We start from the raw sequence: 57,671 nt of genomic DNA, 5'->3' as shown, positions 1-57,671 counted from the left end.
GCGGCATACTCGGTAGACGCGGGCAGGATGATGCGGTGATGCAAGAACACGGTATCGCCCCGATTGATTTAGTGGTGGTGAACTTGTATCCCTTTGCGCAAACCGTAGCCAAGCCAGATTGTTCGCTAGACGACGCCATTGAAAATATCGATATCGGCGGCCCAACCATGGTGCGCGCGGCAGCGAAAAATCACGCGCATGTTGGCATTGTGGTGAACAGCGGTGATTACGCGCGTGTGCTGGTTTCTTTGGATGCGGATAAAGGTCTGACGCACGCATTGCGTTTTGATTTGGCGGTGAAAGCATTTGAGCATACGGCACAATATGATGGCATGATCGCCAATTATCTCGGCGCGCGTGTGAATGATGATGTAGAAAAATTTCCGCGCACCTTCAACACGCAGTTGATCAAAGCGCAGGATTTGCGTTATGGCGAAAATCCACATCAAGCAGCGGCGTTTTATGTGGAAGCTACGCCGCGTGAAGTCAGTATTGCCTCGGCAAAACAACTGCAAGGCAAGGAGCTGTCTTACAACAATATTGCCGACACCGATGCCGCACTGGAATGCGTAAAAAGTTTTGTGAAACCTGCCTGCGTAATTGTGAAGCATGCTAACCCCTGCGGCGCGGCGGTGTCTTTAGACGGCATAGGTGCAGCTTATGATTTAGCTTACGCTACCGATCCCGAATCCGCTTTCGGCGGCATCATTGCGTTTAATCGCGAGTTGGATGCGGCGACGGCAAAAGTGATTGTGGATCGTCAATTTGTTGAAGTGATTATCGCGCCGTCCGTTGCAGAAAACGCCTTGGCAGTTTTGGCAGCCAAACAAAATGTGCGTGTGTTGGTGTGTGGTGAGTTGCCTAGCCATCGCATCGAACAAATGGATTGGAAGCGCGTCAATGGCGGTCTGCTGGTGCAGAACCTCGATATCGGCATGATCAAAGACAGCGATTTGAAAGTGGTGACCAAACGCGCGCCGACTGAAACAGAAATTCACGATCTCATTTTTGCGTGGAAAGTGGCGAAATATGTGAAGTCCAATGCGATTATCTATGCAAAAAATCGCCAAACCATCGGCATCGGTGCAGGGCAGATGAGCCGCGTTAATTCAGCGCGTATCGCGGCCATTAAAGCTGAACACGCAGGCTTGGTTGTGCAAGGCGCGGTGATGGCATCGGATGCGTTTTTCCCTTTTCGCGATGGCATCGACAACGCCGCCAAAGTGGGTATTAGTTGCGTGATTCAACCAGGTGGTTCCATGCGCGATGAAGAAGTTATCGCCGCTGCCGATGAACACGGCATGGCGATGGTGTTTACCGGCATGCGTCACTTTAGACATTGATGGAATAGAAAAATGAAAATTTTAATTCTTGGCTCTGGTGGCCGCGAACACGCGCTGGCGTGGAAATGTGCGCAAGATGCGCGCATCACAAAAGTGTTTGTTGCGCCGGGCAATGCGGGTACCGCCACAGAAAACAAATGTGAAAATATTGCGTTGAATATTTTGGATAACAATGCATTACTTGCGTTTGCCAAAGAGAATGTGGATCTCACGATCGTTGGTCCAGAAGCGCCGCTGGTAAATGGCGTGGTGGATGCGTTTAGTGCAGCCGGATTAAAAATTTTTGGCCCTACGCAATACGCTGCGCAATTGGAAGGCTCCAAAGCCTTTGCCAAAGATTTTCTCGCGCGCCATAACATTCCCACGGCGTTTTATGCGGTGTTTACGGAAGTGGATGCTGCGCTAGCCTATGTGCGCGAAAAGGGCGCGCCGATTGTTATCAAAGCTGATGGTTTGGCGGCGGGCAAAGGCGTGATTGTGGCAATGTCGCTGGCAGAAGCTGAAGACGCGGTGCGCGATATGTTGGCTGACAACAAATTTGGCACTGCCGGCGCGCGCGTGGTGGTGGAAGAGTTTCTCGCCGGCGAAGAGGCCAGTTTTATTGTGATGGTGGATGGCAAAACGGCACTGCCGATGGCGACCAGTCAAGATCACAAACGCGTAGGCGAGGGCGATACCGGCCTCAACACCGGCGGCATGGGCGCTTATTCGCCAGCGCCCGTGGTTACGCCTGCTGTGCATGAGCGTGTGATGCGCGAAGTAATCGAACCCACCGTGCGTGGTATGGCGGCAGAAGGCCACACTTACACCGGCTTTTTATACGCAGGCTTGATGATTGATGACAGCGGCGCGCCGAAAGTGATCGAATTCAATTGCCGTTTTGGCGACCCAGAAACCCAGCCGATCATGTTGCGCTTGCAAACCTCATTGCCGGTTTTGGTAGAACAAGCATTGGCAGGGCAGCTGGATAAAGCACAGGCGGAATGGGATCCACGCCCTGCATTGGGCGTAGTATTGGCTGCGGGTGGTTATCCGGGCGATGTGGCTAAAGGCGCAGTGATCCAAGGTTTGGCTACTGCGGTGGCGAACGCCAAGGTCTTTCATGCCGGTACGGCAATGAAAGACGGCGCGGTGGTCACACAGGGTGGCCGCGTATTGTGTGCCACGGCTTTGGGACAAACAGTAGCCGAGGCGCAGCAGACTGCGTACCATCTGGCAGACGGGATTCGTTGGGACGGCATGTTCATGCGCAGGGATATTGGTTGGCGTGCGATTGCGCGCGAACGCGCAAGCACTGAGGTCTGACGAAACAGGAATTCATCAAGGAGCGGCCTTGCCGGATATGGCTATGAAACATTGCATACCGTGGTTTGCAGTTGTTGTTTGGATGTTGTTTTCTCAATCGTTGATCGCGGCGCCGCTGGTGGAAATTAACAGCGATGCGGTGCGGTTGCCGCTATCGCCTTATATTGATGTGCTGGAAGATAAAAGTGGCGACCTCACCATTGATGATGTGGTTTCTGATCGCTATGCGTATCAGTTTTCGCCAGCGTCTATGGCGGAGTTGTATTTCGGTTACACCACCTCGGCGTATTGGTTGCGCTTTACGATAGAAAATCAGCGCGACGAAGAAATGCGCTTCATTCTGGAAGCTTCGCCCGCTGATATCGATTATGTCGATCTCTATGTTATCGACTCGCAAACAGGACAGCTGCACAAACACAGCAAATTAGGATCAGCCACACCGTACACGGATCGCGCATACAACTATCCCATCAGTTTGTTTAATTTGGATATTGCTGGGCACGCGGCCTATACCTATTTTGTGCGCGTGGAGTCTGACAAAGCGGTCAATGTACAGCTGCTACTCAGCACGCCGCATGAATACATTACAACAGTGAGTCAACAGGAATGGTGGCAGGGTTTTCTGCTGGGCGGACTGTTATTTTTGGCGTTGGTGCATTTTGGTGCTTTCGCTGTTTATCGATTCCGTGCGTTTTTGTGGAATGGTTTTGTTTTGTTGTCCATGGCAGCTATTCAGATGGCATGGCACGGCTATTGGTTGCCATGGTTTGATAGTAGTGAAGTGTTGCTGGATCATCAAATCACAACCCCTGTTTTTTTAGTGGGGGTGTTTGGCTCGCTGTATGTGCAGAGTTTGATGAAAACGCGCAAACGCGTGCCGTGGCAGCACCATGTGCTCACAACGGTTGCTGTACTGAATTTGATCGGAGCTATTGTCAATTGGTTTATTCCGCCACATATCAGTGCGGTGATGGCCTCTGTTCTTGCCTCATTTGGTGTAATTTTTATTTTTGGCGTCGCATTGCATGCCAACATGGAGGAATATGTGTTGGCGCGCCATTTTATTGTGGTACGTGCGATAACGGCCTGCGTAGCATTAATCGCTATTTTTAATGTGAATGGCTTGTTGCCGCAGGGAGCCTTTTCTTCTTGGGGTGTGGCGGCGACCATTATTTTTGAAACGCTGGTAATGTTCATTTCTACAATGGCGTACCGTGCTGAAAGGCTGCGTGATAAGGCGGAGCGGTCTCCTGCAGTTGAGGAAAAGAAAATCGAAGTTCGCACATTGGTCAATCTGTCAGATATTTGTCATGAATTGCGCACACCGATCAGCGGGGTGTTGGGAATGGCTGATTTGTTGATGTCCGGCAATATGACCGATCAACAACGCAACCAAATAAAAACCATCCATAACTCTGGCTTAATGTTGTTGGATGTTACAAACAGATTGTCGGATTTATCTTCCATTGAGCGCGGCAATGTGGATGTGAATAGTGCGCCTTTTGAGTTGACGGGATTGATTGAATCATGCGTTGAAAACTGCCGTGGTCGCGCTGAAGTTGGCAAGGTCGAGCTTATTTATCATATCGACAGCAGTATTGTTGGTTTCGTAAAAGGCGATCAGGAAAAAATACAGCATGTCATTGTTAATTTGCTGCAATTTGCACTGCGCAATGTTGAGCAAGGCGAAGTGGTGCTGAGTGCGAAGACTGTGGAGGACAATCAAATTTTGTTTGAAATTCACTCCGACCAGAACACATTAATGGATCGTCATCATGCTGCCCGCACGCGAGAACTGCACTCCAGTGATAACCTCAATTTAACTATTGCAGAGCAATATTTGTATCTGATGGGTGGAAAATTCAACATGCAATTGTTCGCTAATGGTGGCGCAATTATTGAGTTCAGTTTGCCGTTGGATGTACATTCCAGTCCGGCACATCCAACAGAGGATGCTTTGTCGCTACAGGGACGGCGTTTGTTAATTGTGGATGACAATGTGACCTATTGTTCCATTGTTGAGCAGCAAGCCACGCAGTGGGGCATGATTGTCCAGTCCGCGCATGGCGGCACAGAAGCATTGGCGATTTTGCGTTCACATACCAATACCGATGAGTTGTTTGATATTGCGTTAATTGACTTTGAAATGCCGATGATGAATGGTTTGGAAGTTGCGGCGCATATTCGTGAAGATCAAAAGATCAACAGCAAAAAAATGATCATGATGATGCTGACGGGTGTGAGCCGCGCGCCGAGCAAACAAGCGCTAGAAAATGTCGGTATTCAACGCGCACTGTACAAACCGCTCAGCGGAAAAAGTTTGAAACAGGCGCTGCAATCGGCATTGGCCCAGCACCTGCAGTCTGCCCGACAATAAGAGTATGCTACGTATCGATTCCCCTCGCCTCTCTTGTGAGGCGGAGAGTGCGTATTGTGGTAAAGAATTGTGTAGTGGTCTAATGATTCCGGACACTCTTATGGGCAGTAAACTGCTGCCCGATACAGAGGTGCTCCATAATGACCAACAGAAGAAGCTTTTCCACCGAGTTCAAGCACGAGACGGCCTGTCTGGTGCTGGATCAGGACTACAGCATACGGGAAGCCTGTGATGCAGTGGGCGTTGGCGAAACAGCCGTACGCCGCTGGGTTGATCAGCTGACAGATGAACGACGAGGCAAGACGCCTGCCAAGTCCCGTGCCATGACACCCGACCAGCAACGAATACAGGAGCTGGAAGCCAGGATCCGGAAGATTGAACGGGAGAAAGAAATCCTAAAAAAGGCTACAGCTCTCTTGATGTCGGACTCTTTCAATCGGTAACGATGATTGACGCATTGAGCGAGCATTACCCGGTAAGTGAACTGTGCAAAACTTTTGGCGTTCACCGCAGCAGTTTTTACGATGGCAAGGCACAGCGTGATCGCGTGGATACAAAACGCGAGCAACTGCGTGAACAGGTTGTCAGTATCCATGAGGAAAGCCGTGGGTCTGCTGGAGCCCGTACGGTGTCGGCGCGTTTGCGTGAAGACGGTTTTGATGTGGGAAGGTATATGGCACGCAGTTTGATGCGGGAAGCCTGTGTTAGCAGCAAACAAGCACGTAAACACCGCTATAAAATCGCGGAAGATGAATCGCGTATCGCACCAAACCACCTTGATCGCGCCTTTGAAGTTGATCAACCCAATCGCGTATGGTGTGGTGATGTGACGTACATCTGGGCAGGTACACAGTGGATGTATCTGGCTGTGGTGATCGATCTGTATGCGCGTCGCGTTGTCGGTTGGGCGGTGTCAACGAATCCGGATTCTCAACTCACTGCGCAAGCATTACGCATGGCGTTTGAAGCACGTAATAAACCCAAAGGCGTGATGTTCCACTCGGATCAGGGCTGTCATTACACGAGCCTGGTATTTCGTCAGGTGCTGTGGCGTTGCCGGCTCAAGCAGAGCATGAGCCGTCGTGGAAATTGCTGGGATAATGCGCCAACAGAGCGATTCTTCAGGAGCCTAAAATCAGAATGGATACCCCAATATGGTTATCAGAATATCCAGGAAGCCAAAGCCGATGTGCTGCGTTACGTGAACCGTTATTACAACCATGTGCGGTTGCACAGTTACAACGGCTACAAAACCCCGGTGGCTATGGAGCTTCAGGCTGCATAAAAACCTAAACCCGTGTCCGGTTTTACTTGACCACTACATTGGCCTGTGAGATGATCAAAGGATAAGCATAGATATCGCAGGCTCAGCATGATTCTTACCTGGTTTTCCGGTAACACGCACATTTCAAACCAATCAGTCTTGCACGGCATATTGCTGCTGGCGGCGCTGGCGTTCAGCCCGCTAGCCAGTGCCGCTCCCGCAATAACCGGCCTCACTATTTCAAACAATACAGCGGGTACGTGGGGAGATAACACTGCGCCAGAGCCGGATTGCCCTGCAGCAGGCGCCTGCCCTGGTATCACATGGAAGGATGATTCTGCTTTCAGCGTTCCCAATGGCAGGAGTGAGTGGAATTCCAGCACAAGCAGTAATTTTACCGGTACTACGTTTACTTCTCGATACGCGAACCAGTTGCGTTCCAAGTCACAAGTGTCTATCAACATCAATCTTTACTATCGGCCCAGTTATCTGGTGACTGTGAATATCACCGGTTCGGGCAACTGGAAACTTGATCTCGGCATTCTGCGTAAGGGAATTATTCAGGCTGTCGATAATGGCGGCAACAACAGGCGAATCGAAGCTAAAGCAGTTACCACTTCACTGTCTGGCGATACGCTTGATAGTGGAAGTCTGGCGCTGCCAACAACCGGTGTGCTTAACACTTCTGTCACTACACCAATCAACCAGAACAATAGCGCTGTTGTTACCGGTAATGGCCCGGCTACTTTGCAGTTCACTATTTCGTATGACATCGACACCCACATCCGTGGTGGTGCTTTTGCCAATGATTCCGTGTGCTGGGTGGGTGGTCTGGCAGATCAGGGCTCATCCATTGACTGTGATCCGGCTGAAGCAGCCGATCAAGGCGTTTTCCTGACAGGTACATTAACGCCAGATACCGACAGTGATGGCATTGCCGATGCTAGTGACAACTGTCCGCTCGTTGCGAATCCATTGCAGGAAGATACCGATGCGGATGGTATCGGTGACGCGTGTGACTCGACACCGAATGGCGATACGGATGGTGATGGCATTGATAACCTGTCAGACAACTGTCCGGCTGTCGCGAATCCGTTGCAGGAAGATACCGATGCGGATGGTATCGGTGACGCCTGCGACAGCACGCCGAACGGTGACACCGATGGTGATGGCATTGATAACCTGTCAGACAACTGTCCGCTGATTGCGAACCCGACGCAGACCGATACCGACGCGGATGGCATCGGTGACGCCTGCGACAGCACGCCGAACGGTGACACCGATGGTGATGGCATTGATAACCTGTCAGACAACTGTCCGCTGATTGCGAACCCGACGCAGACCGATACCGACGCGGATGGCATCGGTGACGCCTGCGACAGCACGCCGAACGGTGACACCGATGGTGATGGCATTGATAACCTGTCAGACAACTGTCCGCTGATTGCGAACCCGACGCAGACCGATACCGACGCGGATGGCATCGGTGACGCCTGCGACAGCACGCCGAACGGTGACACCGATGGTGATGGCATTGATAACCTGTCAGACAACTGTCCGCTGATTGCGAACCCGACGCAGACCGATACCGACGCGGATGGCATCGGTGACGCCTGCGACAGCACGCCGAACGGTGACACCGATGGTGATGGCATTGATAACCTGTCAGACAACTGTCCGCTGATTGCGAACCCGACGCAGACCGATACCGACGCGGATGGCATCGGTGACGCCTGCGACAGCACGCCGAACGGTGACACCGATGGTGATGGCATTGATAACCTGTCAGACAACTGTCCGCTGATTGCGAACCCGACGCAGACCGATACCGACGCGGATGGCATCGGTGACGCCTGCGACAGCACGCCGAACGGTGACACCGATGGTGATGGCATTGATAACCTGTCAGACAACTGTCCGCTGATTGCGAACCCGACGCAGACCGATACCGACGCGGATGGCATCGGTGACGCCTGCGACAGCACGCCGAACGGTGACACCGATGGTGATGGCATTGATAACCTGTCAGACAACTGTCCGCTGATTGCGAACCCGACGCAGACCGATACCGACGCGGATGGCATCGGTGACGCCTGCGACAGCACGCCGAACGGTGACACCGATGGTGATGGCATTGATAACCTGTCAGACAACTGTCCGCTGATTGCGAACCCGACGCAGACCGATACCGACGCGGATGGCATCGGTGACGCCTGCGACAGCACGCCGAACGGTGACACCGATGGTGATGGCATTGATAACCTGTCAGACAACTGTCCGCTGATTGCGAACCCGACGCAGACCGATACCGACGCGGATGGCATCGGTGACGCCTGCGACAGCACGCCGAACGGTGACACCGATGGTGATGGCATTGATAACCTGTCAGACAACTGTCCGCTGATTGCGAACCCGACGCAGACCGATACCGACGCGGATGGCATCGGTGACGCCTGCGACAGCACGCCGAACGGTGACACCGATGGTGATGGCATTGATAACCTGTCAGACAACTGTCCGCTGATTGCGAACCCGACGCAGACCGATACCGACGCGGATGGCATCGGTGACGCCTGCGACAGCACGCCGAACGGTGACACCGATGGTGATGGCATTGATAACCTGTCAGACAACTGTCCGCTGATTGCGAACCCGACGCAGACCGATACCGACGCGGATGGCATCGGTGACGCCTGCGACAGCACGCCGAACGGTGACACCGATGGTGATGGCATTGATAACCTGTCAGACAACTGTCCGCTGATTGCGAACCCGACGCAGACCGATACCGACGCGGATGGCATCGGTGACGCCTGCGACAGCACGCCGAACGGTGACACCGATGGTGATGGCATTGATAACCTGTCAGACAACTGTCCGCTGATTGCGAACCCGACGCAGACCGATACCGACGCGGATGGCATCGGTGACGCCTGCGACAGCACGCCGAACGGTGACACCGATGGTGATGGCATTGATAACCTGTCAGACAACTGTCCGCTGATTGCGAACCCGACGCAGACCGATACCGACGCGGATGGCATCGGTGACGCCTGCGACAGTACACCGAACGGTGATACCGACAGTGATGGCATTGATAACCTGTCAGACAACTGTCCGGCTGTCGCGAATCCGCTGCAAGAAGATACCGATGCCGATGGTATCGGTGACGCGTGCGACTCGACACCGAATGGCGATACCGACGGTGATGGCATTGATAACAATACAGATAACTGTCCGCTGATTGCGAACCCGACGCAAACTGATACCGACGTGGACGGCATCGGTGACGCGTGTGACTCGACACCGAATGGTGATACCGATTCTGATGGCATCGATAACAACAGCGACAACTGTCCGCTGATCGCGAATCCATTGCAGGAAGATACGGATCTGGACGGTATCGGTGACGCGTGTGACTCCACACCGAACGGTGATACCGATTCTGACGGCGTGGATAATTTGAGTGACAACTGTCCGCTGATTGCGAACCCGACGCAAACTGATACCGACGTGGACGGCATCGGTGACGCCTGCGACAGTACACCGAATGGTGATACCGATTCTGACGGCGTGGATAATTTGAGTGACAACTGTCCGCTGATTGCGAACCCGACGCAAACTGATACCGACGTGGACGGCATCGGTGACGCCTGCGACAGTACACCGAATGGTGATACCGATTCTGACGGCGTGGATAATTTGAGTGACAACTGTCCGCTGATTGCGAACCCGACGCAAACTGATACCGACGTGGACGGCATCGGTGACGCCTGCGACAGTACACCGAATGGTGATACCGATTCTGACGGCGTGGATAATTTGAGTGACAACTGTCCGCTGATTGCGAACCCGACGCAAACTGATACCGACGCGGATGGCATCGGTGACGCCTGCGACAGTACACCGAACGGTGATACCGACAGTGATGGCATTGATAACCTGTCAGACAACTGTCCGGCTGTGGCAAATCCGCTGCAAGAAGACACGGATCTGGACGGCATCGGTGACGCCTGCGACAGTACACCGAACGGTGATACCGACGGTGATGGTGTCGACAACAATGCTGACAACTGCCCAGCAGTCGCGAACCCGACCCAGACCGACACCGACGGTGATGGCACGGGCGATGCCTGTGATACCACCCCGAACGGCGATACCGACGGCGACGGCGTGGATGAAAATGCCGATAACTGCCCAGCGGTCGCGAACCCAACCCAGACCGACACCGATGGTGATGGCGTGGGCGATGCCTGCGACAGCACCCCGAACGGCGATACTGACGGCGACGGCGTGGATGAAAATGCCGACAACTGCCCAGCAGTCGCGAACCCGACCCAGACCGACACCGATGGTGATGGCGTGGGCGATGCCTGCGACAGCACCCCGAACGGCGACACCGATGGTGACGGCGTGGATGAAAATGCCGACAACTGCCCAGCGGTCGCGAACCCAACGCAGACCGACACCGACGGCGATGGCACCGGTGACGCGTGCGACAGCACCCCGAACGGCGACACCGATGGTGACGGCGTGGATGAAAATGCCGACAACTGCCCAGCGGTCGCGAACCCAACGCAGACCGACACCGACGGCGATGGCACCGGTGACGCGTGCGACAGCACCCCGAACGGCGACACCGACGGTGACGGCGTGGATGAAAATGCCGACAACTGCCCAGCGGTCTCCAACCCAACGCAGACCGACACCGACGGCGATGGCACCGGTGACGCGTGCGACAGCACCCCGAACGGCGACACCGACGGTGACGGCGTGGACAACGCGACGGACAACTGCCCAGCAGCAGCAAACCCTGGTCAAGAAGATGCCGACGGTGACACGATTGGTGATGCTTGCGACACGACCCCGACCGGCGACACCGACGGTGACGGCGTGGACAACGCGACGGACAACTGCCCAGCAGTAGCAAACCCTGGTCAAGAAGATGCCGACGGTGACACGATTGGCGATGCCTGTGACACGACCCCAACCGGCGACACCGACGGTGACGGCGTAGACAACGCCACCGACAACTGCCCAGCAGTAGCAAACCCTGGTCAAGAAGATGCCGACGGTGACACGATTGGTGATGCTTGCGACACGACCCCGACCGGCGACACCGACGGTGACGGCGTGGACAACGCGACGGACAACTGCCCAGCAGTAGCAAACCCTGGTCAAGAAGATGCCGACGGTGACACGATTGGCGATGCCTGTGACACGACCCCAACCGGCGACACCGACGGTGACGGCGTAGACAACGCCACCGACAACTGCCCGGCGGTCGCAAACCCTGCCCAGACTGACACCGATGGCGATGGCACGGGCGACGCGTGCGACAGCACCCCGAACGGCGACACCGACGGTGACGGCGTGGATGAAAATGCCGACAACTGCTCAGCGGTCGCGAACCCAACACAGACCGACACCGACGGTGACGGCACGGGCGACGCTTGCGACAGCACGCCAACGGGTGATACCGACGGCGATGGCGTGGACAACGCGACCGACAACTGCCCAGCGGTATCCAACCCTGCACAGACTGATACGGATGGCGATGGCGTGGGCGACGATTGCGATGCGTTCCCGAATGACCCTACCGAAACTACCGACGATGATGGCGATGGTGTAGGTGACAACGCAGACAACTGTCCTGCTGTTGCTAATGCAGATCAGAAAGACACGGACGGTGACGGTGTAGGTGATGCCTGCGATGCGGATCCTTATGACGCGGATCCTGGTGTGTTGATGCGCAAATGGGGCGAGTTTAAGAAAGACACCTTCGGCATCTCAGTGGCCAATGCCGGTGATGTGGACAACGATGGCATCAATGATGTCGTGGTTGGCGCCCATCTGTGGGATAAACCCTTGCCCCCGAGCACCAAAAAGCTGAAATCTGCCGGTCGTGTGTATGTGTACTCCGGTCGCGATGGCAGCGAGCTATTTAGCGCTGCGCCGCTGACGGGCGAGAAGAGCAACGACTGGTTCGGTTATAGCGTGGCCGGTGCGGATGTGAACAATGATGGCTATGCCGATATCATCGTCGGCGCTCCGAAAGCCGATGTGACCATCACTGTTGAAGGTAAAATCAAAGTGTTGAAAGACGCTGGCAAGGTGTATGTGTTTAACGGTCAAACCGGCGCGCTGATGGCTAGTGCGCAAGGTACGGCGGCGGGCGACAACTTGGGCTGGTCGGTGGCAAACGCTGGCGACACGGACAATGATGGCAACCCCGATGTAGTGATCGGTGTGCCGAAAGCGGATATTGCGGTTGTCGACAGCAAGCCGCTGAAAGACGCTGGTCGCGCTCTGGTGTGTTCAGGGGCAGATTTGGCGGCAGCGGTTGATTCGAGTGCCAATGCCTGCGATGTTGCTTCCTCGTTGTTCCCTATCAGCGGCGACACCGCTGGCGACAGTTTGGGCAGTGCGGTTGCAGGTGCCGGAGATGTAGATGGTGACGGTCATGCAGATGTGCTGGTTGGCTTGCCAAAAGCAGATGTTGCCGGTAAGAAAGACGCAGGTGCCGCCGTGGTGTACTCGGGCGCTGACGGCACCGAGTGGGTGCGTGTCAGTGGTGAAAACGCCGGTGACTGGTTTGGTTATAGCGTTGCCAGTGCGGGCGATCTCGACGGCGATACCAAGGCAGATATCGTCGTGGGCGCTTACCGCCACACCGTGACCAATGTCACTACCGGCAAACCGATGAAACAGGCGGGTGCGGTATACGGCTACTCCTGTGTCAATGCAGGCATCCCCTGTGTGCGTATTCTCGCGAAAAACGGAGAAGCCGCAGGTGATCGCTTGGGTTGGAGCGTGGCGGCCGGCGGCGACATCGACAACGATGGCCAGCTGGATGTGGTGGCTGGTGCGCCAGGCCGCGACAGAACGCTGCCGCCCGTGCCACCCAAAACCAAAGGCAAAGTGCTGAAAGATGCAGGTGCTGTATATTTGTTGAACGGCGCAACCGGCGTATCAATCGACGAGCCGGTGCTGGGTGTGCGCGCGAAAGATAACCGTGGGCTCTACTTGGCAAACGGTGGTGATGTGAACTTGGATGGTTACAGCGACATCATCACTTCAGCGCCAAAAGCAGATACGCAGATGTGGGTGCAGAAGAACCCGGCTAAACCAGCCAAGCTGAAGAATATCAAGGATGTGGGTTTTGTGGAGATCATCTCCGGCAGAATCGCCAGCGGCAACTGACGGCAAGCTGTTACAAAAAGGGCATCAATTGATGCCCTTTTTTATTTCCTGACGAATAGGAGATGTTTGTTTAATCATCAGAGACGGTGCGATCTTCTGCCCAAGCGCGCAAGGCGGTGATGCTTTCTGCCTTCACAATGGCAATGGGTTTGGTGTGTGATAGTTCATCCAAAACTGCTGATGTTTGCAGCTGTTGTTGTTGAGCTTGTGCGGAGTAGGTGGCTGCCACTATCGCTTGCTCAATTTCTGCGCCAGAAAAACCTTCGGATGCCGCAGCAAGTATCGGCAAATCAAACAAACTTGGGTCGTGCTTCCGTTTGATGAGATGGATCGCAAAAATTTCTTCTCTCACTTTAGGCTTTGGAAGGTCGACAAAAAAGATTTCATCGAGACGGCCTTTACGAATTAACTCAGTCGGTAAATTGGCAATATTGTTTGAAGTTGCCACGATAAAAACAGGGCGCTGCCTTTCAGACAGCCATGTTAAAAAAGTACCAAGCACACGCTGGCTGGTGCCATCATCATCGTTCTTTCCTGCGATGCCTTTTTCAATTTCATCAAGCCACAATACGCAAGGCGCCATGTTGTCAGCGAGCTTTAAAGATTCGCGCAGATTTTTTTCAGATTCACCGTAGTATTTGTTGTATAGGGCGCCAAAATCTAAGCGCAATAATGGCAAGCTCCACAAACCAGCTACCGCTTTGGCGGCGAGACTTTTACCGCTTCCTTGTACGCCGAGCAACAAAATACCTTTTGGTGTATCTACGGTATTGGATGGCGTTAGGAAGGCGTGTTGTCTTTTATTAAGCCAGTGCTTTAAATTTTCTAAGCCGGCGACTTGTGCAAAACTCTCTGTGCTGTATTCGTATTGCAGAACACCATCCACATCCAGTATTTGCATTTTATTTTTGCTAATTAACGGAAGATCTTGATGAGAGATGATGCCATCAACATGAATAAATTGCCGTGCCAGTTTGCGAACATCAGCTGGTGGTAAGCCGCGCAAATGCATGATGATGCGATCTAGTGCGAGCTTGTCAGTTTTGATGCGGGCCTGCTGATTTTTTTGACACCAAGCACTCGCTTCTTCACGAATGATAGCAAGTATCTCGTCGTCACTGGGAGTAGATAATTCAAACTCGGCAGCGTAGCGGCGCAGTGCTGGCGGCAGCGGTACTTCATGACCTAGCAGTACGACAGTGCGATTGATACTGTCATATTGCAGTAAGACATCTTTTAACAAACGCACGGTTTTTGGGTGTTCATTGTTTAAAAAACTTTGCGTGTCACACAGTACAAACAATCCTTTACTGCGTGTGCGTTTGATGGCGAGCAGGGCGGCATCGAGATCTGTAAGTTGTTCACCCTCGGTCTCTCCGATGCTGAAGCCCATAGCGCGCAATCCATCCGTGACAGACCACACTTGCATCGGCAAAGTGCGCGTGTTGCTTGCCTGCATCAGCAAATCCAACACGCGCGTTTCTTCGTGTGATTGAATAATAATAAGTGGCGTATGTGAGTCGATAATTAATCCAAGTTCGTGCGCATCGTCTCGCATATTATTTTCCCGCCAACACCATCGCTGCCGCGCGAAATACCGCGCGCCCTTTGTTCATGGTCTCATCCCATTCCGATTGCGGCACCGAATCGGCAACAATGCCCGCACCCGCTTGGATATACAGTTTTTTGTCTTTGATAACAGCGGTGCGAATGGCGATGGCGGTATCCATATTGCCGCTCCAACTGAGATAGCCAATTGCGCCGCCATAAATACCGCGTTTTTCCATTTCGAGTTGATCGATAATTTCCATGGCGCGAATTTTTGGTGCGCCAGATAAAGTGCCAGCGGGCAGCGTAGCGCGTAGCACATCCATAGCATCTAGGCCGTCACGCAATTCTCCGGTGACATTGGATGTGATGTGCATAACATGCGAATAGAGTTCCACCACCATTTTTTCTGTCAGTTGTACGCTACTGGTCTTGGCGACGCGACCGACATCGTTGCGCCCTAAATCAATCAGCATTAGATGTTCGGCAATTTCTTTGGGGTCGGCCAGCAAATCTTCTGCAAGTGCGCGATCTTCTTCGGCGGAATTGCCGCGTTTGCGCGTACCTGCGATTGGCCGCACGGTGACGGCGCCATTTTCCAAGCGCGCCAAAATTTCTGGGGAAGATCCAGCAATGTGAAAATCACCACAATCTAAAAAATACATATAGGGTGATGGATTCAAACTGCGCAAGGCGCGATACAAATTTAAAGGCTCCGCATCGAACGGTAGCGACATGCGTTGCGATAACACCACTTGCATGGTATCGCCTGCCAAGATGAATTCTTTGATAGTGCCGACAGCATTTTTGTATGCGGTTTCGCCAAATGAAGAAACAAATTGCTCTTCCAATTTGGCATCTGCCGGCGCAGCGAGTGCAATTGGTGGTAATGCGGGTGTTGCTGTGGCGAGTTGTGCTTGCAAAATATCCAAGCGCTGTTGCGCTAGAGCAAGCGCATTTTCTTGTGCAGTATCGGCATGCACAATCAACAAAATACGACCGGATAAATTATCAAACACCAACACTTCTTCAGACAGAAGTAACAAAATATCTGGTGTGCCGAGCGGGTCTTGCTGTGGTTGCGTTTTTTGCAAATGCGGCTCGACATAGCGCACCGTGTCATACGCAAAAAAACCGACCAAGCCGCCGGTAAAGCGCGGCAAGTTAGGTAACTCGGCTACGCGATACTGCGCACGAAATTGTTCGATAAACGTTAGCGGATCTGTACATTGCTCGTGCTGTAATACTTTGCCATCGCGCTGCACGGTAATCGTGTTGCCGCGCGCGATGAGTTGGGTGCGGCAGGGTAGGCCGATGAAAGAATAGCGCCCCCATTTTTCGCCGCCCTGTACGGATTCCAGCAAATAGCTGTACGGTTGGCGCGCCAGTTTTAAGTAGCAGGAGAGCGGTGTTTCTAAATCCGCAAACAACTCGCGCACCACAGGAATACGGTTGTAACCTTGTGCAGTGAGTGTGGCGAAATGTTCAGATGTTAAAGTGTGCATGCTAAAACCTCGATCGCTGCTCAGTCTAAGCGATCAGCAAAACAACACCAAGAGTCGTATTTTGTGAAAGCACACGCCGCTGTATGAAGTTATCACTGCCTATTGATACGGTTCTGTCTGTCTTGTGCGATGCCGTGCGTGCTGCGCCGTGTGTGGTGTTATCGGCAGCGCCCGGTGCCGGCAAAACCACGCGCGTGCCATTGGCGCTGCTGGACGCTGGCACCGTTGCAGGGCGCATTCTGATGTTGGAGCCGCGCCGTTTGGCAGCGATACGCGCCGCGCAGTACATGGCGCAGCAGCTTGCAGAAAATGTCGGTGAAACAATTGGCTATCGCATACGCGGTGAGAGCAAAGTCTCTGCGCGCACAAAAATTGAAGTGGTGACGGAAGGCGTGCTGGCGCGCCAGATACAAAATGATCCCGAACTCAGCGGCGTAGGGCTGATTATTTTTGATGAATTTCACGAACGCTCCCTGCACGCCGATCTCGGTTTGGCGCTGGCGCGAGATGTGCAAAAAAATTGGCGCGACGATTTAAAAATAGTCGTGATGTCAGCCACCTTGGACGGTGTTGCTGTCTCGGCGTTATTGGACAATGCGCCCGTGATACACAGCAAAGGGCGCAGCTATCCTGTTGAGATAATTTACTTGGGTGGCGATTTGTTGTTGCAACAAGGCGATAGCTTTGCGCAGTCCGTTTTGTGTGCTGTGCAGCGTGCTTATCGAGAACAACAGGGTGATGTGCTGGTGTTTTTGCCCGGCAAGCGTGAAATTCTGCAAGTTAAAACAGCCTTAGAGCAGAGTGATGTGGTGTCAGCCGATCAAATACATATTTTGCATGGCGAAGTGTCAACGGCGATGCAACAATCTGCATTGCAAAAAATGGCTGGCGGCGCAAGAAAAATTATTTTGTCTACCAGTATTGCCGAAACATCGCTGACGATTGATGGTGTGAGTGTGGTGGTGGATGCGGGCTTGGTGCGTACCGCGCAATTTGATCCACGGCGCGGCATGAGTCGCTTGGTGACCACGCGCGTATCGCAGGCAACAGCAACCCAGCGCGCAGGGCGCGCGGGCCGACAGCAAGCGGGCGCGTGCTACCGTTTGTGGAGTGCAGAGCAACACAAAATGTTGGCGCAATTCCCCACGCCAGAAATAGCGCACAGCGATTTAATGCCCTTGACCTTGGAATTGGCGCAGTGGGGTGTAGACGAAAAACAGTTGGCATTTTTGAGTGCGCCGCCAGCGGCACATTTGCAGCAAGCGCGTGAAAAATTGCAGATACTAGGTGCGCTGGATACCGAGCAAAAAATTACTGCACATGGTCGTGCAATGGTCGCACTGCCCGTGCATCCGCGTTATGCGCATATGTTGCTGCGCGCCAACGAGCACGGTATGGGCGCATTGGCTCGTGATGTGGCGGCACTATTGGATGAGCGCGATGTTTTGCGCGGCGAAAAAGACGCGGATTTTTATTTGCGCTGGACAGCTTTGCAACACGGTGGTGCGGTGGATCGCGGTGCGCGCGAGCGTGTTAAGTTGCAGGTGAAACGCTTGCGGCAGATGCTCGCTATTTCCAATGACAGCGTACAACACGAAGATAAAGTTGGCCTGATGTTGGCGCTGTGCTACCCAGAGCGCGTGGCGCGTCGGCGCGATGAGCGCGGCGAACGCTGGCAATTGGCCAGCGGTGCGGGTGCTGTGTTGACAGGGCACAGTATTTTGATGCGTGAGTTGTGGATTGCAGTTGCCGATTTGGATGGCGATGGCCGTGATGCACGCATTTATTTAGCGGCGGCTGTGCAGGAAGAAGACTTGGCAACTTTTTTATCTGAGTTGTTTTTTTCTGGCGAAGAGGTGGTGTGGTCGACACAAGAAGAAGCGGTGTTGGCGCGCGAAGTGCAACGCTTTGGTGCCATCATAGTTAAAGAAAAAAAATTGCCTGCGCGCGGTGATGCCGTGGCGCGAGTATTGTGTGGTGGCTTGCGTCAAGCTGGCTGGAACAATTTACCCATTTCTGATCCAGCGCAGCAGTGGTTGCAGCGCGTGCGGTGGCTGTCAGACAATAATTTGGCAGACAATTTCCCAAGTTTTGACGAAGCGCATTTGCTAGCCACATTAGAAGATTGGGCGCTGCCTTTTTTGAAGGGAATCACTCGCCGCAATCAGTTGTCACAAGTGGATTGGTTAGCGGCGTTGCAATCACGATTGGATTATGCGCAGCAACAAATGTTGGATCGCCTAGCTCCTGCGCATCTCGTTGTGCCTACCGGTTCACGCATCGCCTTGGATTACTCTGGCGCGCAGCCGGTGTTACCGGTGCGTTTGCAAGAAATGTTTGGCGCAAAAGATACGCCGCGTATTGCAGATGGAAAAGTGCCCGTGTTGATACATTTATTGTCGCCGCGCCAAATGCCTTTGGCTGTCACGCAAGATTTAGCCAGCTTTTGGCAGAATGCGTACAAAGAAGTGCGAAAAGATATGCGCGGCCAGTATCCAAAGCATTATTGGCCAGAAAATCCATTAGAAGCGGAACCGACGCGCCGCACGAAAGCGGCAGATGATCGCGCGCGAAAAAAACTTTCCTGAATTATTGTGGCCGCATGGCGCGCAAATGACTGCCTACGGTGAGCCATGCGCCGAGCACACCAATCGCAATGCCGGCCATCAGCAAACAAAAAGCGGTCAATATATCGGGACCTTGCAACACGAAGTTGGATTGATACAAAGCAGCCAGTGCAGTAACCGGCGCGATGACACTGTAATAACCCGCTGCAACCAGCAATATTGCCAAACCACCGCCGGAAATGCCAAACCAAAATCCGCTGTAGAGGAACGGCCGCCTAACAAAGGCATCGGTTGCGCCCACCAATGACGCAACAACAATTTCAGTACGACGATTTTCTAAGGCCAAACGCACGGTATTACCGACGGAAAGTAATGCACCGATGCCGAGTAAAATTGCCAAGCCAAGCGCGATGCGCTCACCCAGTTGCATCAGATTAAATAATTTTTTTAACCATGCAAAATCCGCCTGCACGCTGTCGATATGCGACAGTTTTTTCCACTGCATTTGTAAATCTTGTACGGTGTTAGGTGTGGTGTCTGCCTGTAACTCGACAACCAATAGCGGCGGCAGCGGATTTTCATCGAGCAAAGTTAAAGTGTTCGACAGGTGTGCGCTTTTTTCAAAACTGGCCAAGCCTTGCTCGGGAGTAATGAGTGTCACCGTTTTGACAGCTGTATTATTTTGTAATTGTTGTTGTAGATTAGTGATATCACTGTTGCTGGTTTTGCGATCTAAAAACACAGAGATTTTGGGGTTGCCGTGCCATTGCTCACCAAGCTGTTGGAAATTCTTGATGGCCAAGGCAAACAAGGCAGGCAGTGCCAGTGTGATGCCGATTACTGCAGCCGTAAGTAGGTGTTGAAACGGTGTGCGCAATTGTTGTTGCAAGCTGTCGCGCGCCGATTTGCGATGGTGCTGCCACCAAGCGCGCAGCAATACGCGCCAACTCATCGCAAGTGCAGTGGCGCCGCGCGCGGGTTTATTTTTTTCGAGAGCAGCCATTGTTATTGGCTCCCGCCGCGAATCAAGCGTCCGCGCTGTAACACCAGTTCACGGTGTTTGCCAAAGCGGTGAATCAAATCGAGATCGTGTGTTGCGATCAGTACCGTGACCCCACGCGACTGAAATCACCAAACAAGCGCATGATTTCTTCCGATAATTCTGGGTCGAGGTTGCCTGTTGGTTCATCGGCCAACAACACGGGCGGACGGTTGACCACCGCGCGTGCAATGCCCACGCGCTGTTGTTCGCCGCCGGAAAGCGCAATCGGAAAGTTTTTTTCTTTGTCGAGCAAGCCCACTTTGTCGAGCGCGGCGCGCACGCGGCGGCCAATATCGTTGGGTGAAAAACCAGCGATGTGCAGTGGTAGCGCCACATTGTCAAACACACTGCGATCAGGGAGTAATTGGTGATCCTGAAACACTACGCCGATGTGGCGGCGGTAGTAGGGAATGCGGGCAGTATTTAATTTGCCGAGATCTTGCCCCGCGACAACGATGCTGCCGTGCGTGGGGCGTTCCATCAGCATCATCAGTTTTAATAAAGTGCTTTTGCCTGCGCCAGAGTGTCCAGTTAAAAAAGTCATTTCACCGGGCGCGAGCGAAAAGTTGATGTGCTTCAGTGCTTCGAAGCCATTTGGGTATTGCTTGGCGACATGCTGAAATTCAATCATGCAAAAGAAATTAATTTTTACCAAATAAAGCGCGAATAAAAGGCGCAGCACTGAATACTTGTAGGTCTTCCATTTTTTCACCCACGCCGATAAAACGAATCGGCAGTTTTAATGCTTGACTCAAAGCAAAAATAACGCCGCCTTTGGCTGTGCCGTCAAGTTTGGTGAGTGCGATGCCGGTAACACCGACGGCCTCGTGAAATTGCTGCGCTTGATTGATCGCGTTTTGTCCGGTGCCAGCATCGAGCACTAACAGAACTTCATGCGGCGCGCTGTTGTCCAGTTTTCCCATCACGCGCTTTACTTTTTTCAATTCTTCCATCAAGTTGCTTTTGTTGTGCAGACGCCCGGCGGTGTCGGCAATCACTACATCGATATTGCGTGACTGTGCCGCTTGTACTGCATCAAAAATAACTGATGCACTGTCTGCGCCTGTGTGTTGCGCAACTACGGCGACATGGTTGCGTTCGCCCCATACTTGCAATTGTTCAACGGCAGCTGCGCGAAATGTGTCACCGGCGGCGAGCATCACACTATGGCCTTGTTGCTGTAAACGCATCGCCAATTTGCCGATGGTGGTGGTTTTACCTACGCCGTTCACGCCCACGACTAACACAACAAACGGCCGGCGTGTTTTATCAATGACAAGTGGTGCTTCGGCAATGTGTAACATCTGCTGCAAATTTTCTTGCAGGGCTTTGTACAGCGCATCGCCGTCGGTGAGTTCTTTGCGCGCTACGCGTGCAGTGAGATCGTCGAGAATCACTGTGGTGGCATCAATGCCCACATCGGCCGACAGCAATCGCGTTTCCAATTCTTCAATCAGTTCGTCATCAATTTGGCGTTTGCCGAGCAAAATCGTGCCGATGCCTTCGCCGATGCTGCTGCCAGTGCGTGCCAAGCCGCGTTTGATGCGACTGAATAAACTTTCGGTAGTGGCGGCGGGCACGGCTTCCTGGGGGACAGCTTCTTGAGGGGTAGCGGTGGGTGCGAGTGTTTGCTGTTCAACAACTGCAGCAGGCGTTGCAGGTTGTTCGCTGGTTTTCTTGTCTTTGCCGAAGCCAAAAATTGCCATGAGTGTCGCTATTTTCCAAGAAGAGAGGAGCGGATTTTGCAGGATGTTATCCTATCACTCCCTTTATGCTGGAGAGAGACTTTGCGTAAATCGCAGGCGAAGACTGACAACCGTGTGCGCATCATCGGCGGGCGTTGGCGCGGGCGTAAAATTGCCTTTGTGGATGGCGAAGGTCTGCGCCCAACCGGTGATCGCATACGCGAAACACTGTTCAATTGGTTGATGCCGGTGTTGCACAGCGCGCGCTGTTTGGATGTGTTTGCTGGCAGCGGGGTGTTGGGCTTTGAGGCGTTGTCGCGCGGTGCAGCGCATTGCACCTTGCTGGAGCGCAACGCACAGGCTGTACGCGGTTTGCGCATAACGCAGCAGCAACTAGAGGCAGATGCTGCGCAGATTGTTCTCGCCGACAGCGTGGCGTGGTTGTCATCAGCATCTGACGTATTTGATGTGGTGTTTATTGATCCGCCGTTTGCTGATACAACGCTATCGCCGGCTGCGGTAGTTGCATCGCTGGAGCAGTACAAATTGTTGGCGGAAGATCCGTGGATTTATGTCGAACAACCTGCGACAGTTTTGATGGCACCGCCGGAAGGATTTGCGACTTATCGTCAGCAGCGCGCTGGGCAAGTGTGTTATGCACTGTGGCGTCGCGGCGAAAAAATTGCTTGAGCAGCTAAGTAAATCCGGTACCATGCCGTTCACTGCTTCTTTTTCCCCGTCGCAACTTTTTAGGGGTTTTTATGCGAAAAGTTATTTATCCCGGCACTTTTGATCCCATCACCAATGGTCATGTCGATTTAATCGAACGCAGTTGTCGTTTATTTGACTCGGTTGTCGTCGCTATTGCGTCCAGCAAGCGCAAAGGCCCTTTGTTGACCTTGGAAGAGCGAGTAGATTTATCCAAGCGTGTATTGAGCCATCTCAACAATGTAGAAGTGGTTGGTTTTGATATTTTGTTGGTGGATTTTGTGCATCAGCAAAAGGCGAGTGGTGTGGTGCGCGGCTTGCGGGCGGTATCGGATTTTGAGTATGAGTTTCAGTTGGCGAATATGAATCGCGCACTCGCACCGGATGTGGAAAGTTTGTTTCTCACACCGGCCGATCACCTCTCGTATATTTCATCCAGCTTGGTGAAGGAAATAGGCTCGCTGGGCGGTGACATCAGCAAGTTTGTGCACCCCATGGTGGTGGATGCGTTGGCGGAAAAGTTTGCCGCGCGTAGAGCGCAGCAAATGTAAGCGATGCCTTAAAAGCACGAGAATAAAAAAAGCCGCAATCACTGCGGCTTTTTTGTATGACAGCACTTAAGCGCTATAAATTATTTTTGCGTAGCGCCATTTTCTTTGTGGCCGGGTCTAGTGCAGCCTAAGCAGCGATAGAAGGTGTACACCGCCGGCTCACCCACGAGCACATGACCCGCTTCGTCAGCGCCGCCAACGGGCAGGGTGAACGGCAAACTGAGTAGCCAAGCCACACCGCCAACGGCCGTGGCCGCAGTGCCGAGTGGTCGCAGAATGACTAAATCCGTCACCATTGCCAGAGCAGTGGGTCTGTTGTCAGTAAATGGATCAGCAGCAACCGTTGACGCAGAGAAGGCATTGAGGGAAGGCAGCAATAAGCTAGCGGCCAGTAACGGTGCAGACAGTTTTTTCAGGGTAAAAGCCATGCCAATGCTCCTTTGAAGTTGGCGTATTTTCTAAGAAGTGTGCCCTAACTTTATGATTTATAGAGAGCGTACACTTAAACTTAATACGGCAAAAACCATTTTGCAAGCCTTTTCTTCACAGGGTTTGGCAGTGCGAGCAGAAAACCGTGCTGCGCTGGCCGAGGCGAATTTCCACCAGCGGTGCTTGGCAGTGCAGGCAAGGCTCGCCGGCTCGCCCGTACACCAGCAGCTCCTGCGCGAAGTAACCGGGCTTGCCATCGCTGCCAATAAAATCGCGCAGCGTGGTGCCGCCGCGTTGGATAGCGCGCCGCAAAATCTGTTTGATGTGCTGCACGAGGCGTTGGCAGTCATCGGTCGTTAGAGATTGCCCTGCTCGCTGCGGGTGTATGCCCGCCAAAAACAGGGCTTCGTTGGCGTAGATATTGCCGACCCCCACCACCAGATGGCTGTCCATAATCAGCGTTTTGATAGGCTGTTTACGGTTTTTTAGGCGCTCTTGCAGGTATTTGGCAGAGAATTGTTTGCTGAGGGGCTCAGGACCCAAATCGACCAGCAGCGCATGTTGTTGTGGGTCGTCGGTGGTGTGCAGCCACGCACCGAAGCGGCGTGGGTCGCAGTAGCGCAGACACAGACCGCCGCTCAGGTGCAACTCAATGTGATCGTGCTTGCGGTGCGGCGTAGTTGGATCATCCAGGCGCAGGCTGCCTGACATGCCGAGATGTACGATCAGCGTTGCGCTGTCATCTAAAGTCAGCAAAAGATATTTCGCGCGCCGCTCGATGGCGGTCACGCGCCGGCCGGTAATTTTTTTCTCAAATCTCGCAGGGATAGGCCAGCGCAGGCGGCGCTGCCGCACGATGGCTCGTTGGATGCTGCTGCCGACGAGGTGGGGCGCTACACCGCGGCAAGTGGTTTCAACTTCGGGCAGCTCGGGCATAGTGGCTGTGCGGCGTAAATAGCGGAGACAAAAAAGCCCAGCGAACTGGGCTTTTGGATAGCATCAGGTAAACAGGGCTTACTTGATCTTCGCTTCTTTGTAGATCACATGCTGGCGAATCACGGGATCAAATTTTTTGATCTCCATTTTTTCCGGCATGGTGCGTTTGTTTTTGTCGGTGGTGTAAAAGTGGCCAGTGCCAGCAGAGGAAACCAAACGAATTTTGTCGCGCATGATGCGTTGCTCCTATCAGTAAAAGCGAATCAGACTTTTTCGCCGTTGGCGCGAATGCTCGCCAAGACGGAGTCGATGCCCAGTTTGTCGATGATGCGCATGCCTTTGGCAGAAACGCGCAGACGCACGAAGCGGTTTTCGGTGGCTACCCAAAAGCGGTGATAGTGCAGATTGGGCTCGAAGCGACGGCGCGTGCGGTTCATCGCGTGGGAAACATTGTTACCGGTGATAGGTTTTTTGCCGGTTACCTGACAGACTCTGGACATGGAACACCTGTTATTGAAACGGCGACCCAGCACGGGGGGAGAGGGTCGCAAAAAAAGAGCTGCGCTTTATACCAGAGCGCGCCGGTTCAGGCAAGCAAAACGGCGCGAGGCGATCATCACAACAAGCCGCGCTCGGCCATAGACAGCACTGCGCCATCGCCGACGATCATGTGATCCAGCACGCGTATGTCCACCAGCGCGAGGGCTTCGCACAGGCGGGTGGTGATGCGCTGATCGGCCTGACTGGGCTCCGCAATACCGGAAGGGTGGTTGTGGGCGAAGATTATCGCCGCTGCATTCAGCGCCAGTGCGCGCTGCACCACATCGCGCGGGTAGACGCTGCTGGCATCCAGCGTGCCTTGAAACAGCTCCTCGCAGCAGATCACGCGGTGTTGCGTATCCAGAAACAGGCAGACAAATACCTCACGCCGGTAATCGCGCAGGCGCGCCTTCAGGTAATGGCGCACCTCGGCGGGGTTGTTGAGTACGGTGTCGCGCTGCAAGGTTTCCATCAGGTGCCGCCGCGCCATTTCCAGCACGGCTTGCAGTTGCACAAAGCTGGCCAACCCCAAGCCGTGACGCGCGCAGAACTCGCGGCGATCCGCTGAGAGCAAGTGGCGCAGGCCGTTGAAGTCGGCGAGCAGCTCGCGCGCTAAATCCACGGCGGTTTTGCCGCGTGTGCCGGTGCGCAGAAAGATGGCGAGCAGCTCGGCATCTGAGAGTGCAGTCGCACCTTGTGCCAAGAGTTTTTCTCGTGGGCGTTCGTTGAGCGGCCAATCGGTAATCGGCATAAAACCTCCTTGTCGTTGTGTAAAGTCAGTGGGTGCTAGCTAATGAGCTGGCTACGCATGTCCTTGCGTGCGTGCTATCTTACCGCGCTCGATTATTCGTGTCTTTCAAACGGATCTGCGCATGACTGCTTCGCTGGCCAATAGACAAGTGCTGCTCGGAATTACCGGCGGCATCGCGGCGTACAAAGCGGCAGAACTGGTGCGTCGCCTACAGGATTGCGGCGCGACAGTGCGCGTCATCATGACGCCCGCCGCCATCGAATTTATTACGCCGCTGACCTTGCAGGCGCTGTCGGGCAACCCAGTGCACACCACCCTGCTCGACCCAGAAGCCGAAGCAGGCATGGGACATATTGAATTAGCGCGCTGGGCTGATGTGCTGTTGGTCGCGCCTGCAAGCGCAGATTTCATGGCGCGCTTGGTGCAGGGCCAAGCCAACGATTTGCTAACGGCCGTGTGCCTCGCTACGCGCGCCCCTGTGTGTTTAGCGCCGGCGATGAATCAAGGTATGTGGCGCAATCCGGCCACGCGCGCGAACGCCGAACAGCTCACGGCACGCGGTATTGCCCTGTGGGGGCCGGCCGAGGGCGTGCAAGCCTGCGGCGATGTGGGTTTTGGCCGCATGCTGGAAGTGGATGAGTTGCTGCAAAAACTGGCCGCGCGCTTTGAATCGGGGCTGTTGGCGGGCAAGCGCGTGCTGATCACCGCAGGCCCTACGCGCGAGGCGCTAGACCCCGTGCGCTACATCAGCAATTACAGCTCGGGAAAGATGGGTTTTGCGCTGGCGCAGGCTTGTGCCGATGCCGGTGCATTGACCACGGTAATCGCGGGCCCCGTTGCGTTGCCGACACCGCCGCGCGTGCAGCGCAAAGATGTGGTGAGCGCGCAGGAAATGTTTGATGCGGTGATGGCAGAGATTGACGGGTTCGACATCATCGTCGCCACAGCAGCTGTGGCTGATTATCGCCCTGCAGCCGTGGCGGCGGACAAAATTAAAAAACAGGCGGCGGATACGCTGACGCTAGAACTGGTGAAAAATCCCGATATTATTGCCAGCGTTGCCGCTTTGGCGCGCAAGCCGTTTACGGTGGGCTTTGCCGCCGAGACGCAGTGCGTAGCAGAATATGCGCGCGACAAAATGCAAAGAAAAAACTGGACATGATCGTCGCCAACGATGTGAGTCAAGCTGGCATTGGCTTTTCCAGTGACGACAACGCAGCAACGGTATTTTGGTGTGACGGGCAACAAGAGTTTCCTGTCATGAGCAAGCAGCAACTGGCAGAAAATATTGTTCGTTTAATTGCAAAACACAATAACAAGTAAAAAGTTTTTGATGGAGAGCAGAAACGCGTGAAACATTTGGGCGCATTAAGTAGTCAGGAAAAGAACCCGCTAATTTTAATGGCTGTGTTAGCAGTGATTGTTGCCTTGGCGGTAGTCGTTCAGGCACCGCGCTATTTTGATAGTCTCAATGTGAATAGTATTAGCAAAGCCGTTGATGCAGTAGCAATAACACAGGCTGAGGTGCTGAACACGGACATCGATAAATTTCAAACTGTGCTGACATCGCAAATAAAAAGTTTTGGGATTGCCCAAGCTCTACAGCAAGTGGGTACAGATGCTTTGCCAGCCATCGCTGAGCAGTTGAAAGCAGCCAATGCCAATATGGGCGTGGTTGATGTGCGCTTGATTCCTGTTAGCAATGATTATTCATCATTGAATTTGCGGTTTTCGCAGCTTGATCGTCTGACATCCATTGAAAATAAATCGGCAATTTATCCAGAGGCATTTGGGGAGAGCAATAATCGAGTATTCGACTTTTTGCTGCCTGTAAATGATGAGTCAGGAAAGATTGTTGGCTTTGTATTGATTATCACAAATGAACATGTTTTTAGTGACAATCTTGGAAAAGTGAAGCCAGAAATAGGCGAGACTATTTTGCAGCAACGCTTTCCCGGAGGTGTGGCGCAAGTGGTATTTCGTACTGGTAACGGCGAACGCATGGAACAAGTTAGCAGTGAAATGGAAACCAAAGTTCCGCATTGGAAAGTGAAAGTTGTGCCAGGCGAGACTCTGTTGCAAGAAAATACTTGGGCTGCTTTTTGGTTGTATGCCACGCAAGGTGTTGCGCTGATTCTGTGCGTGGTGGTCTTGGTGCTAATAAATCGCCGCGCAGCACAATTGCTGAAAAAGTCTGAAGCCGAACACTTTACGCCAATTCAGATCAAAGGCGCGCGCAAAATTGATAAAGAGGAGTTTGCCGCTGCCAATGCCGCACAGGGCGATGCTGACACGGGTTTGGTGGATCCCTTGTTCCAATCTGGCGATGTGTTTGATTTGGATTTAGATGACGATGTGCTAGAGGTGCGCGCCATTAATCCCAAGACGGCACAGCCAGTTAAAACAACGGCAGGCACGGACAATTTTGTGGTGCCGACAACCATTTTTCGCGACTACGATATTCGCGGTAACGCAGATAACGAACTGTCTGATGCTTTGGCTACACGCATTGGGCGCGCGTTTGGCAGTGCGTGTATTGAAAAGGGCCACTCACGCGTGGTGTTGGCCGGTGACGGGCGTTTGTCGACATATCGCTTAAAAGATGCAGTGCGCGAAGGTTTATTGATGACAGGTTGTTCCGTGGTGGACATCGGCACTGTGCCCACACCGCTGATGAATTTTGCTACGCAAACTTTGCCAGAAACCAGTTGCGGCATTATGGTCACTGCCAGCCACAATCCAGCGGCGGATAACGGTTTCAAAATGGTGATCGATGGCCATACGCTGGCGAGTGAAGAAATTCAACACATTCGTGAGCGAGTACAGACCGGCAATTTTTGTGAAAGTGAAAATGAAGGCGAGTACAGCGAACAAGAAATTATCGATGCGTATATTGATCATATTGTGTCGGATGTGGTGTTGGCAGGCAGTTACAAAGTGGTGGTGGATTGCGGTAGCGGTGTAGCGAGTGTGGTTGCGCCGCGTTTGTTGGAAGAATTGGGTTGCGATGTGGTGCCGCTGTATTGCGATATGGATGGCACCTTCCCGTACCATCAACCGGATCCGAGTGTGTTATCAAACTTAAATGATTTGATTGAAGCGGTGAAAAACGAAGGCGCAGATCTCGGTGTGGCATTTGATGGCGACGGAGATCGCTTGGCGGTGGTCACGGCTACCGGCGAAGTGATTTTGCCGGATTGTTTGATGATGCTGTTTGCAAAAGATGTGGTGTCGCGTAATCCAGGTACCGATATTGTTTTCGATGTGAAATCCACGCGTCGTTTGAATGCGCTGATCAGTAGTTGTGGCGGCCGTCCAGTGATGTGTAAGAGTGGACACTCACATATCCGCAACAAAATGGTGGAAACCGGCGCGATGCTCGGCGGCGAACTGAGCGGGCATATTTTCTTCAAAGAACGCTGGTTTGGTATTGATGATGGCGTGTATAGCGCTGTGCGTTTGATCGAAATTATGTCGATACGCGACCAGAGTTTGGATGATATTTTTTCTGACTTCCCATCGTCATGCAGTACGCCAGAGATTCGTATTGCCGTGCCGGAAGATAAAAAGTTTTCGTTGGTGAAACGCCTGATCGACGGCGGCGATTGGGGCAATGGCAAGGTTTCGACACTGGATGGTGTGCGCGTGGATTTTGCCAAAGGCTGGGGCTTGGTGCGTGCGTCCAATACTGCGGCAGAATTGACGCTGCGTTTTGAAGCTGACGATGCCGATTCACTTGCCACGGTGAAAAATGTGTTTAAACAGCAGCTGCAGCAAGTGGATAGCGGACTGCCATTGCCTTTCTAATTTAAGTTTTTCTAAAGAACAGCATGAGAAATCGTATGACTTTGAGTCGTGAAAAGGCGCTCGACATCGCCAATGTGTTGACGGAAGCGCTGCCGTATATCCAACGCTTTGTCGGTAAAACCATCGTGGTGAAATACGGCGGCAATGCGATGGTGGACGATGCACTGACGCAAGGGTTTGCACAAGATATCGCATTGATGAAATTGGTGGGTATGAATCCGGTGGTGGTGCATGGCGGCGGCCCACAAATTGGCTTGCTGTTGGAAAAGCTAGGCATCCACTCGGAATTTATTTCGGGTATGCGCGTCACCGATGCTGCAACCATGGAAGTGGTAGAAATGGTATTGGGCGGTGCGGTGAACAAAACCGTGGTGAGTTTGCTGAATCAAGCGGGCGGTAAAGCTATCGGTATTACTGGTAAAGATGGCGATTTAATTCGCGCCAAAAAAATGGCAATGAAAGATGCGGATGGCAAAGAGTTGGACATCGGTTTTGTGGGCGAAGTGGAATATGTCAATCGTGAAGTGATTGATGCCTTGGTTCACAGCGATTTTATTCCGGTGATTGCGCCAGTCGGTGTGGGCGCTGATGGCCAGAGCTACAACATCAATGCCGATTTGGTGGCAGGAAAAGTAGCGGAAGCATTATCGGCAGAAAAATTGATGCTGTTGACGAATGTTGCAGGCCTGCAAGACAAGGCAGGAAAAGTGCTGACTGGCCTCACTACGGTGCAAGTGGATAGTTTGATTGCCGACGGTACGATTTACGGCGGCATGTTGCCAAAAATTCAATGTGCGTTAGATGCTGTCAAACACGGCGTCACCAGTGCGCACATCATTGATGGTCGTGTTGAGCATGCTGTGCTGCTAGAAATTTTTACCGACCACGGCGTAGGCACGCTGATCACAAATAAAAATTGAGTTTGATGGGTTGATATGAGATGACGGACCAAGCGGCAAAAGCACAAAAACCTTCGCGTAAACAGCAAATTTTGCAGGCCTTGGCGCAGATGTTAGAGCAGTTTCCAGGGGAGTTGATTACGACCGCTGGCTTGGCAAAAACAGTTGGCGTTTCCGAAGCCGCGTTGTATCGGCACTTTCCCAGCAAATACAAAATGTACGAGGGTTTGATTGAGTATATTGAAGAGGTGATTTTTTCGCGTGTCAGTCACATCATGGAAGAAGAGCAGACGGCAGCGACACGCTGCGAAAAAATTCTGTGGCTGGTGCTGGTATTTGCGGAAAAAAATCCGGGCTTAGCGCGATTGTTATACGGCGATGCGCTTGCTGGTGAGCGCGACAAGTTGCGGTTGCGAGTCACGCAATTTTTTGACCGGATCAACACGCAGTTAAAACAAGTGTTTCGCGATGCAGAAGTCAAAGAAAATTTGCGTACGGTTGCGACGCCTTCGCAGTCAGCGGCGCTGCTAGTGGCGTTTTTAGATGGAAAAATCAGTCAGTACGCGCGCAGCGGTTTCCGCGATACACCTACGCAAGGTTGGCAAGAGCAATGGCTGGTGCTGCGCTTGGGCGTGCTGTCGCCGCGCGCCTCGGCGTTTTAATGCCTATAACTGTTTGCCGCGATTTTTGTTGAGAAGAATCAGGCGTTCGGTGTCTTTGTCAAAACGCGCGGTTTCGTCAACCAATTCTTGTTTGCGCTGTGCCACTTGGTCTTCCGTTACCTTGATGGCCTGCTGCAAATCTGCAATTTTATCCAACTGCACTTGGGGAATAGGCTGTCCATTGCGTTCAAAGATAGCGGCGCGTTGGTGTTCGCTATCCATTTGTGATTTCAGTGTGCCGGCATTGGAGTTGAGCAACACGATCTGGTTGTTGATTTCATCCAGCCGTCTTTTTTTGGCGACATTGATATCGTCCAAACTGTTGTAGCGCAATAACAGCTCTCTGTCGTGGACTTTTTGCTGTTCGGCAGTCAGTTTGTCTTTTTCTTGTTGTGCTAATTGCGCGCGTTGTTCCGCTGTGGGTTCCGGTGCAACGGTTGATAACACCACGCCAGTCACCGTCACAATTTGATAACCCTTGCGTGCGTATTCGGGGGTGATGCTGTTGCTAGTCACCAATGCGCCTTTGTCATTGGTGTAACGGTACATGTGTGGCTCTGTGGATTTTGGCGCCTCGGCATTAACGGTGTTGATCAGTACCATTAGCGATGCACTAAGCAAAAAACCAGAACAGGTGTTGCGCAGTGTGAGAGAGGAGCGGGTTGGCTGAGTGAGCATGAGATGGACCACCTGTCGGATGTAGAGGCACTCTAAGCAGAGCGTTGCCTGCTGTAAAGGTTCAGTGCGTGCCGTATTGCTCGCGGTAGCGTTGGATGGCGGCGAGTGCGACGGGTTGATCGTTGGCTTGTTGCAAAAAACTGATCAGCTCGTTCAAGCCCAGTACGCTGAGAACAGGGACGCTATATCGCTGGCTGACCGTTTGCGCCGCCGACAGCGAGCCTTCCTGTCCGCGTTCTTGGCGGTCTAGGCCGATCAAAATGGCGCTGACACTGGCCTGCGGGTAGCGAGCAAAAATCTGCATCACCTCGCCGATGGCGGTGCCGGCAGTGATCACATCATCCACAATCACTACCTTGCCTTGCAGCGGCGCGCCGACGAGCGAGCCGCCTTCGCCGTGGTCTTTGGCTTCTTTACGATTGAAACACCATGGCACATCGCGCCCGAAATCGCGCGCCAAGGCAATCGCGATGCTGCTAACCAGCGGTATGCCTTTGTAGGCGGGGCCGAACAGCATGTCGAATTCAATGCCGGAGGCAACCAAGGCGGCGGCATAGCAGCGACCCAAATCGGCGAGTGCGCCGCCACTGTAAAATTGACCGGCATTAAAAAAATAGGGGCTGGTTCTGCCGGATTTGAGGGTGAACTCGCCAAAGCGCAGTGCTTGGTGCGCCAGTGCCAATTGAATAAATTGCTGCTGATAGTCTTGCATGAGGTTTTCCAAAAAAGCCGAGTTAAAAAAGCAGACCGAAGGCGGCGAAGTCTATAACATTGTCGCCAATTTAGTCGGGTGTGAGCGCACGATGCGTATTATCAGTCTCAGTGTTGATGGTATTGAACAGGCCGCCAGTCGCGGTTTGTTTGCTTGGCTGGAGCAGCAAGCGGCGGATGTGATTTGTCTGCAAGATTTGCGCGCCAGTGAAGATCGTTTAAGCGACGCTTGTTTTCCATCGGGCTATCACGCGTATTTTTGTGATCGTGCAGATGGCAGACGCGGCGTGGCTATTTACACGCGTCAGTTGCCGCGTGCCGTGATGCCGGGATTTGGTTTTAATCCAGAAGTTGATCTCGATGGCACTTATCTGCGCGCGGATTTTGAACACTTTAGCGTGGTTTCTCTGTTTGTCCCCCCTGCAAAACAAAATCCGAAATCAATAGAAGCGCGCATGCGTTTTCTGGATTGCTTGCAAGATCACTTCAAGAAAATTAGCAATCGCCGCCGTCGCTATATTCTGTGTTGCAACTGGAACATGGTTCATCAGAAAGTAGATGTACAGCAGTGGGAGAGTCATCAGTCGTCGCCAGGTTTTTTGCCGTTTGAGCGCGAGTGGCTGAATAGTCTATACAACGAATTCGATTACCGCGATGCGTTGCGTATGGTGAGTTCTGATCGCGATATTTTTAGCTGGTGGCCATCTGGCACGGTAGGTGACGGCGATGGCTGGCGCGTGGATGCGCAGGTGATCTCACCCGAGTTTACCTCTGCCGTACGCACTGTGCATTATTGCAACAACCGCGTGTTTTCCAGCCACATCCCTGTGTTTGCGGATTACGACATCGAGTTATTTTGATCGACTGCGTTAGGAAGCGAGCGCTGCTTTTTGCGCAGCCACTAAGCTGGTGATGCCGGTTTTTGCCAGAGCTAACATCGCTTGAAATTCCGTTTCACTGAACGGCGCACCCTCTGCTGTGCCTTGAATTTCGATAAAACCACCGTCTTCGCCCATCACCACATTCATATCGGTTTCTGCGCTGGAATCTTCGGGGTAGTCGAGATCCAACACGGCGCTGCCTTGATACATGCCGACTGAAACCGAAGCGATCATGCGTGTGAGCGGGTTGTCTGTAATCATTTTTTTCTTTTGCATAAAGGCAATGGCATCCGCCAACGCTACACAGGCGCCGGTGATCGATGCCGTGCGTGTGCCGCCGTCTGCTTGGATAACATCGCAGTCAATCACGATAGTGTTTTCGCCCAGTTTTTTGGTGTCTACCGCTGCGCGCAGTGAGCGACCGATCAAGCGTTGAATCTCTACCGTGCGCCCACCTTGTTTGCCGCGCGCAGCTTCGCGATCCATACGGCTGCCGGTGGATCGCGGCAGCATGCCGTATTCGGCAGTAACCCAGCCGCGCCCTTCGCCTTTCATAAAACGCGGCACACCGGCGGTGACGGTTGCGGTGCAAATCACTTTGGTGTCACCAAACTCCACCAACACCGAGCCTTCAGCGTGGCGTGTGTAGTGGCGCGTGATGCGCACGGCGCGCAGTTGATCCGGTTTTCTACCGCTAGGGCGTTGCATATAAAAATTCCTCGATTGAAAAATAAAAAATACTAAGCTGCTTTTGGCAGCGCGTAACTGATGGCAATGCCGATAAAAACCACCATGCCTACCCAGTGGTTGTTCAAGAAAGCGCGAAAACACGCAACAGGTTGGCGCGTGCGAATTAAATATTGTTGCCACGCAAAAAAACTGGCGGCAATGGCAATCGAAATAAAATATGGCCAATGCAGTTGAAAGCGTTTCCCCATCAGCAATAGGCCCATCAGTACCAACACTTGCAATACGCCGGTGATGGCGCGGTCGGCATCGCCAAATAAAATTGCGGTGGAGCGAATGCCAATTTTCAAATCATCGGCGCGATCGACCATTGCATAAAAAGTGTCATATACCAGCGTCCACAACAGCGCCATGGCAAAAATTAACCAAGCCTGTGGCGCCAGCGCGTTTGTTTGCGCAGCCCACGCCATAGGAATAGACCAACCGAAGGCTGCGCCGAGTACGATTTGTGGCATGTGGGTGTAGCGTTTACAAAACGGATAAATCGCCGCGAGCGCGAGCGCGGCAAATGCGAGTTTGATGGTGAGTGCATTGGTGAGCAGCACCAGAAAAAAAGACAGCATGCATAACGCGGCACACAGCAGCAGCGCGTAACCGGGTTTGATGCGGCCGGCGGTGAGTGGGCGGTCGTGTGTGCGGCTGACATGCAGATCGTAATGGCGATCTGCGTAATCGTTAATCACACAACCAGCGGAGCGCATCAACACGCAACCGACAGAAAAAATAATGAGATTTTTCCACGAGGGAAAACCGCCAGCGGCGAGCCACAGCGTCCACAGCGTCGGCCACAGCAGCAACAAAATGCCGATAGGTTTATCCAAGCGCATGAGCTGCCACAGTTCATGCACCGTGGGTGGAATTTTTTTCTGGAGTGGGCGAAATGTTTTCATGGCGATGGCGTTGAATACGATGAGGACATAATGACATTGACCAGTGCAGGCAAGAAAGTTTCTGCCACTAATAAACCGTGCGCGCCGCAACGAAACACCGAGGAGCGCCCCCATAACTGTGCGGGCATATCGGCTACGGGCAAACTCGCAGGCAGAGAAGAACAGGGTAGCTGCTGCACGATAGGTTTTTCGCGCCGAATGCGCTGATTGCGAAACAGCAGCGCACCGAGTGGGCGATTGTCCCAGTGACGCAAAAAACGCAGTGAGCCATTCAAAGTGCGCAGCGGAAGAATGCTGCGAGCATACACCCACGGCGTGCTGTTGCCGTGCAGGATCACTTCGCGTATCAGTGCGACTTCGTGCAGCGGCAGGTTTAATAATTGCGCTTCTGCGCGGCGCGGTTTTTCCCAGCGCTGTTTCAGTACGGTGACAGAAAATTGATTATTGCTCAGCGTTTGCAAACGACGCGTGAGTGAGCTGCGATCGTGCAGCCACACCCGCAAAGCTCGCGGTGGTTTTTGCGAAATATGGCGGAAGGTATTTTGCATTATGCCGTGGCGCGCAGAGTTTCAACGCCGCTAGGTCGGCCGAGCAGCAAAACATCGGCGGGGCGCAGTGCAAATAAACCGTTGCACACCACGCCGGTAATATTGTTGATTTTTTCTTCCAACAAACGCGGTGAGGTGATGTGTAGATTGTGCACATCTAAAATCACGTTGCCATTATCGGTGATGACACCAGTGCGATACACGGGATCGCCGCCGAGTTTGACCAATTCACGCGCCACTAAACTACGCGCCATGGGGATGACTTCTACCGGCAGAGGAAAACTGCCCAGCGTACCGACCAATTTAGATTCATCGGCAATGCACACAAATTCTTTGGCGCAGGCGGCGACAATTTTTTCGCGTGTCAATGCCGCGCCGCCGCCTTTAATCAATTCCAGTTGCGCGTTGGCTTCGTCAGCGCCGTCGATATAAATATCAAACGAGCCGGTGTGGTTGAGGTCAAACACTTCGATGCCGTGTTTTTGTAAGCGTTGTGTGGACGCATCGGAGCTGGACACACAACCGGCAAAATCGCCCGCGTATTTCGCCAGCGCATCAATAAAATAATTGGCCGTGGATCCCGTGCCAATGCCAATTACCGAGTCGCGTGCAATGCGTGTCATCACATAATCGAGAGCGGCTTGGGCTACGGCTTGTTTGAGTTTGTCTTGGGTCATTTTTTCTGCCAAAAATAAGAAATTAAAAGGCAAGAGCGCTAGTTATAGCTGCCTTGTTGAGTGTTGTATACGGGGATGGTTTTGTAAATCTCGTCAAAAAAAGGAAACTGCCTTACTTCATATTCTTCAAATAAGCCGATTGTCGATGCGCCATTAAGAAAAATGAGCAGCACAAAAACAGGGTAAGGTGGCTGGATTTGTGGTGCTGGATAATGTCGCGCCACATTGCAGAGATTCAGAAAGCTGGTTGTTACCATCAATGCGTTCCAGCGGTGAGTATCCCAGGCAAGGATATGCATTGCCAATGGAGAGAATGACGCCAAACAAATCACCAGTGTTGATTGAAAACTGTGGTGAGGCCGTACAATTTTCCAGATGAGCATGTTTAACACTATGGCTGTTGGCAGTGTAACAGGGAGTGATTCGATGTTGGGCCATAAAGAAAATAAAGAGGGAGCCATAATTCCATAGTTATCACCGATGTGCCTTACCAATACAGAAAAACCATCAAGGCGTAGAGGAATGGAAGCAATTTTTTCTAAATGGCCTTGTAAGGCTAGGCGGCCTGATGAGTCGAGTAAGGCATAATTTGCCAATAGAAAAGCAATGCTGAAAGTTAGCAATGCGTATCCGCTTCCCAGTAGAAGCCTATCTTTTTTTGTTCGTCTTTCCTGAAAAAAAACAACATGCACAAACAGCAGCGGGAAAAAAATAATAAAAAAAGATTCGTGTATTAGCAGACAAATAATTGTTACAGGCAAGAAAAGCCATTGGCGATAAGGTGCGCGCAGCAACTGCGTTAGAAGAATAACGGCAAATACGCTGATGATGTCAAAGTAGCCGATGGTATGAGCAAGATAGGTGGGACTTAAGCTAGATGCAAAAAGTATGGATGCTGCTATTAGCCATGCGCTGTTGCGCTTGATTAATGTGTGCATGCAATACAATAGCGCAGAGATAGCAGCGATAAAAAAAGCCACATTGACGAAGGTAAACCACAGATGATTGTTGCTGTAGGTTGGATTCAGTGTATGAAAAATTTCTCCTATCAATCCACGCTTGATAAATCCAGCTTCGTAGTTGAATAAAAAGTGGGTGTATGCCCAGTTGCCAGGCATGCGAATGCCGCGTGCTACAGAAATGAGTAGAACAAGGACGCAAACCCAAAACCAAGTGCTGGTTTTGTAGGATGGTGCTGGTGCGTTAGTCATTTACAATGACATCCTTGGTGTGATTGCACTTCAACGCAGATATACCACGGAAAAGCGCGCAAAAACTTTGCCCTGTTTGTTAGAAAGCGTCAGCGTATCGTGAGTTGTAACCCAGTGTTGTTCGCCTTCCAGTGAGCGTAGAAACATTTGTTCTGTATCCATGCCTTCGGCACAAAACATCATGGTGGAAGCCATTTGCTTGAATTGCACGGTGTCAGCGTGCACGGTATAGCTGCCCATGATGCGATTACAGCCACCAGAACCGGCGACGCGTTGTTTGTCAGCGTGCAGAATTAAATGCGGTTCGGTTTGATTGTCGATAACGGCAACGGGCTTTCCGTGCAGCTCCACCAATTTCCAGTAATTGTTTTCCAGCGTGAGTTTGTCGTTGGCGGGTTGGGATTGGCAGCCCGTGATGCCGATGAATAAAGCGGCGAGCAGTAACAAAGGCAGTGTGGCAGTGCGCATGGATTTTCTCCGCGATGAGCAGGGTGCCATGGTAGCGGCTTGTGTAGATAATGGCTGCTGCTCTTTCTGACAGGTTTTTGCATGGATTCGCCTCCCCGCCTCACATTACGCCAAGCGTTTGCACAGCCCGCTGCTTTGGTGATGTTCTTTTTTGGTTTTGCCTCCGGCCTGCCGTTTTTGTTGGTGGGCAGCACGCTTTCCACCTGGCTGAAAGATAACGCGGTGTCACTGGAGCAGATTGGCTTGGTCAGCTTGGTGGGGTTGACCTACTCCTTCAAATTTTTGTGGTCGCCGGCGGTAGACAGTTTGCGTCTGCCTCTCTTAGAGCAACTCGGCCAGCGCCGCAGTTGGTTGCTGTTGGCGCAGGCGCTGCTGGCAGCAGCACTGTTGTGGATGGCATGGATTACTCCCAGCGGTTCTTTTGCGTGGTTTGTTGTGGCTGCGGCCTTGGTGGCTTTTGCCGGTGCCACACAGGATGTGGTGATCGACGCCTATCGCATCGAGATTGCACCCTTGGAGGCGCAGGGCGCGCTGGCTGCCACCGCGACGCTTGGCTATCGTATTGCACTGTTGGTATCGGGTGCGCTGGCTTTGCTGTTGGCGGATCACATCGCGTGGTCGCTGGTGTACAGCGCCATGGCCTGTGCGGTGCTGTTGGTGATGCTGGCCACCTTGGCGGCGCGCGAACCGGAAACGCTGACCGTGCGCTCGTCTTCTTGGCGCGCGGTACTCAGCGATGGTGTGATCGGCCCGTTTCGCGATTTTTTTCAACGCTACAGCGGCTGGCTGGGTGTGTTGCTGTTGCTGTTTATGGGGCTGTTCAAAATTCCCGATCAAATGATCGGTGTGATGGCGTTTCCGTTTTATCTCGACAGCGGTTTTAGCAAAACCGATATCGCCGCTGTTTCAAAATTGTACGGCGTGTGGGTGGGTATCGGCGGTGCATTTATTGGCGGCGCGGTAGTGGCGTGGATGGGCGTGCAGCGCAGTTTGTTGTTGGCAATGTTGCTCGGCGCTGTGAGCAATCTGCTGTACATTTTTTTGGCTATTTTCCCTGGCAATGTCGCGGTGTTTACTGCGGTCATCACCGGCGAGAATTTATCGGGCGGTTTTCTCGGCACGGTGGCGGTGGCGTGGTTGTCATCCTTGGTGAGTCGCGAGTACACCGCTACACAGTACGCATTGTTCAGTTCGCTGGTGGCGCTGCCAGGAAAATTGGTGGGCGGATTTTCTGGTTTCTTGGTGGGCAGTTTTGGCTACAAAGGTTTTTTTGTTTTTTCAACACTGAGCATCGTTCCGGCATTAGTTTTATTTTTCTGGGTGATGAAAAACATGAGAGACAAGTTATTCGATCATGGCTGAAGCAATGATGCGCGCTAATAGACTATTCGCACAGCAGGCATGGCTACGCGTGGCGTTGGACACGCCGTTTTGGTGGATGGCTTTTATAGCCTTGGCAACGCGCTCTTTGTATCAAACCGTAGCCGGTTGGCAGGAAGTGCTAGTGTATGTGCTAGGACATGCCATTTTTTACCGTGCGCTGTATTGGTTGATTGCCGAGCGCTTTTCACCGTGGAAAATAGCACTGCTATGGTTGGGCAGTCCGTTATTGCTTTTTTCTGCTACATGGCTGCGTCCAGTGTGGGCGCTGGTATTCACCGCAGTGTGGGGCGCTGCGTTGTGGTGGAGTATTCGTCAGTGCGCAGCGCCAGAAAAAAACGCATCAGAAAAAAATAACTCGGCAGGTCTTGCGGGTTATCTCGTTGTGTTGGCGTGGGTGAGCGTGTGCGGCGCAGGGGGTTATGGTTATCAATCGTCAGATTATGTAATGCATAACGGGCGTTTGTTGGATTTGATTCACTACACATGGCCTGTCAGCTATGCAAATGCCGATGGCAGTTTTCAACTGTTGGTGCAGTACGCCGGCTACTACTTGTGGCCCGCTTTGATAGGAAAAATAGCGGGAATATCGGCAGCCATGTTGGCGCAACATCTTTGGTTGTTGGCGGGATGCTGGCTGGCGCTGCGCATGATGGCGCTGTTGACGCGTGTGCGTTCGTGGGTAGCGGCAATTGGGGTGGTGTTTTTTGGCGGCTGGGATGTGGTAGTCGGCTTGCTGTTGCAGATCAGCCAATATCCATATGCGTGGGGTCAACTGGACGCGCCGATAACGCTGTTGTCTGTGCTGCTGACATGGTTAAGTGCGCCGCCAATGTTGGATTTTTGGCCGGCGACTGATTTAGTGCAAGGTATGTGGTTTGGTAACTTCACTTCACTAGCTTCTTCGCTGTTGTGGGCGCCGCATCAAACAGTGGCCGGTTGGTTGGTAGTAGGTTTGTTGTGCCAAGCAGCCTATCAACAAAAAGTTGTCACAATTTTATTTGCTTGCGCGCTGTTGGCGTATTACGCGCCGATGATTGCGCTCGGCTTGTTGCCACTGGTTTTGATTTTGTTAGCTTGGCAATTTTTCTATTGCGGCAGTAACAAAGATGGGTGGCTGACGGCATTGGTCGGTGTGAGTGTCCTGGGTGTGTTGGGTGTTTACTACGCGAGTGTTTCTGTTAGTGATCAGCCGTATGGTGTGTTGCCTTTTTTGAAAATCGACAAAGTGATTTTTTTGCTGTTTTTGTTGAAGAGCTGGTGTTTATACGCATTGGTGGTGGTGCTGTATCGGCGTTGGCTGGATAAGAGTCTGGTTGTGTTTGCCGTCGCGGTGTTTGTCTCTGCGGTGGTATTGTCTTGCGTGTACTACGGCGTGTATAACGACCTTATGGTGCGATCTTCATCTGCAATTTATTTTGGTGTATTGCTAGTGCTGCTGGCGATTCTGCGGGCGTTGTGGTCGGCTGGCGCGTATTGGCGGGCGGGCTTGTTGCTGTTGCTATTGTTGCCGAGTGCGTTTTCTGGTGTGTCGAATGTGTTGCTGGCAACGCTGCATGCGGATGTGAAAGTGGCTGGCAAAAGTATTCCTGGCTACATGGCGGGTTGGCAATTTATGGGGCGAAATGATTCGTGGTTTGTGCGTTATTTGTCAGCGGATTTTTATCCGTCAAAAAATGAATAAAAAGGAGAACACTATGCACGGCATTAAAAAACTCTGCTCATTATTTTTTTTGCTAACGGTTTTTTCAATGGTGTGCGGCAGTGTTCGCGCTGTGCCAGCTGCGGTGCCTGATGCTTTGGAGCCGTGGCGCGCTTGGGTGTTGGAGGCACACAAAGATCTCGCTTGCCCGCCGCAATACGCCGAACTCGGCGAGCGCTTTTGTCGCTGGCCAGGGCAGTTGCAGCTGCAGGTCGATGAGCGCGGTGCTTTGTTTACGCAGAGCTGGCAGCTCTATCGCGAGGGGTGGGTGACACTGCCTGGTGATGTTGAGCAGTGGCCGCAAGATGTTTTAGTGGATAAAAAACCGGCGCAGGTGGTGGAACACGACGGTGCACCCTCGGTGTTGTTACCAGCCGGTGAACATCAACTGCAAGGTGTAATGCGCTGGGATGCGCTGCCCACGCGTTTGGCTCTGCCGGCGGGTACCGGTCTGCTGGCGCTCACCGTGCAGGGCAAACCCGTAGCGCAGCCTTCCATCGACGCACAGGGTTATTTATTGTTTGGTGAAAATCGCGCGCCAGTGACGGTGGCGGATACCCTCGCCGTGCAAGTGTTTCGCCAAGTACAAGACGGTATTCCCTTGCAAATGGAAACGGTGTTGCGTCTGCGCGTAGCCGGTCGTGACCGTGAAGTGCTACTCGGTCAATTTTTGTTGGATGGTTTTGTGCCGCTGGCCTTGGATACTCCGCTGCCCGCGCGCATCGAAGCGGACGGCCGTTTGCGTGTGCAACTGCGCGCCGGTGAGTGGGAGCTGGTGCTGCGCGCGCGCGCAGAAGGCCAGCCCGCAAGTTTCAGCCCTAAAAAGCTGGACGACAGCTGGCCCGCTGAAGAAGTGTGGTCGTGGCAGGCGGATCGTCAGTTGCGCCAAGTGACCCCTGCAAGCACCACGGCACTGGATCCTTCGCAAACCGATATGCCGGCGGTATGGCGACAAGCGCCCGCGTGGTTGTTGACGGCGAACGACACACTGACTCTGACCGAAACCCAGCGTGGAGATGTAGCGCAGCTGGGTGATACCGCCAGTGATGCGCTGTCACTGCGGCGCGAGTTGTGGCTAGATTTTGACGGCAGCGGCATGACCAGTCGCGATGTGGTGTCGGGCAGCTTGCGACAGGCCAGTCGCTTTTCTGCCGCGCCCGCGCAAACCTTGGGGCGTGTAGAGGTAAACGGCGAGCCGCAGCTAGTGACGCGCTTGGACAGTCAACAAAACGAAGCCGGTGTGGAGTTGCGTGCCGGAGCTTTGAATCTGCTCAGTGTCAGCCGTTTGGCGCAGTTCACAGCTATTCCCATCACTGCTTGGCAGCGCGAGATGAACAGCGTATCCGCCAATTTGTACCTGCCCCCCGGCTGGCTGTTGCTGCACGCCGAGGGCGCCGACAGCGCCGCTGGCTCGTGGTTGGCGCGTTGGAATTTGTGGGCAATTTTTTTGGTGCTGATTGTGGCGGCAGCCAGTTGGCGGTTGCTCGGTGTCGGTGGTGGTGTGGTGGCTTTGTTGGCGCTGATGCTCACTTATCATGCAGGGCAGGCACCTGTGTTTCTGTGGTTGGCTGCTTTGATCGGCACGGGCTTGTTGCGCGCGCTGCCGGCGGGGCGCTTCCGGCAGGTGATCGCTGCAGTCAACAGCGTGGTGTTGCTGTTGCTGACCTTGCTGTTGCTGAACTTCGCCGTGGAGCAGGCGCGCAGCGCTATCTATCCGCAGTTGGAATTGGGGCGCGCCGCGACGATTCAGCAGGGTGGTGCACAGACACAGAGCGGTGTGATAGGTGCGGCGATGCAAGTGGCAGACGATATGGTGGGCGGTGCGCAAGTTGCCATGGAAGCCATACCTGCAGCGGCGCCGGCGGTTCGCAGAGCAGAGAGCGCCGATTATCCCAGCAAGATGAAGCGTGCGACCAAGCCAGCGCAGGAGCCTAGCAGCGGCTACGACCCCAGTGCGCAAGTGCAAACTGGCCCTGGCGAACCGGCGTGGCGCTGGCAGACGGTCAGCCTGTATTGGAGCGGTCCCGTGCTGCAAGATCAAACTGTGCGTTTGTACTTACTATCGCCAATACTTCATAAAATATGGCGTTTGGCTTCAGTGTTGTTAGCATTTGCCTTTGCGTTGTTGCTATTGCGCGCTGCGTGGCCGAACGCGGCTTGGCGCAAACTCGCGGCGAGCAAAGCGGTGGCACCGGTGCTGTTGCTGGCGGGTTTGTTGCTGCAAGGCCAGCCGGTGTGGGCGCAAGAGACCAATGCCGCTTTCCCTAGCAAAGCGATGTTGGATGAATTGGAGCAGCGCCTCACGCGCGCGCCTGATTGTGCGCCGCAGTGTGCGGCTCTGAATCGCGGGCAGGTGCAGATCAGTGGCAATGTCCTGCGTATCCAGTTGCAAATTGATGCACAAATTGAGGTCGCCGTGCCGCTGCCAGCGGCGGAGCAGTGGCAACCGCGCGCGGTGTTGGTGGACGGCATGCCCACACAGCGCCTGCGTCGCGATGAAAATGGGCATCTGTGGTTGGCTGTGACGGCGGGCAGCCACAGTGTGGTGCTGGAAGGCGAAGTGGCGGGCGATGCCCTGCAACTGCCTTTCTCTATGTCGGCACATAACATCAGCGCCAGTGCCGAGGGTTGGCAAATCTCCGGTTTGAGCGAGGGGCGCATCCCAGGCAATAGCTTGCAGTTGTCGCGCAATGCCCCAACAGAAAAAGCAGGCAACGAGAGTGCGCGCTTACTTCCAGATACGGCACCGCCTTTTGTGCGCGTCACGCGGCGCTTGATGTTGGGGTTGGATTGGCAGGTGCAAACCACGGTGGAGCGCATTGCACCCGCTGTGGGTGCAATCAATCTCGCCATTCCTTTGCTACTCAGCGAGGCCGTTCTCACGGACGGCGTGGTTGTGCGCGACGGTCTCGTGCAGGTGGTGATCGCGCCCGACGCCCAGACCTTCTCTTGGACGGCGACGCTCAAGCCAGCGGCAACTCTGAACTTGACGGCGGCGAAAGCGGTGTCGTGGATCGAGGTGTGGCAGTGGGATATCGCCCCGATCTGGCATGTGGCGTTCAGTGGTTTGAACCCTGTCAAACAAGAGAGCGCCAGTGCCGTTATGCCTGTGTGGCAACCGTGGCCGGGCGAAAGCTTGAGTGCCGAGATCAGCAGACCGCAGGGTGTGGCAGGCAGCACGCGCACAGTGGAGTCGGTGAATTTGGATTACCGCCCAGGTGCGCGTTCGGTGGATACGAGCCTAAGCCTGCAAGTGCGCAGCAGTCAGGGCGGCGAATTGCCGCTGAGCTTGCCCGTCGGTGCCAAATTGCAGCGGGTGGCGATAGACGGCGTGGAGCAGAGCAATCCGGCTCTGCCTGATGCACAACTGAAACTGCCCCTGCACCCAGGCAGTCAGCGGCTGGATGTGAGCTGGCGACAAGAAACGGACATGGGCTGGCGTATCACCACACCGCAACCGCAGCTCCACGAGCCGCTCAACAATATCCAGCTCAGTGTGCAGATGCCGGAGGGTCGCTGGTTGTTGGCGGTGGGCGGCCCATTGATGGGTCCCGCGCTGTTGTACTGGGGTGTGTTAACGGTGATGGTGTTGGTGGCGATAGTGCTCGGTCGCAGCGGCGTCACGCCCGTGGCTACTTGGCAGTGGGTGTTGTTGGGGTTGGGTATGAGTACGGTCAATGCCGTGGGCAGCGTGTTGGTGGTGGCGTGGTTTGTGGCTATGGCATACCGGCGCAAGGCAAACACCGCTGGCTGGAGCTGCGGTAATCTGCAACTGACGCAGGTGGTTTTGGTGATTCTGAGCGTGCTGGCACTGGGCAGTTTGGTAGGCACTATCCCCGCCAGCCTGCTGTCTTCGCCAGAGATGCAAGTTGTGGGCAATCAATCCACGATCAGTCAACTGTTGTGGTATCAAGATCGCGGCGCGGTACTGCCGCAGGCGTGGGTAGTCTCGGTGCCGATGTGGGTGTACCGCGCGGCCATGCTGTTGTGGTCGCTGTGGTTGGTGTTCTCTATGATGGCGTGGTGCCGCTGGGGTTGGCAGTGTTTTAGCAGCGGTGAGCTGTGGCGCAGTACATTGCCGCGCAACAACAAAGCAGCGGCAACAACCGTGAGTGAAACAAAATTGTGATTAAAACAGCCAACGCAGTTGTTGAACCCGTCAGCATGGAGGCCTGCAATATTCCTGCACAGGCAGCGTTGGTATTGTCGGGCGGTGGCGCGCGTGCGGCTTACCAAGTGGGTGTAATGAAAGCAATTGCCGAAATATTGCCGCCGGCTTGCGCGAACCCTTTTCCGATTATTTGCGGCACTTCTGCCGGCGCCATCAACGCGGCGATGTTGGCAACGCAAGCCGATCATTTTGCGCAAGGAATCAGCAAGCTAGAAAACATTTGGGGTAACTTGCACGCAGAAAAGGTGGTGCATATTGGCTATGGCGAATTACTGGGCAGCTCACTGAAATTGCTATTGTCCTTTTTTCGCAGTGGTATCACTTTCGGCAGGCCGCTGTCGCTGTTCGACAACATGCCGCTGTATCACTTGTTGCTAGAAAATATCGATCTGCAATTTCTGCCGGAATTAATTCAAAGCGGCTATTTGCGCGCCCTGTGTATCACCGCTATGGGTTATCACAGTGGTCAGAGCATCAGTTTTTTTCAAGGCAGCCAAGAGATTGAAAACTGGCATCGCATTCATCGCATTGGTTTGCGCGAAGATATTACACACAAACATTTAATGGCATCTTCCGCTCTGCCTGCATTATTCCCAGCCGTGCATATTCACCGCGAATTTTTTGGCGACGGCGCGATGCGTCAATCTTCTCCCATGAGCGCAGCATTGCATTTGGGTGCAGAAAAAATTCTGGTGATCGGTGTCAGTGGCAGAAGAAACCTTGGTCATCTGGAGATTAATCGCAATAACAAAGTGTTCTCCCCCTCCATTGCGCAAATTTTTGCACAGATGTTGAACAGTGCATTTGTTGATTCGATGGAAGAAGACATCAATATGATGAATCGTTTCAATGATTTTGTGCGCGATTTCAGTGAAGAAAAACAGCGCAATCTTCATGTGCGCGCAGTAGAGACCTTGGTGATTTCGCCTAGCGTGCACTTTGACGAAATTGCCGCCAAACACATTGGTAGTTTGCCAAAATCTTTGCGATTATTTCTCAAGACGATAGGTGCTACCCGGCCATCGGGCGGCGCCAGTATCGCCAGTTATCTGCTGTTTGAATCCTCTTATTGCGAGGAGCTGATGCACCATGGCTACAAGGACTGCATGGTGCAGGCGGAGAAGGTGAAAAACTTTCTCGCTTAGCTTTTCTTACTACCCGCGCGTTTTCTTTCGTTTTCTGTCAGCAATTTTTTGCGCAGACGAATAAAGTTTGGCGTCACTTCCACCAGCTCGTCGTCTTCGATAAATTCCAGCGCCTGTTCCAGCGAGTGACGAATCGGCGGTGTGAGAATCAGCGCTTCATCGGTGCCGGCGGCGCGAATATTGGTGAGCTGTTTTGCCTTCGTAGGATTGACGACGAGGTCGTTGTCGCGCGAATGCAGGCCGACAATTTGTCCTTCGTACACATCCACATTCGGGTCAATAAATAAGCGCCCGCGATCTTGCAAACTGAACAAACCGTAAGCGAGAGTTTTGCCTGGCGTCATCGACACCAACACGCCGTTGACGCGTCCGCCCAAGTCGCCCGCTTTGGCGGGGCCGTAGTGATCGAACACTGAAGTCATGATGCCGGAGCCGGAAGTCATGGTGAGGAAGCTGTTGCGGAAACCGATCAAGCCGCGCGAGGGTGCGAGGTATTCCAAACGCACGCGACCTTTGCCGTCGATTTCCATGTTTTTTAATTCGGCTTTGCGGCGACCCATCTCTTCCATGATCGGTCCTTGATGCTGTTCTTCCACATCAATCACCACCACTTCAAACGGCTCGTGTGTTTCGCCGTTCACTTCTTTGGTCACGACTTCGGGGCGCGACACCCCGAGTTCAAAACCTTCGCGGCGCATGCTTTCAATCAACACCGAAAGATGCAATTCACCGCGACCGGACACAATAAATTTGTCGGGGCTGTCGCCTTCCGCCACGCGCAGCGCCACATTGTGCAACAGCTCGCGCTCTAAACGCTCTTTGATGTTGCGGCTGGTGACAAACTTGCCGTCTTTACCGGCGAAGGGCGAGTTGTTGACTTGGAAAGTCATGCTCACCGTGGGCTCATCCACCACCAACGGCGGCAGCGCTTCCACGGCATCCACTTGGCAGATGGTGTCGGAAATATTCAGTTGGTCGAGGCCAGTGATGCACACCAAATCGCCCGCGGTGGCTTCTTCCACTTCCACGCGCTCCAAGCCCAAATGCCCCATCACTTGCAGCAATTTGCCTTGGCGCACTTTGCCGTCGATGTTGATGATTTTGACTTGCGAGCCGGGCTTGATTTTGCCGCGCTTGATGCGTCCGATGCCGATAACGCCTACATAAGAGTTGTAATCCAGCGCCGAGATTTGCATTTGGAAAGCGCCGTCGAGATCCACGTCCGGTTGCGGCACGCGATCCACAATCATCTGGAACAGCGGGGTCATGTCGTCGGCCAGCGCGTCCACTTCCAAGCCGGCCACGCCGTTCAGGGCGGAGGCGTAGATCACAGGGAAGTCGAGCTGCTCGTCGGTCGCGCCCAATTTGTCAAACAATTCAAACACTTGATCCATTACCCAGTGTGGGCGCGCGCCAGGGCGATCCACTTTGTTAATCACCACGATGGGCTTCAGGCCGTGTTCAAAGGCTTTCTTGGTCACGAAGCGCGTCTGCGGCATGGGGCCGTCGAAGGCATCGACCAAGAGCAGCACAGAATCCACCATCGACAACACGCGCTCCACTTCGCCGCCGAAATCGGCGTGCCCAGGGGTGTCCACGATATTGATGCGGTAGCCGTTCCAATCCACGCCAGTGTTTTTGGCGAGGATGGTGATGCCGCGCTCCTTCTCCTGATCGTTGCTGTCCATCACGCGCTCCGCCTCTTGGCTGCGGCGGTCGAGCGTGCCAGATTGTTTCAGCAACTTATCCACCAGCGTGGTTTTGCCGTGGTCAACGTGGGCAATGATGGCGACGTTGCGCAGCTTTTCGATCGGGTGTGCGGTGGACATGCGGGTACCGGTGGAGTGGGCAAAAGGGGGCGCATTATACGGGGCGAGGCAGCTACAATGTAGGCACTTTTATACCTGTATTGATGTGATATGAGTAATGGGGCGGATACGGCGGTGTGGCTGGATGCGGTGAAATGGGATAGCGATGGTCTTATCCCCACCATTGCCCAAGATCAGCAAACTGGCCGTGTGTTGATGGTGGCGTGGATGAACCGCGATGCTTTGGCGGAAACGGCACGCTGTAAAGAAGCAGTGTACTGGTCGCGCTCGCGTCAAAAGTTGTGGCACAAGGGCGAGGAGTCTGGTCATGTACAAACGGTGCATGAAATTCGTTTGGACTGCGATGCGGATGTGATCGTGTTGCAAGTGGAACAGCAGGGCGGCATTGCTTGTCATACAGGGCGCGAATCCTGTTTTTATCGCGTATTAAAAGATGGCGAGTGGCAAACTGTAGACGCTGTTTTGAAAGACCCCGCGCAGATTTATGGTGCTTGATATGCAAAATGTATTGGAACAATTGACGGCTGTATTGGAAGCGCGCAAGCAGGCTGGTGAAACAGAAAAATCCTATGTCGCCAGCCTGCACGCCAAAGGTCTGGATCAAATTTTAAAAAAAGTGGCGGAAGAAAGTGGCGAAACGCTGCTGGCCGCCAAAGATGTGCAACACGGCGCGGATAAATCAAAATTGATTTATGAAACAGCCGATTTGTGGTTTCACACGCTGGTGCTGTTGTCGCATTTGGATTTATCAGCGCAGGATGTGTTGAATGAATTGGCGCGACGATTTGATTTGTCGGGCTTAGACGAAAAAGCGGCGAGGTAAGGTTATGGGTTTCGGTAGTCCGATTCATTGGCTGATTGTGTTGGCGATTGTGGTGCTGATTTTTGGCACGGGAAAACTAAAAAATCTTGGCAAGGATTTAGGTGCGTCGATTAAAGGCTTTAAGAAAGCGATGCAGGACGGTGAAGAAGAGAAGCCCGCAGAAGATGCTGCGCAAAAAAACTTACCCGACGATAAAAGTAATCCGCCCGCTTAAAGCGGCTGCGCGCAATGTTTGATGTTGGTTTTTCGGAGCTGCTGCTGACGGCGCTGGTGGCGCTGGTGGTGTTTGGCCCCGAGCGTCTGCCGCAAGCGGCGCGCACCGCCGGTTTGTGGATAGGCCGGTTTAAGCGCGTGTTGTCGGATACGCGGCGCGAGGTGGAGCGTGAATTGGGTGCGGATGATATTCGTCGCCAGTTGCACAACGAAGCTATTATGAAAAGTTTGCACGAGCCGCAGCAGGCGATAGAGCGCGTATTAAAGGATGAAGTAATGGTGGAGCCAGAAAAAAACTCTACCGCTGATGAGAACGGAAAAAGTGCGCCATGACGGATGATTTGCAAGAGCAGCCGCTGATTGCACATTTACTGGAGCTGCGCAGGCGTTTGCTGTGGTGTATTTGCGCCGTGCTGGCGGTGTTTATTGGATTGGCATTTTTTGCTAATGATTTATTTCATTTTTTGTCAGAACCTTTATTGCACTACTTGCCTAACGGCACAGGCATGTTGGCCACCGAAGTGATTGCGCCGTTCACCGCGCCGTTTAAGCTGGCGTTTGTTGCGGCAATTTTTCTCTGCGTGCCTTTTTTGTTGTATCAAGTGTGGGCGTTTATTGCGCCTGGGCTTTATCAGCGCGAAAAGCGCATTGCCAGCCCGCTCTTGGCATCCAGCGTATTGTTGTTTTATGCCGGCGTTGCATTCGCGTATTACTTGGTCTTTCCGGTGATGTTCGGCTTTATGAGCCGAATACTGCCGGAGGGCGTGACCTATGCGCCGGATATTTCGCGCTACTTGGATGTGGTGCTGGGTATGTTTGTGGCTTTCGGTTTTACCTTTGAAATTCCGGTGGCGACGGTGTTGTTGGTGTTGATGGGCGTGACATCCTCGGCGGCACTGGTAGAAAAAGATCGTGGATTATCGTGTGCTGTTTCATCATCGCCGCCGTGTTGACGCCGCCTGATGCGCTGTCGCAGTTGATGTTGGCTGTGCCGATGTGTCTGTTGTTTGAGGCGGGCATTTTTTTCTCGCGCCTAGTTGAACGACGCGATGACAGCACCACTTGAACCGCACCGCGCCATAACCATTTCACACACAGAAAAACTGTGCTGTCTCGCGGTAGTGGTTGGCACGCTGTGCTACTACGGGTCTGTCTTTTTTTACTTTGCCTTAGATGCGGGGCAGGCCGACGATTTTGTCGATGTGCTGTGGTTTTTTGAGATTTTTCTCTCGCGTGAACACTGGTGGGAGTGGCCGGCGGTTATTGCGCTGCCCAACCACGAGCATGTCACCATCATCAACCATTTGCTGTATTTGCTGGATTACGCACTGTTTAAGCAGATTAATTTTTTTCATTACGAACTGATGGGCAATGCAATTTTGTTGGCCTGTTGTTGGGTGTTGGCTGACTGGCTGAAAAAAACCGTGGGCTGGTGGTATGCGTCGGCTATTGCCATCGGTTTGTTTTTCAATCTGTTTTATTGGAACGCCAGCTTCTGGGCGATGACGGCTATCTCCAATCAAATTGTGATTTTGTTTGCGCTGTTGGCGGCGCGCAGTGTGGCAAACAATCCGGCGGCAATTATGGCGCCGCTTTTTTGGGCGCTGTTGGCAATCGGCAGTCAATTTAACGGCCTGCTGGTATTGCCTGCTCTGTTGGCGAGCAATGTGTTTGCGGCGTATATGGAGAGAAGACAGCAAAATGTGCGGCAATTTTTCGTATGGCTACTCGCATTTTTAGTCACCACGGCGTTGTACTGTTGGTATGAAAGTCCTTTTGCAGCAGATCATCTCTGGCGTTATGTGTTGTATACCGATCCAGAAAATTTGCAGGATTACTTCAAGCCTTCTTACGGCACACCCGTGGCTGTATGGGTGTCCGTGGTACAGGCATTTTTTTCGTGGTTGGCCGCTATCGGCGCTACGATTTTTGCTGCCAAACAATGGCAGCCGGCTGCTATTGTTGGCGCGGTGATGCTGGTATTGCTGTTGCAAAATGGCTGGCGTATGCGCAGCCGATCTGATCGTTTTTTTATCAGCGTATTGCTGTTGGTTTTGGTTTCTCTGGCGCTGGTTGCGTTGGGTCGCGGCCGTGCTTTCGGCGCAGAAACCGGTTTAGTTTCTCGTTACCGTTTGTACACTTCGTTGTTGTTGGTATTGCTGTGCGGAAGTTTTTTGCACATTTATGCGCAGCGCTGGCTGCGTTATTTTGTGCTGGCGGCTTGTGTATTGCTGCAAGTAGCTTCGCTGCATGTGTTGGACGATATTGCGCAGGAGCGTAACAACATCAAAATATCGCACTACAACTGGTTGATCGACGGCGGCATGGGGCGTTCACAGATGCCTTTTTATCCGCACAATCAAGATTGGCGTTTGTTTAATGCCTATCAACAGGGCTATTACAATCCCTACAATGCAATTGATGACCGCTATAAGCCAGTAGCTGTAGATAGCGTGTCATCAGAATATTGTCCTGTATCGTCTGAAAACTTTTCTACAGCGCAAGTGCGCGTTTATAGTAAAAAAGCGAGAGCGTTGGCGGTAGAGTTGCAGGTGGATGCGCCCATTAACCCTGAAGTAACAGGGTTATTGTTTTGCGGGCAATCGACTTATCGCATGATGCTAGACGCACGCAATATCAACGCGAAAACGCAGCAATATGAACCGATTGTGGTCTTGAAAAAACAACTGCCGCCCTCAGAATATCGTGTGTTTTTGCTGAGCAATAATGCGCCCGCTCAGGTGCTGGGTGTTATTCGTTTTCTCTAGGAACAGTTATGAAAGAAGTGTTTGTCATCAGCAATCAGCAGGGTTTGTTTCTCGGCAAACAGGGGCAGTGGTTGGATGACAGTGAACCTGCTGCTGCTTGGCGTTCTCCGCACCGCGATGTGGCGCTGAACCACATGATCGAAAACAACGCGCGCGATATAGAGCAGCGTTTGGTGTTGTTGCAGTGTCCATTGAATGACAAAGATATTCCGTTATTGGGTGATGCGGAGCCGGCGCGCCGCTCTGCGCCGGTGACCTTTGATGAGCCAGAAGCGGCGCCGTTGGAGGATGAAGAGACAGAAAGTGTACTGGAGGAAACAACAGAAATTGCAGGCGATTCTGTACAGGGATCGCTGGAAGCATGAGTATTTTTGAACAGCGTTTTTCTGCGTTGCAGCAAGGCGATCGCTATCAACTGCTGCGCGGTATACGGCGCGGTATCGAAAAAGAAAGTCTGCGCGTTACGCCAGATGGAAGCTTGGCGCAGACAGCGCATCCCGCCGCTTTGGGTTCTGCGCTCAAACATCCCAATATCACCACCGATTTTTCCGAAGCCTTGTTAGAGTTTATTACGCCGGCGTGCAATACGATGGAAGAGGCGTTGGCGTGGCTGCAGCGCATACATGTTTATACCAACAGCGTATTGCAACAGCAGAACGAAAAAATTTGGCCCGCCAGCATGCCTTGTGTGTTGGGCGGTGATAACAGCATTCCTTTGGCGCAATACGGCAGCACACATACTGCACGCATGAAAACGGCGTATCGCGAAGGCTTAGGACATCGCTACGGTAGAAGCATGCAGGCGATTGCCGGCATTCATTACAATGTTTCGTTTTCCGATGCGTTTTGGGTATTTTTGCAACAACAAGAAGGCAACAACGGCGCGTTACAAGATTTTAAAACGCGCCGCTATTTTGATTTGATTCGAAATTTTCGCCGTCACTTATGGTTGTTGTTGTATTTATTTGGTGCGTCACCGGCGCTGTGTGCCAGCTTTGTGCAAGAACGCCAACATCATCTGGCGTCGTTTGATGGCAGTGGTAATAGTTTGCATTTGCCATTTGCTACTTCTTTGCGCATGGGTGGCCTGGGCTATCAAAGCGATGCGCAAGCCGCTTTGATGGTGTGCTACAACGGTTTGCCCAGTTATATTCAAACGCTAAAAAAAGGTTTGATAACGCCTTACGCGCCGTATGAAAAAATCGGTGTGCGTGATGCTGATGGTCACTATCGACAACTCAGCACCAGTTTGTTGCAGATCGAAAACGAGTTTTACAGCACCATTCGTCCCAAGCGTGTGGTGCGATCCGGTGAAACACCAATCCGCGCCCTGCATGAGCGCGGTGTGGAATACATCGAAGTGCGCTGTTTGGATCTGGATCCGTATTTACCTTTGGGGATGGATGTCTATTGAAGTGTTTTTGTTGTGGTGTTTGCTGAGCGATAGCCCGCTCACCGACGAAGAAGAATATGTGCAATTGGCGCGCAATCAGGCGGCGGTGGTAGAGCGCGGCCGCGATCCCAGTTTGCTGCTGGAAGTGGGTGGCGAGCAGCGTAGCGTGTTGCAGTGGGCACTGCAGATGCAAGATGAAATTTCACAGAGTGCACAGTTGCTGGATCACGCCTACGAAACCACGCATTACAGTAATAGCGTGGACTTGCAATACCAAAAACTGCGAGACAACCAACTCACAACTTCTGCGCGCGTGTTGCAGGATATGCGCGCGTCTGAAAAATCATTCTTCCAATTGACTGGTGAATTGGCGCAACAGCACGCCAACTATTTTTCTACGCAGACGCTGTCAGAAGAACAACAGAACTATTTTGTTGATATGGCACAAGCCTCTTCACAACAACAGAGTGCGGCGGAGGCAGAGCCGGTAGCGCAAAGTTTTGAAGACTATCTTGCGGCGTACTACGCGCAATACGATGGCGTGTGATTGTTAGAGGCGAGTGGTTTGCTGTAGAAAAGACAGCATGTGTTGAAAATGTTTTTCCGCGTGTTGAAAAGCGTGATCGCCGCCGTATTCAATCACCGCTGGGCTGCGCTGAAAATGCGTTACAGCCTCACGAAAGTTCAGCGTTTCATCACCTGTTTGCGTGAGCAGAAGCAAATGCTCAGGATGTGTAGGTGCGGCAACATACAGCGCACGCAAATCATCAACATGTTGCTGTGTTAACACATAACTTTCTTGTGTGTGAAAGTTTTTATTCTCGCCTAAGTATTGCGCCAGCGAATCAAACGGACGCACAGCAGGATTGATCAACACTGCGCGCGCCTGAAATTTTTCTGCCAAGTAAACTGCATAAAAGCCGCCCAGTGAGCTGCCGATAAAACCGGTGTTTTGCGGCGCAAGGGCGGTTAAATCTTCTAGCTGTTTTATGGCATCCAGCGGAAACGGTTTGAGCGCTGGGATGTGCAGTGTGATTTCTGGATGCTGTGCAGCAATCCACCGCTGAAATTGTTGTGCTTTATGCGATTGCGGCGAGCTGTTAAAGCCGTGTATGTAAACAATAGAAAATGACATGCTGCAAAAATCAGTTGAACTCGTCGTAACCGCGCGGCGCATTGGCATCGCGTACCAACTCGCCCACGCGCACCACTTCTGTTTCAAAATTCCCGTCGGCGTGCAGCACAAAACGGCGGTAGCCGGGCGGGAAATCATCTTCGGCATAATCTGCGCTATTGCGTTTGAATTGTATGCAGGTGGATGGCGTAGACAGCAGACGGTAGCGCAGGCGTTGTATATCGTTTTCTTGGTGTACATGGCCGTTGCACACCACGCGCAGTTGCGGCGTGTTATCAAACAGCGTCAACACTTGTTCGGCATTGGCGATACGCTGCGGATCCAACCAAGCGCAGCCGACGGGCAACAGCGGGTGGTGCATAAAAATAGCTGCGTGCTTGTCGGGGTGTTCGCGCAGTGCGGTGGCGAGCCAAGTTAATTCACTTTGACTCACTGCGCCGCCCACTTCATCTTCGACATGCGTATCCAGCAACAGAATCTGCCAATTCTGTAGCAGCAATTGTTTCGCTTGTTGGCGCTCACTGCTGGCGGTGTTCGCCATTGGTGCCAAGTGGTCGTGATTGCCGGGCAGCCAAAAAAACGGCATAGGCAGACGGTTGAGTTGCTCTTGTAGCAGGCGATAAGCGCGTTCGTCGCCTTCGTGCGTGAGATCGCCCGTAATTAAGGCGAGATCGGCGTGTTGGTTGTTGCTGGTCAGTACGCCATCAATAACTTGTGTGAGGCTGTGGTAAGTGTTGACGCCAGACAGCAGGCGATGAGGCTCATTGTGGATATGGCAGTCCGTGATTTGTAACAAATGGATGGGAGCTGCTTTATCGAACTGGTAGATCATTTAGAGTCGCTCGTTGCCGCAATGCATCTCGATTTATCTGCAACCATTGCAAGGCAATGATGCTCGCGGCGTTATTGATTGTTCCGGCAAGCATAGCATCAAACACTTGGGGCGCGGCAAAGCGGCGCACGCGAATATCTTCGCCCTCTTCGGGCAAGCCGTGGATGCCGTCGAGATCTTCGGGCAGTTCGCACAATGCGCAAAACAATTGCAGGCGTTCATCCGTGCCACCGGGGCTGCTGTAGTAGCGCGCGATGGGTTGCAAACAATCAGCCGTGATATGCAGTCCCGTTTCTTCTGCTACTTCGCGCACCGCTACATCCTCGGCCGTTTCATCCGGTTTCACCATGCCGGCGACCACTTCCCACACCCAGGCGCCGTGTTCGTTGTCGAGACAGCCAATGCGAAATTGTTGCGCCAGTGTCACGCAATCGCGCTGCGCGTCATACAACAACACGCCCACGGAATCGCCTCGCGCAAACAATTCGCGCGTGATAGGCGCGCTGCAACCGCCATTGAATAAGGAATGCGTTAAACGATAGCGCAACACACGAAAGAAACCGCTGAACACGGTTTCCGTGTGTTGGATTTTTATATCCGTGTGATCGAAGTTTTCTTGCATGTCACACTTTGTGATAAATCGCGCTGCCGGTTTCGCGGAACTCACGCGATTTCTCCGCCATTTCATTTTCTACATCAATCATGCGCACTGTATCCGCGCCTTTGACATCGTAGCCTTGTGAGGCGGCGTAATCGCGCACATCTTGCGTGATTTTCATGGAGCAAAACTTTGGTCCGCACATCGAACAAAAATGCGCGACTTTCGCCGATTCTTTCGGCAGGGTTTCGTCGTGGAAACTACGCGCGGTATCTGGGTCTAATCCCAAATTGAATTGATCTTCCCAACGAAACTCGAAACGCGCTTTAGACAATGCATTGTCACGCAATTGCGCGCCAGGATGCCCTTTGGCGAGATCAGCCGCGTGCGCCGCAATTTTGTAAGTGATGATGCCGGTTTTTACATCTTCTTTGTTAGGCAAGCCCAAATGTTCTTTCGGTGTGACATAACACAGCATCGCGCAACCAAACCAGCCGATCATTGCCGCGCCGATGCCGGAAGTGATGTGGTCGTAACCGGGCGCGATATCGGTGACCAGTGGCCCCAGTGTGTAAAACGGCGCTTCGTCGCAATGCTTTAATTGCTTGTCCATATTTTCTTTCACCATGTGCATCGGCACATGGCCAGGCCCTTCAATCATCACTTGCACATCGTGTTTCCATGCAATTTGCGTCAATTCGCCTAGTGTTTCCAATTCGCCAAATTGTGCGGCGTCGTTGGCATCGGCAACCGAGCCTGGGCGCAAGCCATCGCCGAGTGAAAAACTCACGTCGTAGGCTTTCATGATTTCGCAGATTTCTTCGAAGTGAGTGTACAGAAAATTTTCTTTGTGATGCGCGAGACACCACTTCGCCATAATAGAACCGCCGCGCGACACAATACCCGTAGTGCGATTGGCGGTGAGCGGTACATAGCGCAACAACACACCAGCGTGAATCGTGAAATAATCCACGCCCTGTTCTGCTTGCTCAATCAAAGTGTCGCGGAAAATTTCCCAAGTTAAGTTTTCTGCAATGCCATCCACTTTTTCTAGGGCTTGATAAATGGGCACCGTGCCCACCGGCACGGGTGAATGCGAATAATCCACTCGCGCGTTTCGTGAATATTTTTGCCGGTGGACAAATCCATCATGGTGTCCGCACCCCAGCGGATACCCCAGGTCAATTTGGCGACTTCTTCTTCGATGGAAGAGCCAAGCGCCGAGTTTCCGATATTGCCGTTAATTTTTACCAAAAAATTGCGGCCAATAATCATTGGCTCCAATTCCACATGGTTGATGTTGGCCGGAATAATTGCGCGACCGCGCGCTATTTCTTCGCGCACAAACTCTGGCGTAATTTCTTTCGGAATCGCCGCGCCGAATGAGTGACCGGCGTGTTGATAATCCAGCGCAGCGGCTTCGGCTAATTGCGCGCGCTTCATATTCTCGCGAATCGCAATGTATTCCATTTCCGGCGTGATGATGCCTTGCCTTGCGTAGTGCATCTGCGACACATTTTTCCCCGCTTTGGCGCGGCGCGGCACGCGCAAATGGCGAAAACGCAAATGTGCAAGATTGCTGTCGCTCAATCGCTCGTTGGTGTAAGTCGAGCTGGAACCTTGCAGCAATTCGGTGTCATCGCGCTCCAAAATCCACGCGCTGCGCACATCGGGCAAGCCTTGGCGCACATCAATTTTGACAGCGGGATCGGTGTAAGGGCCGGAAGTGTCGTACACGCGTATCGGCGC

42 protein-coding genes and 6 pseudogenes (2 of these 48 only partly in view) are annotated in these 57,671 nt (G+C 53.0%); 25 read left to right on the top strand and 23 right to left on the bottom strand.

Features of this window, described 5'->3' with window-relative positions:
• The 5 genes and pseudogenes from purH to IPK30_04650 form a co-directional block, all read left to right on the top strand.
• Nucleotides 1-1,343, top strand: the 3' portion of a protein-coding gene (gene purH / locus IPK30_04670; GenBank protein ID MBK8102577.1) for a bifunctional phosphoribosylaminoimidazolecarboxamide formyltransferase/IMP cyclohydrolase. 229 nt of this gene lie to the left of the window's left edge; 1,343 of the gene's 1,572 nt are visible here — the last part of the coding sequence; the start codon falls outside the window, past its left edge; it ends in the stop codon at nt 1,341-1,343.
• A 12-nt stretch (nt 1,344-1,355) separates the two neighbouring features.
• Complete coding sequence (gene purD, locus IPK30_04665) at nt 1,356-2,648, top strand: phosphoribosylamine--glycine ligase (GenBank protein ID MBK8102576.1); 1,293 nt, start codon at nt 1,356-1,358, stop codon at nt 2,646-2,648.
• A 43-nt stretch (nt 2,649-2,691) separates the two neighbouring features.
• A complete protein-coding gene (locus IPK30_04660) occupies nt 2,692-5,025 on the top strand; it encodes a response regulator (protein MBK8102575.1) in 2,334 nt (777 codons plus the stop codon).
• A gap of 140 nt (nt 5,026-5,165) precedes the next feature.
• Nucleotides 5,166-6,310: pseudogene (locus tag IPK30_04655) on the top strand (IS3 family transposase).
• Nucleotides 6,311-6,397: 87 nt separating this feature from the next.
• Nucleotides 6,398-13,492: a thrombospondin type 3 repeat-containing protein gene (locus IPK30_04650; GenBank protein ID MBK8102574.1), complete on the top strand. Its 7,095-nt coding sequence runs from the start codon at nt 6,398-6,400 to the stop codon at nt 13,490-13,492.
• Nucleotides 13,493-13,562: 70 nt separating this feature from the next.
• Here IPK30_04650 and IPK30_04645 read toward each other — a convergent pair whose 3' ends face one another.
• Entirely contained in the window at nt 13,563-15,050 is a 1,488-nt protein-coding gene (locus tag IPK30_04645; GenBank protein ID MBK8102573.1) for an AAA family ATPase, read from the bottom strand.
• A gap of 1 nt (nt 15,051) precedes the next feature.
• On the bottom strand, nt 15,052-16,545 hold the full coding sequence (locus IPK30_04640; protein MBK8102572.1) for an anthranilate synthase component I: 1,494 nt from the start codon (nt 16,543-16,545) through the stop codon (nt 15,052-15,054).
• Between the two features lie 83 nt (nt 16,546-16,628).
• Between IPK30_04640 and hrpB the strand changes: the two genes are divergently transcribed.
• Nucleotides 16,629-19,133 carry an ATP-dependent helicase HrpB gene (gene hrpB, locus IPK30_04635; protein MBK8102571.1) on the top strand — a complete coding sequence of 835 codons (2,505 nt, stop codon included), beginning with the start codon at nt 16,629-16,631 and terminating at the stop codon, nt 19,131-19,133.
• Nucleotide 19,134: 1 nt separating this feature from the next.
• Here the strand turns inward: hrpB and IPK30_04630 are convergent, their stop codons facing one another.
• The 3 genes and pseudogenes from IPK30_04630 to ftsY all read right to left on the bottom strand — a co-directional run bounded on the left by IPK30_04630 (nt 19,135) and on the right by ftsY (nt 21,860).
• A complete protein-coding gene (locus IPK30_04630; protein ID MBK8102570.1) occupies nt 19,135-20,115 on the bottom strand; it encodes an ABC transporter permease in 981 nt (326 codons plus the stop codon).
• A 2-nt stretch (nt 20,116-20,117) separates the two neighbouring features.
• Nucleotides 20,118-20,785, bottom strand: a pseudogene (gene ftsE / locus IPK30_04625) (cell division ATP-binding protein FtsE).
• 10 nt (nt 20,786-20,795) lie between these two features.
• The gene (ftsY, locus tag IPK30_04620) at nt 20,796-21,860 is read right to left on the bottom strand and encodes a signal recognition particle-docking protein FtsY (GenBank protein ID MBK8102569.1); all 1,065 of its coding nucleotides are present in this window, start codon (nt 21,858-21,860) and stop codon (nt 20,796-20,798) included.
• A gap of 81 nt (nt 21,861-21,941) precedes the next feature.
• Between ftsY and rsmD the strand changes: the two genes are divergently transcribed.
• The gene (gene rsmD / locus IPK30_04615; protein ID MBK8102568.1) at nt 21,942-22,529 is read left to right on the top strand and encodes a 16S rRNA (guanine(966)-N(2))-methyltransferase RsmD; all 588 of its coding nucleotides are present in this window, start codon (nt 21,942-21,944) and stop codon (nt 22,527-22,529) included.
• A gap of 71 nt (nt 22,530-22,600) precedes the next feature.
• The gene (gene coaD, locus IPK30_04610) at nt 22,601-23,098 is read left to right on the top strand and encodes a pantetheine-phosphate adenylyltransferase (protein ID MBK8102567.1); all 498 of its coding nucleotides are present in this window, start codon (nt 22,601-22,603) and stop codon (nt 23,096-23,098) included.
• An 80-nt stretch (nt 23,099-23,178) separates the two neighbouring features.
• Here the strand turns inward: coaD and IPK30_04605 are convergent, their stop codons facing one another.
• The 5 genes from IPK30_04605 to radC all read right to left on the bottom strand — a co-directional run bounded on the left by IPK30_04605 (nt 23,179) and on the right by radC (nt 25,754).
• Complete coding sequence (locus tag IPK30_04605; GenBank protein ID MBK8102566.1) at nt 23,179-23,526, bottom strand: hypothetical protein; 348 nt, start codon at nt 23,524-23,526, stop codon at nt 23,179-23,181.
• Nucleotides 23,527-23,641: 115 nt separating this feature from the next.
• Nucleotides 23,642-24,463 carry a bifunctional DNA-formamidopyrimidine glycosylase/DNA-(apurinic or apyrimidinic site) lyase gene (gene mutM / locus IPK30_04600; GenBank protein MBK8102565.1) on the bottom strand — a complete coding sequence of 274 codons (822 nt, stop codon included), beginning with the start codon at nt 24,461-24,463 and terminating at the stop codon, nt 23,642-23,644.
• Between the two features lie 78 nt (nt 24,464-24,541).
• Nucleotides 24,542-24,697, bottom strand: coding sequence for a 50S ribosomal protein L33 (gene rpmG / locus IPK30_04595; protein ID MBK8102564.1), 156 nt, complete (start codon nt 24,695-24,697; stop codon nt 24,542-24,544).
• A gap of 29 nt (nt 24,698-24,726) precedes the next feature.
• Nucleotides 24,727-24,963 (bottom strand): 50S ribosomal protein L28, encoded by a 237-nt coding sequence (rpmB, locus tag IPK30_04590; GenBank protein MBK8102563.1) that lies wholly within the window; start codon nt 24,961-24,963, stop codon nt 24,727-24,729.
• A gap of 116 nt (nt 24,964-25,079) precedes the next feature.
• Nucleotides 25,080-25,754 carry a DNA repair protein RadC gene (radC, locus tag IPK30_04585; GenBank protein ID MBK8102562.1) on the bottom strand — a complete coding sequence of 225 codons (675 nt, stop codon included), beginning with the start codon at nt 25,752-25,754 and terminating at the stop codon, nt 25,080-25,082.
• Nucleotides 25,755-25,875: 121 nt separating this feature from the next.
• On the opposite strand from radC, the pseudogene coaBC reads away from it, so the two are divergent.
• The 4 genes and pseudogenes from coaBC (at nt 25,876) to slmA (ending at nt 31,122) form a co-directional block, all read left to right on the top strand.
• Nucleotides 25,876-27,077: pseudogene (coaBC, locus tag IPK30_04580) on the top strand (bifunctional phosphopantothenoylcysteine decarboxylase/phosphopantothenate--cysteine ligase CoaBC).
• 27 nt (nt 27,078-27,104) lie between these two features.
• Nucleotides 27,105-29,561 carry a phosphomannomutase/phosphoglucomutase gene (locus IPK30_04575; GenBank protein MBK8102561.1) on the top strand — a complete coding sequence of 819 codons (2,457 nt, stop codon included), beginning with the start codon at nt 27,105-27,107 and terminating at the stop codon, nt 29,559-29,561.
• Between the two features lie 35 nt (nt 29,562-29,596).
• On the top strand, nt 29,597-30,481 hold the full coding sequence (gene argB / locus IPK30_04570) for an acetylglutamate kinase (GenBank protein MBK8102560.1): 885 nt from the start codon (nt 29,597-29,599) through the stop codon (nt 30,479-30,481).
• A 20-nt stretch (nt 30,482-30,501) separates the two neighbouring features.
• Entirely contained in the window at nt 30,502-31,122 is a 621-nt protein-coding gene (slmA, locus tag IPK30_04565) for a nucleoid occlusion factor SlmA (GenBank protein MBK8102559.1), read from the top strand.
• Nucleotides 31,123-31,125: 3 nt separating this feature from the next.
• Here slmA and IPK30_04560 read toward each other — a convergent pair whose 3' ends face one another.
• Both IPK30_04560 and pyrE read right to left on the bottom strand, forming a co-directional pair.
• On the bottom strand, nt 31,126-31,800 hold the full coding sequence (locus IPK30_04560) for a hypothetical protein (GenBank protein MBK8102558.1): 675 nt from the start codon (nt 31,798-31,800) through the stop codon (nt 31,126-31,128).
• Nucleotides 31,801-31,861: 61 nt separating this feature from the next.
• A complete protein-coding gene (gene pyrE, locus IPK30_04555) occupies nt 31,862-32,512 on the bottom strand; it encodes an orotate phosphoribosyltransferase (protein MBK8102557.1) in 651 nt (216 codons plus the stop codon).
• A gap of 91 nt (nt 32,513-32,603) precedes the next feature.
• On the opposite strand from pyrE, the gene IPK30_04550 reads away from it, so the two are divergent.
• Entirely contained in the window at nt 32,604-33,371 is a 768-nt protein-coding gene (locus tag IPK30_04550) for an exodeoxyribonuclease III (GenBank protein MBK8102556.1), read from the top strand.
• A 9-nt stretch (nt 33,372-33,380) separates the two neighbouring features.
• Here IPK30_04550 and rph read toward each other — a convergent pair whose 3' ends face one another.
• From rph to IPK30_04520, 6 genes are all read right to left on the bottom strand, one after another.
• Nucleotides 33,381-34,100: a ribonuclease PH gene (rph, locus tag IPK30_04545; protein ID MBK8102555.1), complete on the bottom strand. Its 720-nt coding sequence runs from the start codon at nt 34,098-34,100 to the stop codon at nt 33,381-33,383.
• Nucleotides 34,101-34,132: 32 nt separating this feature from the next.
• A complete protein-coding gene (gene ubiA / locus IPK30_04540; GenBank protein ID MBK8102554.1) occupies nt 34,133-35,029 on the bottom strand; it encodes a 4-hydroxybenzoate octaprenyltransferase in 897 nt (298 codons plus the stop codon).
• Entirely contained in the window at nt 35,026-35,577 is a 552-nt protein-coding gene (locus IPK30_04535; GenBank protein ID MBK8102553.1) for a chorismate lyase, read from the bottom strand. The genes ubiA and IPK30_04535 overlap by 4 nt, the downstream gene beginning before the upstream one ends.
• Entirely contained in the window at nt 35,577-36,254 is a 678-nt protein-coding gene (rpiA, locus tag IPK30_04530; GenBank protein ID MBK8102552.1) for a ribose-5-phosphate isomerase RpiA, read from the bottom strand. Before rpiA ends, IPK30_04535 begins: the two co-directional genes overlap by 1 nt.
• Nucleotides 36,255-36,292: 38 nt before the next feature.
• A complete protein-coding gene (locus IPK30_04525) occupies nt 36,293-37,372 on the bottom strand; it encodes a hypothetical protein (protein ID MBK8102551.1) in 1,080 nt (359 codons plus the stop codon).
• A 123-nt stretch (nt 37,373-37,495) separates the two neighbouring features.
• Nucleotides 37,496-37,933 (bottom strand): META domain-containing protein, encoded by a 438-nt coding sequence (locus IPK30_04520; protein MBK8102550.1) that lies wholly within the window; start codon nt 37,931-37,933, stop codon nt 37,496-37,498.
• Nucleotides 37,934-38,074: 141 nt separating this feature from the next.
• Here IPK30_04520 and IPK30_04515 point away from each other — a divergent pair, with 141 nt between their 5' ends.
• From IPK30_04515 to IPK30_04500, 4 genes are read left to right on the top strand one after another with little or no spacing between them, the layout of a single operon-like run.
• A complete protein-coding gene (locus IPK30_04515; protein MBK8102549.1) occupies nt 38,075-39,295 on the top strand; it encodes an MFS transporter in 1,221 nt (406 codons plus the stop codon).
• Complete coding sequence (locus IPK30_04510) at nt 39,288-40,997, top strand: hypothetical protein (GenBank protein ID MBK8102548.1); 1,710 nt, start codon at nt 39,288-39,290, stop codon at nt 40,995-40,997. Before IPK30_04515 ends, IPK30_04510 begins: the two co-directional genes overlap by 8 nt.
• A 13-nt stretch (nt 40,998-41,010) precedes the next feature.
• A complete protein-coding gene (locus IPK30_04505) occupies nt 41,011-45,144 on the top strand; it encodes a hypothetical protein (protein ID MBK8102547.1) in 4,134 nt (1,377 codons plus the stop codon).
• Between the two features lie 35 nt (nt 45,145-45,179).
• Nucleotides 45,180-46,331, top strand: coding sequence for a patatin-like phospholipase family protein (locus IPK30_04500; protein MBK8102546.1), 1,152 nt, complete (start codon nt 45,180-45,182; stop codon nt 46,329-46,331).
• On the opposite strand, the gene typA is transcribed toward IPK30_04500, so the two are convergent.
• The gene (gene typA, locus IPK30_04495; protein ID MBK8102545.1) at nt 46,328-48,160 is read right to left on the bottom strand and encodes a translational GTPase TypA; all 1,833 of its coding nucleotides are present in this window, start codon (nt 48,158-48,160) and stop codon (nt 46,328-46,330) included. The two genes, IPK30_04500 and typA, sit on opposite strands and share 4 nt — an antisense overlap.
• Before the next feature lie 90 nt (nt 48,161-48,250).
• Here typA and hisI point away from each other — a divergent pair, with 90 nt between their 5' ends.
• From hisI to IPK30_04455, 8 genes and pseudogenes are all read left to right on the top strand, one after another.
• Nucleotides 48,251-48,655 (top strand): phosphoribosyl-AMP cyclohydrolase, encoded by a 405-nt coding sequence (gene hisI / locus IPK30_04490; GenBank protein ID MBK8102544.1) that lies wholly within the window; start codon nt 48,251-48,253, stop codon nt 48,653-48,655.
• 1 nt (nt 48,656) lies between these two features.
• Nucleotides 48,657-48,983 (top strand): phosphoribosyl-ATP diphosphatase, encoded by a 327-nt coding sequence (locus IPK30_04485; protein MBK8102543.1) that lies wholly within the window; start codon nt 48,657-48,659, stop codon nt 48,981-48,983.
• A 4-nt stretch (nt 48,984-48,987) separates the two neighbouring features.
• Complete coding sequence (gene tatA, locus IPK30_04480; protein ID MBK8102542.1) at nt 48,988-49,197, top strand: Sec-independent protein translocase subunit TatA; 210 nt, start codon at nt 48,988-48,990, stop codon at nt 49,195-49,197.
• 14 nt (nt 49,198-49,211) lie between these two features.
• Nucleotides 49,212-49,529 (top strand): twin-arginine translocase subunit TatB, encoded by a 318-nt coding sequence (gene tatB / locus IPK30_04475; GenBank protein MBK8102541.1) that lies wholly within the window; start codon nt 49,212-49,214, stop codon nt 49,527-49,529.
• Nucleotides 49,526-50,262: pseudogene (tatC, locus tag IPK30_04470) on the top strand (twin-arginine translocase subunit TatC). Before tatB ends, tatC begins: the two are co-directional and overlap by 4 nt.
• Nucleotides 50,246-51,964 carry a hypothetical protein gene (locus IPK30_04465; GenBank protein MBK8102540.1) on the top strand — a complete coding sequence of 573 codons (1,719 nt, stop codon included), beginning with the start codon at nt 50,246-50,248 and terminating at the stop codon, nt 51,962-51,964. The pseudogene tatC and the gene IPK30_04465 overlap by 17 nt, the downstream one beginning before the upstream one ends.
• A gap of 8 nt (nt 51,965-51,972) precedes the next feature.
• Nucleotides 51,973-52,329, top strand: coding sequence for a hypothetical protein (locus IPK30_04460; protein MBK8102539.1), 357 nt, complete (start codon nt 51,973-51,975; stop codon nt 52,327-52,329).
• Nucleotides 52,326-53,904 (top strand): annotated as a pseudogene (locus tag IPK30_04455) (glutamate--cysteine ligase). Before IPK30_04460 ends, IPK30_04455 begins: the two are co-directional and overlap by 4 nt.
• Nucleotides 53,905-53,907: 3 nt before the next feature.
• Here IPK30_04455 and IPK30_04450 read toward each other — a convergent pair.
• From IPK30_04450 to thiC, 4 genes and pseudogenes are all read right to left on the bottom strand, one after another.
• Nucleotides 53,908-54,492: an esterase YqiA gene (locus tag IPK30_04450; GenBank protein MBK8102538.1), complete on the bottom strand. Its 585-nt coding sequence runs from the start codon at nt 54,490-54,492 to the stop codon at nt 53,908-53,910.
• Nucleotides 54,493-54,502: 10 nt separating this feature from the next.
• The gene (cpdA, locus tag IPK30_04445; protein MBK8102537.1) at nt 54,503-55,324 is read right to left on the bottom strand and encodes a 3',5'-cyclic-AMP phosphodiesterase; all 822 of its coding nucleotides are present in this window, start codon (nt 55,322-55,324) and stop codon (nt 54,503-54,505) included.
• Nucleotides 55,305-55,946, bottom strand: a complete 642-nt coding sequence (locus tag IPK30_04440) for an NUDIX domain-containing protein (GenBank protein MBK8102536.1) — start codon at nt 55,944-55,946, stop codon at nt 55,305-55,307. Before IPK30_04440 ends, cpdA begins: the two co-directional genes overlap by 20 nt.
• 1 nt (nt 55,947) lies before the next feature.
• Nucleotides 55,948-57,671: pseudogene (gene thiC, locus IPK30_04435) on the bottom strand (phosphomethylpyrimidine synthase ThiC) (it continues 156 nt past the right edge of the window).

This window comes from Cellvibrionales bacterium, assembly GCA_016713115.1.
Taxonomy (GTDB): domain Bacteria; phylum Pseudomonadota; class Gammaproteobacteria; order Pseudomonadales; family UBA7239; genus UBA7239.
Note: the sequence above shows the minus strand (reverse complement) of the source record. Positions and strands in the feature narration are given on the sequence as shown.

Coding starts and splice junctions, on each gene's coding strand:
- rpiA (MBK8102552.1), bottom strand. CDS start 36,254: ATGACCCAAGACAAACTCAAACAAGCCGTAGCCCAAGCCGCTCTCGAT.
- IPK30_04505 (MBK8102547.1), top strand. CDS start 41,011: ATGCACGGCATTAAAAAACTCTGCTCATTATTTTTTTTGCTAACGGTT.
- IPK30_04650 (MBK8102574.1), top strand. CDS start 6,398: ATGATTCTTACCTGGTTTTCCGGTAACACGCACATTTCAAACCAATCA.
- typA (MBK8102545.1), bottom strand. CDS start 48,160: ATGTCCACCGCACACCCGATCGAAAAGCTGCGCAACGTCGCCATCATT.
- IPK30_04550 (MBK8102556.1), top strand. CDS start 32,604: ATGCGTATTATCAGTCTCAGTGTTGATGGTATTGAACAGGCCGCCAGT.
- IPK30_04630 (MBK8102570.1), bottom strand. CDS start 20,115: ATGGCTGCTCTCGAAAAAAATAAACCCGCGCGCGGCGCCACTGCACTT.
- tatB (MBK8102541.1), top strand. CDS start 49,212: ATGTTTGATGTTGGTTTTTCGGAGCTGCTGCTGACGGCGCTGGTGGCG.
- IPK30_04645 (MBK8102573.1), bottom strand. CDS start 15,050: ATGCGAGACGATGCGCACGAACTTGGATTAATTATCGACTCACATACG.
- radC (MBK8102562.1), bottom strand. CDS start 25,754: ATGCCGATTACCGATTGGCCGCTCAACGAACGCCCACGAGAAAAACTC.
- tatA (MBK8102542.1), top strand. CDS start 48,988: ATGGGTTTCGGTAGTCCGATTCATTGGCTGATTGTGTTGGCGATTGTG.
- IPK30_04515 (MBK8102549.1), top strand. CDS start 38,075: ATGTTCTTTTTTGGTTTTGCCTCCGGCCTGCCGTTTTTGTTGGTGGGC.
- mutM (MBK8102565.1), bottom strand. CDS start 24,463: ATGCCCGAGCTGCCCGAAGTTGAAACCACTTGCCGCGGTGTAGCGCCC.
- ftsY (MBK8102569.1), bottom strand. CDS start 21,860: ATGGCAATTTTTGGCTTCGGCAAAGACAAGAAAACCAGCGAACAACCT.
- IPK30_04440 (MBK8102536.1), bottom strand. CDS start 55,946: ATGCAAGAAAACTTCGATCACACGGATATAAAAATCCAACACACGGAA.
- IPK30_04605 (MBK8102566.1), bottom strand. CDS start 23,526: ATGGCTTTTACCCTGAAAAAACTGTCTGCACCGTTACTGGCCGCTAGC.
- IPK30_04640 (MBK8102572.1), bottom strand. CDS start 16,545: ATGCACACTTTAACATCTGAACATTTCGCCACACTCACTGCACAAGGT.
- ubiA (MBK8102554.1), bottom strand. CDS start 35,029: ATGAAAACATTTCGCCCACTCCAGAAAAAAATTCCACCCACGGTGCAT.
- IPK30_04450 (MBK8102538.1), bottom strand. CDS start 54,492: ATGTCATTTTCTATTGTTTACATACACGGCTTTAACAGCTCGCCGCAA.
- pyrE (MBK8102557.1), bottom strand. CDS start 32,512: ATGCAAGACTATCAGCAGCAATTTATTCAATTGGCACTGGCGCACCAA.
- rpmG (MBK8102564.1), bottom strand. CDS start 24,697: ATGCGCGACAAAATTCGTTTGGTTTCCTCTGCTGGCACTGGCCACTTT.
- hisI (MBK8102544.1), top strand. CDS start 48,251: ATGAGTAATGGGGCGGATACGGCGGTGTGGCTGGATGCGGTGAAATGG.
- IPK30_04560 (MBK8102558.1), bottom strand. CDS start 31,800: ATGCTCACTCAGCCAACCCGCTCCTCTCTCACACTGCGCAACACCTGT.
- IPK30_04525 (MBK8102551.1), bottom strand. CDS start 37,372: ATGCCTGGCAACTGGGCATACACCCACTTTTTATTCAACTACGAAGCT.
- rph (MBK8102555.1), bottom strand. CDS start 34,100: ATGCAACGCCCTAGCGGTAGAAAACCGGATCAACTGCGCGCCGTGCGC.
- hrpB (MBK8102571.1), top strand. CDS start 16,629: ATGAAGTTATCACTGCCTATTGATACGGTTCTGTCTGTCTTGTGCGAT.
- IPK30_04500 (MBK8102546.1), top strand. CDS start 45,180: ATGGAGGCCTGCAATATTCCTGCACAGGCAGCGTTGGTATTGTCGGGC.
- IPK30_04520 (MBK8102550.1), bottom strand. CDS start 37,933: ATGCGCACTGCCACACTGCCTTTGTTACTGCTCGCCGCTTTATTCATC.
- IPK30_04510 (MBK8102548.1), top strand. CDS start 39,288: ATGGCTGAAGCAATGATGCGCGCTAATAGACTATTCGCACAGCAGGCA.
- IPK30_04460 (MBK8102539.1), top strand. CDS start 51,973: ATGAAAGAAGTGTTTGTCATCAGCAATCAGCAGGGTTTGTTTCTCGGC.
- slmA (MBK8102559.1), top strand. CDS start 30,502: ATGACGGACCAAGCGGCAAAAGCACAAAAACCTTCGCGTAAACAGCAA.
- argB (MBK8102560.1), top strand. CDS start 29,597: ATGACTTTGAGTCGTGAAAAGGCGCTCGACATCGCCAATGTGTTGACG.
- rpmB (MBK8102563.1), bottom strand. CDS start 24,963: ATGTCCAGAGTCTGTCAGGTAACCGGCAAAAAACCTATCACCGGTAAC.
- IPK30_04660 (MBK8102575.1), top strand. CDS start 2,692: ATGAAACATTGCATACCGTGGTTTGCAGTTGTTGTTTGGATGTTGTTT.
- coaD (MBK8102567.1), top strand. CDS start 22,601: ATGCGAAAAGTTATTTATCCCGGCACTTTTGATCCCATCACCAATGGT.
- purD (MBK8102576.1), top strand. CDS start 1,356: ATGAAAATTTTAATTCTTGGCTCTGGTGGCCGCGAACACGCGCTGGCG.
- IPK30_04485 (MBK8102543.1), top strand. CDS start 48,657: ATGCAAAATGTATTGGAACAATTGACGGCTGTATTGGAAGCGCGCAAG.
- IPK30_04535 (MBK8102553.1), bottom strand. CDS start 35,577: ATGCAAAATACCTTCCGCCATATTTCGCAAAAACCACCGCGAGCTTTG.
- cpdA (MBK8102537.1), bottom strand. CDS start 55,324: ATGATCTACCAGTTCGATAAAGCAGCTCCCATCCATTTGTTACAAATC.
- IPK30_04465 (MBK8102540.1), top strand. CDS start 50,246: ATGACAGCACCACTTGAACCGCACCGCGCCATAACCATTTCACACACA.